Annotated in this window: 49 protein-coding genes (2 of these 49 cut by a window edge); 16 read left to right on the top strand and 33 right to left on the bottom strand. The window is 54.9% G+C overall.

Going from position 1 to position 57671, the window contains the following annotated elements:
- Positions 1-676 carry the 3' portion of an aminomethyl transferase family protein gene (locus K6123_RS07330; protein WP_221795910.1) on the top strand. 464 nt of this gene lie to the left of the window's left edge, so only the last 676 of its 1140 coding nucleotides appear in the window; the start codon falls outside the window, past its left edge; it ends in the stop codon at positions 674-676.
- A gap of 72 nt (positions 677-748) precedes the next feature.
- Here the strand turns inward: K6123_RS07330 and hslU are convergent, their stop codons facing one another.
- On the bottom strand, positions 749-2089 hold the full coding sequence (hslU, locus tag K6123_RS07325) for an ATP-dependent protease ATPase subunit HslU (protein WP_221795907.1): 1341 nt from the start codon (positions 2087-2089) through the stop codon (positions 749-751).
- Complete coding sequence (gene hslV, locus K6123_RS07320) at positions 2086-2640, bottom strand: ATP-dependent protease subunit HslV (protein WP_221795904.1); 555 nt, start codon at positions 2638-2640, stop codon at positions 2086-2088. The genes hslU and hslV overlap by 4 nt, the downstream gene beginning before the upstream one ends.
- A 146-nt stretch (positions 2641-2786) precedes the next feature.
- On the opposite strand from hslV, the gene K6123_RS07315 reads away from it, so the two are divergent.
- A complete protein-coding gene (locus K6123_RS07315; RefSeq protein ID WP_221795901.1) occupies positions 2787-3266 on the top strand; it encodes an FKBP-type peptidyl-prolyl cis-trans isomerase in 480 nt (159 codons plus the stop codon).
- A gap of 31 nt (positions 3267-3297) precedes the next feature.
- Here K6123_RS07315 and K6123_RS07310 read toward each other — a convergent pair whose 3' ends face one another.
- A complete protein-coding gene (locus K6123_RS07310) occupies positions 3298-3642 on the bottom strand; it encodes an LPP20 family lipoprotein (protein WP_221795898.1) in 345 nt (114 codons plus the stop codon).
- Between the two features lie 162 nt (positions 3643-3804).
- Between K6123_RS07310 and K6123_RS07305 the strand changes: the two genes are divergently transcribed.
- The 3 genes from K6123_RS07305 (at position 3805) to K6123_RS07295 (ending at position 6783) form a co-directional block, all read left to right on the top strand.
- A complete protein-coding gene (locus tag K6123_RS07305) occupies positions 3805-4386 on the top strand; it encodes an LPP20 family lipoprotein (protein ID WP_221795895.1) in 582 nt (193 codons plus the stop codon).
- Between the two features lie 80 nt (positions 4387-4466).
- A complete protein-coding gene (locus K6123_RS07300) occupies positions 4467-6035 on the top strand; it encodes a hypothetical protein (protein WP_221795892.1) in 1569 nt (522 codons plus the stop codon).
- A gap of 106 nt (positions 6036-6141) precedes the next feature.
- Positions 6142-6783, top strand: coding sequence for an MBL fold metallo-hydrolase (locus tag K6123_RS07295; RefSeq protein ID WP_221797013.1), 642 nt, complete (start codon positions 6142-6144; stop codon positions 6781-6783).
- Between the two features lie 33 nt (positions 6784-6816).
- On the opposite strand, the gene K6123_RS07290 is transcribed toward K6123_RS07295, so the two are convergent.
- The gene (locus K6123_RS07290; RefSeq protein ID WP_221795889.1) at positions 6817-7212 is read right to left on the bottom strand and encodes a GFA family protein; all 396 of its coding nucleotides are present in this window, start codon (positions 7210-7212) and stop codon (positions 6817-6819) included.
- A gap of 177 nt (positions 7213-7389) precedes the next feature.
- Positions 7390-7602 carry a 50S ribosomal protein L31 gene (gene rpmE, locus K6123_RS07285; protein ID WP_221795886.1) on the bottom strand — a complete coding sequence of 71 codons (213 nt, stop codon included), beginning with the start codon at positions 7600-7602 and terminating at the stop codon, positions 7390-7392.
- Between the two features lie 203 nt (positions 7603-7805).
- Here rpmE and K6123_RS07280 point away from each other — a divergent pair, with 203 nt between their 5' ends.
- From K6123_RS07280 to K6123_RS07270, 3 genes are all read left to right on the top strand, one after another.
- The gene (locus K6123_RS07280) at positions 7806-10019 is read left to right on the top strand and encodes a primosomal protein N' (RefSeq protein WP_221795883.1); all 2214 of its coding nucleotides are present in this window, start codon (positions 7806-7808) and stop codon (positions 10017-10019) included.
- Between the two features lie 81 nt (positions 10020-10100).
- Entirely contained in the window at positions 10101-10892 is a 792-nt protein-coding gene (locus K6123_RS07275) for a CZB domain-containing protein (protein ID WP_221795880.1), read from the top strand.
- Between the two features lie 92 nt (positions 10893-10984).
- Positions 10985-11455, top strand: coding sequence for a phosphatidylglycerophosphatase A family protein (locus K6123_RS07270; RefSeq protein WP_221795877.1), 471 nt, complete (start codon positions 10985-10987; stop codon positions 11453-11455).
- 178 nt (positions 11456-11633) lie between these two features.
- Here K6123_RS07270 and K6123_RS07265 read toward each other — a convergent pair whose 3' ends face one another.
- Complete coding sequence (locus K6123_RS07265; protein ID WP_221795874.1) at positions 11634-12311, bottom strand: zinc metallopeptidase; 678 nt, start codon at positions 12309-12311, stop codon at positions 11634-11636.
- 251 nt (positions 12312-12562) lie between these two features.
- Here K6123_RS07265 and ribA point away from each other — a divergent pair, with 251 nt between their 5' ends.
- Positions 12563-13198, top strand: coding sequence for a GTP cyclohydrolase II (gene ribA, locus K6123_RS07260; protein ID WP_221795871.1), 636 nt, complete (start codon positions 12563-12565; stop codon positions 13196-13198).
- On the opposite strand, the gene nosR is transcribed toward ribA, so the two are convergent.
- The 5 genes from nosR to K6123_RS07235 form a co-directional block, all read right to left on the bottom strand.
- Positions 13190-14563 (bottom strand): response regulator c-di-GMP phosphodiesterase, NosR family, encoded by a 1374-nt coding sequence (gene nosR / locus K6123_RS07255; protein ID WP_221795867.1) that lies wholly within the window; start codon positions 14561-14563, stop codon positions 13190-13192. The two genes, ribA and nosR, sit on opposite strands and share 9 nt — an antisense overlap.
- Positions 14556-15626 (bottom strand): sensor histidine kinase, encoded by a 1071-nt coding sequence (locus tag K6123_RS07250; protein ID WP_221795862.1) that lies wholly within the window; start codon positions 15624-15626, stop codon positions 14556-14558. Before K6123_RS07250 ends, nosR begins: the two co-directional genes overlap by 8 nt.
- 85 nt (positions 15627-15711) lie before the next feature.
- A complete protein-coding gene (dxs, locus tag K6123_RS07245) occupies positions 15712-17610 on the bottom strand; it encodes a 1-deoxy-D-xylulose-5-phosphate synthase (RefSeq protein ID WP_221795859.1) in 1899 nt (632 codons plus the stop codon).
- Between the two features lie 213 nt (positions 17611-17823).
- Complete coding sequence (locus tag K6123_RS07240) at positions 17824-18723, bottom strand: polyprenyl synthetase family protein (protein ID WP_221795856.1); 900 nt, start codon at positions 18721-18723, stop codon at positions 17824-17826.
- The gene (locus K6123_RS07235; protein ID WP_221795853.1) at positions 18720-18968 is read right to left on the bottom strand and encodes an exodeoxyribonuclease VII small subunit; all 249 of its coding nucleotides are present in this window, start codon (positions 18966-18968) and stop codon (positions 18720-18722) included. Before K6123_RS07235 ends, K6123_RS07240 begins: the two co-directional genes overlap by 4 nt.
- A gap of 146 nt (positions 18969-19114) precedes the next feature.
- On the opposite strand from K6123_RS07235, the gene pomA reads away from it, so the two are divergent.
- Genes pomA through K6123_RS07215 form a run of 4 tightly spaced genes read left to right on the top strand, consistent with a single transcriptional unit; the run spans position 19115 to position 22226 of the window.
- Complete coding sequence (gene pomA, locus K6123_RS07230; protein WP_221795850.1) at positions 19115-19873, top strand: flagellar motor protein PomA; 759 nt, start codon at positions 19115-19117, stop codon at positions 19871-19873.
- A gap of 5 nt (positions 19874-19878) precedes the next feature.
- Positions 19879-20865, top strand: a complete 987-nt coding sequence (locus K6123_RS07225) for a flagellar motor protein MotB (RefSeq protein WP_221795847.1) — start codon at positions 19879-19881, stop codon at positions 20863-20865.
- The gene (locus K6123_RS07220; protein ID WP_221795844.1) at positions 20852-21445 is read left to right on the top strand and encodes a PilZ domain-containing protein; all 594 of its coding nucleotides are present in this window, start codon (positions 20852-20854) and stop codon (positions 21443-21445) included. Before K6123_RS07225 ends, K6123_RS07220 begins: the two co-directional genes overlap by 14 nt.
- Positions 21446-21503: 58 nt before the next feature.
- Positions 21504-22226 (top strand): 16S rRNA (uracil(1498)-N(3))-methyltransferase, encoded by a 723-nt coding sequence (locus K6123_RS07215; RefSeq protein ID WP_221795841.1) that lies wholly within the window; start codon positions 21504-21506, stop codon positions 22224-22226.
- Positions 22227-22290: 64 nt separating this feature from the next.
- Here K6123_RS07215 and K6123_RS07210 read toward each other — a convergent pair whose 3' ends face one another.
- Positions 22291-22944, bottom strand: coding sequence for a Frag1/DRAM/Sfk1 family protein (locus K6123_RS07210; RefSeq protein ID WP_221795838.1), 654 nt, complete (start codon positions 22942-22944; stop codon positions 22291-22293).
- Positions 22945-23049: 105 nt separating this feature from the next.
- Positions 23050-24324: an O-acetylhomoserine aminocarboxypropyltransferase/cysteine synthase family protein gene (locus K6123_RS07205; RefSeq protein ID WP_221795834.1), complete on the bottom strand. Its 1275-nt coding sequence runs from the start codon at positions 24322-24324 to the stop codon at positions 23050-23052.
- Between the two features lie 92 nt (positions 24325-24416).
- Here K6123_RS07205 and radA point away from each other — a divergent pair, with 92 nt between their 5' ends.
- Entirely contained in the window at positions 24417-25787 is a 1371-nt protein-coding gene (radA, locus tag K6123_RS07200; protein WP_221795831.1) for a DNA repair protein RadA, read from the top strand.
- Positions 25788-25827: 40 nt separating this feature from the next.
- Here radA and K6123_RS07195 read toward each other — a convergent pair whose 3' ends face one another.
- The 18 genes from K6123_RS07195 to K6123_RS07110 all read right to left on the bottom strand — a co-directional run bounded on the left by K6123_RS07195 (position 25828) and on the right by K6123_RS07110 (position 49893).
- Entirely contained in the window at positions 25828-26220 is a 393-nt protein-coding gene (locus K6123_RS07195) for a Na+/H+ antiporter subunit G (protein WP_221795828.1), read from the bottom strand.
- An 11-nt stretch (positions 26221-26231) separates the two neighbouring features.
- The gene (locus tag K6123_RS07190) at positions 26232-26501 is read right to left on the bottom strand and encodes a K+/H+ antiporter subunit F (protein ID WP_221795825.1); all 270 of its coding nucleotides are present in this window, start codon (positions 26499-26501) and stop codon (positions 26232-26234) included.
- A complete protein-coding gene (locus K6123_RS07185) occupies positions 26495-26983 on the bottom strand; it encodes a Na+/H+ antiporter subunit E (RefSeq protein WP_221795823.1) in 489 nt (162 codons plus the stop codon). Before K6123_RS07185 ends, K6123_RS07190 begins: the two co-directional genes overlap by 7 nt.
- Complete coding sequence (locus K6123_RS07180; protein ID WP_221795821.1) at positions 26980-28485, bottom strand: monovalent cation/H+ antiporter subunit D; 1506 nt, start codon at positions 28483-28485, stop codon at positions 26980-26982. The genes K6123_RS07185 and K6123_RS07180 overlap by 4 nt, the downstream gene beginning before the upstream one ends.
- Positions 28482-28856: a Na+/H+ antiporter subunit C gene (locus K6123_RS07175; RefSeq protein ID WP_221795818.1), complete on the bottom strand. Its 375-nt coding sequence runs from the start codon at positions 28854-28856 to the stop codon at positions 28482-28484. Before K6123_RS07175 ends, K6123_RS07180 begins: the two co-directional genes overlap by 4 nt.
- The gene (locus K6123_RS07170) at positions 28856-31651 is read right to left on the bottom strand and encodes a monovalent cation/H+ antiporter subunit A (RefSeq protein WP_221795815.1); all 2796 of its coding nucleotides are present in this window, start codon (positions 31649-31651) and stop codon (positions 28856-28858) included. Before K6123_RS07170 ends, K6123_RS07175 begins: the two co-directional genes overlap by 1 nt.
- Before the next feature lie 196 nt (positions 31652-31847).
- The gene (gene hemE, locus K6123_RS07165) at positions 31848-32912 is read right to left on the bottom strand and encodes a uroporphyrinogen decarboxylase (RefSeq protein WP_221795812.1); all 1065 of its coding nucleotides are present in this window, start codon (positions 32910-32912) and stop codon (positions 31848-31850) included.
- Positions 32913-33007: 95 nt separating this feature from the next.
- Positions 33008-35650: an Ig-like domain-containing protein gene (locus tag K6123_RS07160; protein WP_221795810.1), complete on the bottom strand. Its 2643-nt coding sequence runs from the start codon at positions 35648-35650 to the stop codon at positions 33008-33010.
- Positions 35651-35787: 137 nt separating this feature from the next.
- Positions 35788-37206, bottom strand: coding sequence for an FAD-dependent oxidoreductase (locus K6123_RS07155; protein WP_221795807.1), 1419 nt, complete (start codon positions 37204-37206; stop codon positions 35788-35790).
- Between the two features lie 39 nt (positions 37207-37245).
- Entirely contained in the window at positions 37246-41694 is a 4449-nt protein-coding gene (gene gltB / locus K6123_RS07150; protein ID WP_221795804.1) for a glutamate synthase large subunit, read from the bottom strand.
- A 180-nt stretch (positions 41695-41874) separates the two neighbouring features.
- Entirely contained in the window at positions 41875-43200 is a 1326-nt protein-coding gene (locus tag K6123_RS07145; RefSeq protein WP_221795802.1) for an SPOR domain-containing protein, read from the bottom strand.
- 176 nt (positions 43201-43376) lie between these two features.
- Entirely contained in the window at positions 43377-44465 is a 1089-nt protein-coding gene (gene aroB, locus K6123_RS07140; RefSeq protein WP_221795799.1) for a 3-dehydroquinate synthase, read from the bottom strand.
- On the bottom strand, positions 44462-44983 hold the full coding sequence (aroK, locus tag K6123_RS07135; RefSeq protein ID WP_221795796.1) for a shikimate kinase AroK: 522 nt from the start codon (positions 44981-44983) through the stop codon (positions 44462-44464). The genes aroB and aroK overlap by 4 nt, the downstream gene beginning before the upstream one ends.
- Before the next feature lie 3 nt (positions 44984-44986).
- Positions 44987-47089: a type IV pilus secretin PilQ gene (locus K6123_RS07130; protein ID WP_221795793.1), complete on the bottom strand. Its 2103-nt coding sequence runs from the start codon at positions 47087-47089 to the stop codon at positions 44987-44989.
- 1 nt (position 47090) lies between these two features.
- A complete protein-coding gene (locus tag K6123_RS07125; RefSeq protein WP_221795789.1) occupies positions 47091-47639 on the bottom strand; it encodes a pilus assembly protein PilP in 549 nt (182 codons plus the stop codon).
- Complete coding sequence (locus K6123_RS07120) at positions 47632-48273, bottom strand: type IV pilus inner membrane component PilO (RefSeq protein ID WP_221795786.1); 642 nt, start codon at positions 48271-48273, stop codon at positions 47632-47634. Before K6123_RS07120 ends, K6123_RS07125 begins: the two co-directional genes overlap by 8 nt.
- 1 nt (position 48274) lies before the next feature.
- Complete coding sequence (locus K6123_RS07115) at positions 48275-48829, bottom strand: PilN domain-containing protein (RefSeq protein ID WP_221795783.1); 555 nt, start codon at positions 48827-48829, stop codon at positions 48275-48277.
- The gene (locus tag K6123_RS07110; RefSeq protein ID WP_343223969.1) at positions 48829-49893 is read right to left on the bottom strand and encodes a pilus assembly protein PilM; all 1065 of its coding nucleotides are present in this window, start codon (positions 49891-49893) and stop codon (positions 48829-48831) included. Before K6123_RS07110 ends, K6123_RS07115 begins: the two co-directional genes overlap by 1 nt.
- A 336-nt stretch (positions 49894-50229) precedes the next feature.
- Between K6123_RS07110 and K6123_RS07105 the strand changes: the two genes are divergently transcribed.
- Positions 50230-52557, top strand: a complete 2328-nt coding sequence (locus K6123_RS07105) for a penicillin-binding protein 1A (protein ID WP_246624677.1) — start codon at positions 50230-50232, stop codon at positions 52555-52557.
- Between the two features lie 88 nt (positions 52558-52645).
- Here the strand turns inward: K6123_RS07105 and K6123_RS07100 are convergent, their stop codons facing one another.
- Positions 52646-54052: an FAD-binding oxidoreductase gene (locus K6123_RS07100; RefSeq protein ID WP_221795777.1), complete on the bottom strand. Its 1407-nt coding sequence runs from the start codon at positions 54050-54052 to the stop codon at positions 52646-52648.
- A gap of 210 nt (positions 54053-54262) precedes the next feature.
- Here K6123_RS07100 and serA point away from each other — a divergent pair, with 210 nt between their 5' ends.
- A complete protein-coding gene (gene serA / locus K6123_RS07095; protein WP_221795774.1) occupies positions 54263-55492 on the top strand; it encodes a phosphoglycerate dehydrogenase in 1230 nt (409 codons plus the stop codon).
- A 119-nt stretch (positions 55493-55611) separates the two neighbouring features.
- On the opposite strand, the gene K6123_RS07090 is transcribed toward serA, so the two are convergent.
- Positions 55612-57671, bottom strand: the 3' portion of a protein-coding gene (locus K6123_RS07090) for a TonB-dependent receptor plug domain-containing protein (protein WP_221795771.1). It continues 169 nt past the right edge of the window; the window shows 2060 of its 2229 coding nt (coding positions 170-2229); its start codon lies off the right edge, out of view; the stop codon is at positions 55612-55614.

Here is a 57671-nt window from a genome sequence, read left to right as displayed (position 1 = left end):
TGTTGATTTCCTCGCTGAGCACATTCCCGGTATCCGCGACCTGCCCTACTTCCACCACACCCACGCTCGCCTGTTCGGTTGCCCTATCACCATCTCCCGTACCGGTTACACCGGTGAACGCGGCTACGAGATCTTCTGTAAAGCAGCCGATGCCGAGACGATCTGGGACGGTATTCTGGAACAGGGCAACGATTTCGGCATTATCCCCTGCTCCTTCACCGCACTGGACTGGCTGCGCACCGAGAGCTACCTGCTGTTCTACCCGTTCGATAACTCCGAGATGTACCCGTTCGAGAACGAACCGGCCGGTGACACTCTGTGGGAGCTGGGTCTGGACTTCACCGTATCCAAGGACAAGACCGACTTCTGCGGCGCTTACGAGCACTTCCGCCTGCAAGGCAAGGAGCGCTTCAAGATCTTCGGCGTGCTGCTGGATGGTAAAGACGCCGCAAAAGAGGGTGACGAGCTCTGGGCTGACGGCAAGAAAGTGGGTGTCATCACCTGCGCCATGTATTCCCGTCTGACCGACCGCTCGATGGCAATCGCCCGTATTGAAGTACCGTACGCTGAACAGGGTACGCCGCTGCAGGTCAAGGGTAGCCTTGAGGTATCGGCTATTTCCCATACCCTGCCGTTCGACGATCCAGAGAAGCAAAAGCGCATCGCCAAGGGCTGATTCAGCCCCGGCGCAAACAAAAACGCCGCTGCGGTTCTGCAACCGTAGCGGCGTTTTTTGCTGCCGGAATCCTTACAGAATAAACTGGCTCAGATCCTGGTTACGGGAGACTTCACCCAGCTGCTCATCAACATAGGCGGCGTCGATAATTACTGCCTCTTGCAGGTCGGTGGCATCAAACGACACCTTCTCCAGCAGCCGTTCCATAATGGTGTGCAGACGACGGGCACCAATGTTTTCGGTGCTTTCGTTAACGTCATAGGCGATTTCTGCCAGTCGCTTGATAGCATCCGGGCGGAATTCCAGCTCGACACCTTCGGTTTTCAGCAACGCCCGGTACTGCTCGGTCAGCGAGGCATTGGGTTCGGTCAGAATGCGTTCGAAGTCATTTGGTGTCAGCGCCTGCAGTTCCACCCGGATTGGCAGACGACCCTGCAGTTCCGGAATCAGGTCAGACGGCTTGGCCAGATGGAAAGCACCGGAAGCCACAAACAGGATGTGGTCGGTCTTGACCATGCCGTGTTTGGTGCTGACGGTACAGCCTTCAATCAATGGCAGCAGGTCACGCTGTACACCTTCGCGGCTGACATCACCGCCGGTGCCGCTTTCACCACGCTTGGCAACCTTGTCGATTTCGTCGATGAAGACGATACCGTTCTGCTCTACCAGCTCCAGCGCACGGATTTTCAGCTCTTCCATGTTCAACAGCTTGGCGGCTTCTTCGTCACGCAGGATTTTCATCGCGTCAACGATCTTCATCTTGCGCCTGGCTTTCTTCTCCTGGCCCATGCTGGAGAACATGTTCTGCAGCTGGCTGGTCATTTCTTCCATACCAGGAGGAGCCATGATTTCAACGCCAACCGGCGCTTGCGCCACGTCGATGTCAATTTCCTTGTCGTCGAGATCGCCCTGACGCAGTTTCTTGCGGAATACCTGACGGGTGGAAGAATCTTCGCGTTTCGGCTCGGTGGTGGTGTCCCAGTCAGTGGCCGTGCGGGCTGGCGGCAGCAGTACGTCGAGAATACGTTCTTCCGCCAGTTCTTCGGCGCGATTGGACTGCTTGGCCATTTCCTGCTCGCGCAGCAACTTGATACCGGTTTCCATCAGGTCACGAATGATGGATTCAACGTCCTTGCCGACATAGCCCACTTCGGTGAACTTGGTCGCTTCAACCTTGATGAAGGGTGCGTTGGCAAGCTTGGCCAGACGCCGGGCGATTTCGGTTTTACCAACCCCGGTCGGGCCAATCATGAGGATGTTTTTGGGCGTTACTTCGTCGCGCAGCTCTTTTGGCAGCTGCATCCGGCGCCAGCGGTTACGCAGGGCAATCGCCACTGAACGTTTGGCGTCGTGCTGGCCAACAATATGGCGGTCCAGCTCGTGAACAATTTCGCGCGGGGTCATCTGGCTCATGCGGATACTCCGGTCTGACCGGCATCGGCACCGTCCAGACATTCAATAGTCATTTGGTCATTGGTGAATACACAGATTTCACCGGCAATGGCGAGGCTCTTTTCGGCGATGTCACGGGCATTCATGTCGGTATTGCGCAGCAACGCACGGGCCGCTGCCAGCGCATAATGGCCACCGGAACCGACCCCGATCAGGTCTTCCTCAGGCTGCACCACATCACCGTTACCTGTGATGATCAGCGAGGCGGTGTGGTCTGCCACCGCCAGAATCGCTTCGAGCTTGCGCAGCGCACGGTCTGAACGCCACTCTTTCGCCAGCTCAACCGCCGCCCGGGTCAGTTGACCATGGTGCTGCTGCAGCTGTGCTTCAAATTTTTCAAACAGCGTGAATGCATCCGCTGTGCTGCCTGCAAAACCGGCCAGCACCTTGTTGTTGTACAGCCGACGGACCTTGCGGGCGTTGCCTTTCATCACTGTGTTACCGAGTGAAACCTGGCCATCTCCGGCAATCACCACCTGGTCGCCACGGCGTACGGATACAATCGTTGTCATGAACTTTTCCTGTTGGCTTTAAGCTTGGTTGTGAGAAATGGGGGCAACAAAGCTGAAATCAAGGGAATCCCCAAACAAGCTGCAAGGAATTGCCTGATTGGCTTTCGCCACCGATACTGTGACCGCAAATTTCAGTGAGACTCACCATGATCAAGGCAAATTCTGTTGTAGAACTGCACTATTCGCTGGCCGACAGCGATGGTAACCAGATTGAAAGTACCCGTGGCGGCAACCCCATCATGTACCTGCATGGTCACGACCAGATGCTGGCAGCTTTTGAAAAAGCCATCGAAGGTCAGGAAGCGGGTACCGTGCTGGAAGTCAGCCTCAGCCCGGAACAGGCTTATGGCCAACCCAAGCCAGACGCCACCATGCGGATTCCGTCGAAGCACCTGCAAGGCTCGAAAACCTGGAAGGCCGGTATGCTGGCCGATGTGATGACCGAAAATGGCCCGCGCAAGGTACGGGTAGTGAAGCCGGGCCGTTTTATGGTGGAAGTGGATACCAACCACCCGCTGGCCGGTAAAAGCCTGGTGTTTACCGTGCAGATCATCAGTGTGCGCGATGCCACCTCAGAAGAGCTGGCCCATGGCCATGCCCACGCTGGCGGCTCCTGCGGTCACTAAGGTTTGACCAGCTCCGCTGGCTAATAACTGGCTAGCGGACGCGCTCCATATAGACAAAAAACTCATCCGTCAGCGGGTCGTACCAGCTGTCTATCAGGCGGCTTTTCACCGTCTGGTTAACAATCTGCTGGCGGGTTTGCTGATCCATCGCGCTGCTGCTGGTGCCATTACGGACCGCTTCCTGCGTCAACGTCTGCTGACTGATAACCACCCCCTGTTCCGCCGCCAGGCGCGCTCGTGCCCGCTGTATTGCACATTCTTCCTGCGCCGCCCGCCCTTTGGCATGGGTGCGACAGGAAGCCACCACACCGTCAGCGGGATGATCAATCCAGTCCGGCCGGGCATTCTGTACCGGCGAGGCGACACAAGCCGTCAAGAAAATGAAACCCGTGTACAACAAACTCTTTCTCATAATGTCAGACTCACAACACTCAGCCGCTGGTATTCGGGTGTATTCTATTCTGATAACAGATTGGTTAGGCTGACGAATAATCGTGCTTGCCTGCAAGCACAGCTCATGAAGGTCAAGGAGACGATAATGAAAATGCGTAATTTGCTGGTGACAATGGCCGCCGCCACCACGCTGGCCGCCTGTAGTGGTAACACCCAGCAACAGGCTGCGGTTGAATGTGCTTTCCCGGGTACGACCCAGGCCGCGCCATCCTGGGTTTGTGGTGAAGCGCCGGAAGGCGTTGAGCTGTCTGCAGTGGGTTTTGCTGACAAGTCCGGCGCCGGTATGAACTTCATGAAACAGATGGCGGCTGCCCAGGCCCGTACTGAACTGGCTTCCACCATGAAGGTACAGGTTTCCAACATGATCAAGCAGTACGCCGAAACCACTGGTGCCGGTGACGATGAAAGCGTCGACATGGTCAATACTTCGGTGACCAAGCAGATCACTTCCGAAACCCTGATCGGCTCCCGCATCCTGCGTCAGATCTCAACCCCGACTGGCGGCCTGGTGGTACTGGTTGGTCTGGACCCGGCTGGCGTCAGCGATATCGCTGAACAGGCCGTAAAAACGTCCATGGCCAATGATCGTGCGCTGTGGCAGAAATTCCAGGCGGAAAAAGGCTTTGATGAGCTGGCGACTGAAATCGCCAATATGAAAGCCCAGTAATAACGCCTCTGGCCCCGGTTACAGCTTATTGATCAGACATAGCCTCCGGGGCTTGTTGCAACGCTTCTGCGAGATCGCCGATGAAGACCCGCTTGCATGCCTTGTTGCTAGCCACCATGGCGTTGTCAGCCCCGCTCAGCAACGCCGCCAGTGCCGAATACCAGCAATGGCTGCAACGTACCCAACAGCAGTATCAGCAATACCTGGAAGCCAACGACAAGGCTTTTCTGGCGTTTTTGCGCAGTCGCTGGGAATCCGTGCCGGTGGCACCACCGGAACAACGCGACGATACGCCCAAACCGGTTGACCTGCCGGTTGCTCCAGCTGAACAGCCGGTCGATAAACCGCAGCCTGACGACACGCCTCTGGTAGTGCTTAAACCAGCGCCGTCTGCCACGCCCGAGAAGCCGCCTGTACTTGACGAAAAACCAGTTCCTGAAGCCACACCGGCTGTTCCAGCGCCGATAACCAGCCAACCCGTCAGTCCGCAACCCGTCACTCCGCAGCCAATTGCGCCCACACCTCTGGTTGCCCAGCCGACAGCGCCCGGCCGTGATGAATCTGATGTCCGGCTGGATTATTTTGGTGACTCGCTGACCATTCGTTACGCCAACGCTTTCCGTCATCCCCGGCTGTTACGCAAACCCGGCAGTGATGCGATTGCCAGTAGCTGGCAAACACTGGCCTCCAGCCCACATCAGCAACTGGTAAAACAGCTCAAGCAAACCGTCAACCGGTTGCAGCTCAATGACTGGGGCAGCGCGCTGCTGTTCGACCAGTTCGTTCGCAGCATTGGCATCGACGGCGACAGCCGGGTGATCAGCAGCTGGTTCCTGCTGGTCAAGGCCGGTTATGACGCCCGGGTTGCCTACGATGAAGACCACGTTTACCTGCTGGTTGCCACCGATGAACCGCTGTACGGCGTCACCTATTTCACCCTAGGCAAAAAACGCTATTACTCGGTCAACCTGAATGGCGACAACATTCAGGCCAGCCGGGTGTTTACCTATGAAGGCCAGCACGACCTTGGCCATCGGCCAATCGGGTTTGGCCAACCCAACCGTTTCCGTGCCGGTGGCAAAATCGAGCAACGTCAGCTGGAATTTGATTATCAACAGCAGCATTACCAGCTGACGCTCGATCTGCCGAGCGGTTATACAGGTTATTACGCCCAATACCCGCAGCTGGAACTGGCCAGTTATTTCCGTGCCGGTTTGCCAGAATCGGTTGGCAACGAACTGCTGAGCCAATTGCGGCCGCTGATCGCCAACCAGACCGAACTGGAAGCCACCAACCGGCTGCTGCGTTTTGTCCAAACGGCGTTTGCCTACGAAACCGATGAACAGCAATTCCGGCAGGAGAATTACCTGTTCCCGCTGGAAACCCTGCACTACCCCTATTCCGACTGTGAAGACCGCGCCATCCTGTTTTCCTGGCTGGTCAATCAGCTGCTGGGCTTACCCACCGTGATTGTCTCCTGGCCGGGCCATGTCGCCACTGCAGTTGGCTTCAGTTCGCGGGTTGATGGGGTCGGCTGGAATCTTGATGGCCAACACTTTGTGCTGGCTGATCCCACCTTTATCAACGCCAACGCCGGTATGGTGATGCCAGCCTATAGCAAGCAACAGCCCAAACTGATTCGCTTCTGAATCCTCCCTCGAGTCGCCCAGCCTGACGGACAAAGCAGGTTGGGCGCTTGTCACGGCTTTGCTAACATCCCGCCATTCGACATTTTTCAGGACTCTGGCCATGCCATTGCAATATCAGCTGGTGCCCGTCACTGCCTTTATGCAGAACTGCACCATTTTCATGTGTGAAGAAACCCGCAAGGCGGCCATTGTTGACCCCGGCGGTGATGTGGCAAAAATCGAAGCAGCACTGCAGCAAATGGGCGCCAGCGCGGAAAAAATCCTGCTGACTCACGGTCATCTTGATCACGTCGGTGCCAGCGCCGAGCTGGCCAGTAAGCTCAACATTCCGATTATCGGCCCACACAAGGGCGACGAGTTCTGGCTGCAAGCCTTGCCACAGCAGGCACAGATGTTTGGTTTTGCCCCGGCCACCAGCTTCAGCCCGGACCAATGGCTCGAAGATGGCGATACAGTCACGGTTGGTAATGTCGAACTGCAGGTGATTCACACGCCAGGGCATACTCCCGGTCACGTGGTGTTCCTGCAACCGCAGCAGCAACTGGCCCAGGTCGGTGATGTGATATTTAACGGTTCAATTGGCCGCACGGATTTCCCGCAGGGCAATCACGCCGATTTGATCAGCTCGATTCGCGACAAGCTGTTCCCGTTGGGGGATGAGATCCGGTTTATTCCCGGCCACGGCCCGGAATCCACCTTTGGTGCAGAGCGCCGCAGCAATCCGTTTGTGGCGGATCGCCGCGGTTAATTCAGCCGATCATATTCGATCGGCTCAGATTACTCAGGGACGTTCGTCATACTGCGGCAGGTCGTCGGTGATGTCGTCCCAGCAAGCCTTGCTGCCAACAAAGATATGGCACTGCTTGTCGATCTCGACTTCGCTGTCCAGCGAACCAATCCGTAACCGCAGCAGCTCTGGTGCCGACTGGCGCTGACTGTAGATCGGTGTACCGCACTGGCCACAGAAATAACGCCGGGCATCTGCCGAAGAGGCGTGATAGCGCATCACATCAACACCACTCAGCAGATGAAAATCCGCTGTATTGACCGCCGCGTTAATCGCGTAGGCCGAGCCGTTGGACTTGCGACACTTCTGGCAGTGACACATCATCGCTGCCCCCAATTCGCCGTTGATCTGATAGTGCACGGCACCACAAAGACAACTTCCTTCCAGCATGAGAGTTCTCCACTCTGCCAACAACCAGGCCAGAGATAATGCCAGAGGCGGGTGACGGCTGGCTAACGGAGATAGCCACTGCGGACCAGCAGCATTTTATGCTGGCCCGAATTGCAGCCAATAAAAAACCCGCACAAGGCGGGTTTTTTATCAGCGTTGGTCTGATTCAGGCGGCCATTACTTGGCGCCGAAACCACCAAAACGCTTCTTGAAGCGGTCGATACGACCACCAGTGTCTACCACTTTCTGCTTACCAGTGTAGAAAGGGTGACATGCGGAACATACGTCCAGGTACATTTCGCCTGGCTTGGAAGAACGAGTCTTGATTACGTTACCGCAAGAACAGGTTGCTGTCAGTTCAGCGTATTCTGGATGGATACCATCTTTCATGGGACACCTCGAAATCTTCACGCCGCAACCCGTTATATAGACAGGCACCGCGCTACTGTTATACCTGAAACCAGGCTGGCTAAAATTAAGTTTGCCTCGCGCTTTATATGGCTGACCTGGTTGCCGAAACAACGATTCAACCCCTTGCGGAGACAATAAGGACGCGCATAATACCAGAGCCTTTTTCAGCAGCAAGCTTTTTTATGTCCTTTTACGTCGTCCGGGTCGCAGTGCCTGTGCCCTTGCGGCGCAGTTTTGACTATTTACCCTGTGAGGGTTCACAGCGTGCTGACTGGCAGGCCGGACAACGGGTACGGGTGCAGTTTGGCCAGCAGCTGCTGACCGCCATAGTGCTGTCCACCGAAGAGCAGACAGACGTCCCCGCCAACAAGCTCAAGCCGCTGCTGGAACGGCTCGACGAATACCCCTTACTCAGTGCCGAGCAGCTGCAACTGGGGCAATGGCTGAGCCGCTATTACCACCACAGCATCGGTGAAGTGCTCGAGCTGATGTTGCCCGCCATGTTGCGGCGCGGCAGCTCACTCGACGAAGCCCTCGAAGATGGCTGGCAACGCCGCCCGGATCAGCCCTCAATGCCGACCTTGCGCGGCAGTCAGCAACAAGCCTTGTGGCAACGGTTTGAGCAGCAAGCCAACTGGTCTCACAGCGCATTAACCCAGCAGGGATTCAGCCTTGCCCAGCTGCGCCGTCTGGCCGAGCTGGAATTGATTGAGGCGACCCGCAGCCTGCCCGTCCCCGCCACCACAGACGATTCAAAACCACCGCTGCCATTGAACCCGGAACAGCAAAAAGCCCTTGATGCACTACTGCCGGAACTGGGCCGTTTTCGCATTGCACTGCTGGAAGGCGTCACCGGTTCTGGTAAAACCGAAGTCTATTTACAGCTGATCGCTGAAGCCCTGCAACGCGGCCAGCAGGTGATGGTGCTGGTACCGGAAATCGGTTTGACGCCACAGACAGTACAGCGTTTTCGTGAGCGTTTTGGGGTGCCGGTCGTAGCGGTGCATTCCGGCCTTAACGACCGTGAGCGTTTGCAAGCCTGGTGTTTGTGCCATGAGGGCCGCGCGCGCATCCTGATTGGCACCCGCTCGGCGGTGTTTACGCCAATGCCGCAACTGGGCCTGATCGTGCTTGACGAGGAACACGACAACTCCTTCAAACAACAGGACGGCGTACGCTATTCCGCTCGCGACTTTGCGCTGGTGCGAGCCCAGAAAGCCGCTATACCAATTCTGTTGGGCTCCGCGACACCGGCGCTGGAAACCCTCAACAATGCGCTCAGTGGTCGCTATCTGCACCTGAAACTGACCCAGCGGGCCGGTAACGCCAAACCACCCGGCATGAAGCTGCACAGCACCCTGCATCAGCCTTTGACCTTCGGGCTGGCGCAACCGGTCATCGCCAAGATCCAGCAACACGTCGAAGCCGGTCGACAGGTACTGGTGTTTATTAATCGCCGTGGTTACGCGCCGCTGTTTGCCTGTCCGGATTGTGGCTGGCTGGCCGAATGCCGCCGCTGCGACGCCCGCCTGACGCTACACCAGTCGCCCTTACGACTGCACTGCCACCATTGTGATTACCAGCAAGGCGTGCCGGGTTTTTGCCCGCAATGTCACAGCGACAAGGTTACCGCACTCGGTCAGGGTACCGAACGACTGGCAGACGATCTGGCCAGAATGTTTCCCGATGTGCCCGTTACCCGCATCGACCGCGACACCGCCCGCACCCGCAACGCTTTTGAAGAATTACTGGCAGAAGTCCACCAGCCCGGCAAACGGATTCTGGTTGGCACCCAGATGCTGGCCAAGGGCCATCATTTCCCATCGGTGACCATGGTGGTGATTCTCGACGCCGACGCCGGGTTGTTCAGTGCCGATTTCCGTGGCATGGAGCAGACCGCCCAGCTGATCCTGCAGGTTGCCGGGCGCGCCGGACGCGCCGAGCATCCCGGCGAAGTCTGGATTCAGACCCTTTACGCCGACCATCCGCAGCTCAACCTGCTGATCAATGACGGTTATCACGCGCTGGCCGAAACCCTGTTAAAGGAACGCCTGTATCAGCAGCTGCCGCCCTACAGTCATATGGCCATGTTACGGGCTGAATCCCCCAACAAGGCGCTGGCCGAACAGCTGTTGCAGCAAGCACGCCAGTATCTGCAACAGATCAGCCCGCCACCGCAGGCCAGCGGCGGCCTGGCGCCGCTGGTACTGGTAGGGCCATTTCCGGCGATCATGGAACGCCGCGCCGGACGCTTCCGCCAACAGCTGCAAATGTTCTGTGCAGAACGCGCGGGGCTGCACAGCAAGCTCGACCCGCTGGTCGATTTCCTTCACAGCCTCAAGGGTTTCCATCAGGTGCGCTGGCATCTGGACATTGACCCGGTCGATACCCTTTAAAAGCGATTCAAGCTTCGGCAAGCAAGCTGCAAAGCGCTGTCTATACTGGAAACAAACCCGTTTTCCAGTCAGGTGCTGTGGATGGAATATCTCAGCTTCGCTCACGACGACAATCAGTACGCCGTGCCACTCAGCAGCGTGCGTTACATCGCCGCCGATAAAAGTCTGCCGGTAACCCCGGTCGTTCAGAATGGCCGCAAGACCATCAACACGGTGCAGTTTGAAAACCGTGTCTGTCGGCTATTCGATATGCAGGAGTTGCTGGGTCAGGCATCCAAGCGCGATGAAATTTGCCAGCTGTTACAACTGCTGCATGACCGCGAGCGGGATCACCTCAACTGGCTGCGAGCGCTGGAAAACTCGTTGCGTCACGATACCGCCTTCACGCTGACCCGTGATCCCTGTGCCTGCCAGTTTGGCCTCTGGTACGCCAACTTCAAACCGGCTGATCCAACCCTGGCACAGCTGATGGCCAAGTTCGACCAACCCCACCGCCGCATTCATGCACTGGCTGATGAATTACTCGCACTGAGCCAACAAGATCAGACCGACAAGGCCCTGGCCGAGCTGGATTACCATCAACGCACCACGCTGAAACGACTGCAGGAGCTGTTCAGCGATGCCCGCGAGCTGATTTCCGGTGGCGTTCGACCGACGGTGATCATGCTGCAACAGGCTAGCGACACCGTGGCGGGCCTGAAGGTCGATACCATTGGCGAAGTGTTTGACAGCAGTCCGGCCCAACGCGATCAAAGCTCCGACAGCTATATGCCGATATTCGCCAGCGGCTGGCTGAAAAACGTTCAGCTCAACGACGGCCCCTGCTCTGCGATTCTGGTGATCGACCCGACCCGCCTTGGTGCCGCAGGCTAAGCAACAGACCCAACGGCGGGTTAGCGCAGCGGTTGTATTGCCCGGCAGCTGGATTATCATCGGCGCTGCGTTTTGATTCCGGAGTATTCCCCTTGGCGGCAGCACAACTCACATCCTGGCAACACTGGCTGGCCTTTGGCCTTGGTTCTGGACTGGCCCGCAAGGCACCGGGAACCTGGGGCACACTGGCCGCAATTCCGGTGTGGTGGCTGGCGCTGCAACATCTGCCATTGCTGCCGTATCTGCTGATGCTGCTGCTGACATCACTGGTGGGGATTTATCTGTGTGGTAAAACCGCCGACGACCTTGGCGTGCACGACCATCCGGGCATTGTCTGGGACGAATGGGTGGGCATCTGGATTACCTGCCTGCTGTTGCCCGATGGCTGGTACTGGATAGTGGCGGCGTTCGCCGCGTTCCGTTTCTTCGACATTCTCAAACCCTGGCCGATTCGATGGCTTGATCAACACGTCGAAGGCGGTCTGGGCATTATGATCGACGATATTCTGGCCGGCATTATGGCGCTGATTGTGGTTCAGCTGGCGGCCTTCTGGCTGGTTTGAAGCAGCCATTGCATCGCCGGGCCCGAGATAATGATGGGCATGGCCCTTCCTACGCTCGGTGTTAGACAATCATGATCGTAGGGTCCAGGCATGCCTGAACAGGCGTTGTAGACAGGCCGCGCCCAACACCACCGGGATTATGATGGGCATGGCCCATCTACGGTTTCGGGGTTTAAAGCTAGCGTCGTAAATATCGGAGCCAACGCCAGACATTCAGCAAGCTGGCCAGTGAGCCAGCCACATAGGTAAACGCTGCGGCGCGCAGAATGCTGTGCGCCTTGAGCATATCCGCCTGATCCAGATACTCGCCTTCCCTCAGCATTGGCAAGGCCTTGCCAAAACTGGCGTCGACTTCCACTGGCAGCGTGATCAGGTGTACCAGGGTATTGATCAGCATCGCCACGATCGCCACCAGTAATGCCCAACGACTCGCCGCTGGCGTCACAAATGCCAGCAAGGGCGCAAGCAATAACGCCACTGGCGCCAGCCGCTGCAACCCGAACGCCAGTAGCGCCAGCCCCTGGCGCATGCGAAACATCGACTCGCCACGGGCATGTTGCAATGCATGACCCACTTCGTGGGCAGCGACGACCACAGCCGTCAGGGTTTTGCCTTCAAACTTGTCGGTGGTCAGCCGCACCGCTTTGGCATGAGGGTCGTAGTGATCGCCCTGATCGGTGGTTTCCACTTTAACGTCATCCAGTTGCAGATTGTTGAGCAGATGGCGAGCCATTTCACCACCCGTGCCGGGGAAGTCCTGCCGATGGCCACTGTGACGCCGCAACACGTACTGCACCCACATTCCCGGGGCTGTCAGTAACAGCAATAACAACAAAACCGCGATAACGATCAGCATCAGACGTTCCTGTGCAACACTGTGTTGGCAACTTATGAGAAGCTTTCTGGCTCATAATTCTGATCAGGCCTTGTTAGCGCAGTAACAGGCCCATTAGCCGCATTTTGCGGCAATCTGGCAGGAATGCCAGCTGCTGTCACAGGTTTTGGCATACAAACTGCGTCAGAACCTCATCAGAACGGCAGCCAATCTTTGGTGAACCAGTGTACTGCTGGTAGACTACGCCGCCTGTTTTATTGGAGGTGAAACCCTTGGCCATTCAATACATCGCATCTTCGAAACTGCCAACTCCGTTTGGTATTTTCATCATGCACGGGTTTGAAGATACGGTGACGGGAAAAGAACACGTTGCGCTGACCATGGGCGATATTGCCAATGGTGAGCCAGTGCTGGCTCGCGCGCATTCCGAGTGTCTGACCGGCGACGCGCTGTTCAGCATGCGCTGTGATTGTGGTTACCAGCTTGAAACGGCGCTGCGTTCAGTCGCCAATGCCGGTCATGGTGTGGTGCTGTATTTGCGTCAGGAAGGCCGCGGTATTGGTCTGTTGAACAAGATTCGCGCCTATAACCTGCAGGATCAGGGTGCCGACACGGTTGAAGCCAACGAAAAGCTTGGCTTCGCTGCGGATATGCGCGACTACAGCATGTGTGAACCCATGCTGTCGCACCTAGGGATTCATGCGATTCGTCTGATGACCAACAACCCGCGCAAGGTCAAAGCCCTCAGTGAGGCTGGTGTCACCGTGGTTGAGCGGGTCGCCATCGAAGTTGGCCGTAATCCGCACAACGAAGGTTATCTGAGCACCAAGGCCGCCAAGCTTGGCCATATGCTGACTGGCGGCGAACTGACTCATCAGGACGATAACGCCAACGCCGACTCACTCTGAGTCGGCTGCCGGATCAGTCTCGTCCTCCGCCTCGCGGAGGTTTTCCGGCCTGACGTGCAGCATGATCTCGTAGCCCTCATACTGGCGTGCCAGCGCCTGCATCTTGCTGACATGACGTTCCGTCAGCAAGGTTCCCTCAGACAGCAGCATGACGCCAGCAGGGCTGATCAGCCCCGTCGCCAGCACCATACCCGGGCGTGCCTCGGTAATCGGAATGCGCTCAAGATTCGACACCACCCCTTCATCAAAGTCATCCAGTACTTCGCCAAAGATGTCCACCAGCTCACGGTCATAGCGTGAGCCGACGTGTTTGAGCAGGTAGGTTCGGGCGTCTTCGTCACTGAGTTTTTCGCCGATAAAGTTGTGCTCCCGCTGTAAATCGGCGTAGTCCGTGACAATCCGCAGGATGCGGGCCGCCAGCGGAATCGCACCGCCTTCGAGGTGATCCGGGAAGCCCTTGCCGTTAAACAGCTCCATATGGGAACGAATGATGTCAGCAGAATTGTGCAGCGGCTCGAGCATCATCAGGGTGGTTTGACCATTCATGGGAAAGTGTGAATATTCGCGTTTTTCGACCTGATTCATCACGGTCAGCGACTTCACCAGCACCGCATCCGGCAAGGTGACCTTGCCAATATTCTTCAGCAAGGCAGCGTAATACAGATCCTGTACCTGCTGTCCCACCAGCCCGGCGAACTCTCCAAACAGCTTGCTCAGTCGCGCCAGCCGCTCACTGCTGCCCCGTTCCTCACCAAGGCGCTGTTCGATCATGCCGACCAGCAAATGCACCATGCTGTTGAACTCCTGCACCAGTGACCGATTGCTGGAATCCAGCCTGGCCTCGACGGCACCCGCCTCGCTCGATTTTTCCAGATACTTTTGCTCCAGTTCCTGGTTCAGCAAGCGCAGATTTTCATTTTGTTCGGCAATACGGGCCTGCAAACTGGCATTGGCAATTTTTAGTACCGAGGTCTGCAACGCGTCGGCGACCACTCCACGCAGCATCTGGTTATCCCAGGGCTTGTTCACGTAACGGAAAATATTGCCTTCATTAACCGCCTGGATGGTCGATTCGAGATCGGCGTAACCTGTAATCAGGATCCTGACCATGTCTGGCCAGCGTTCAAAGCAGATCTTCAGCAACTCGGCACCCGACATCTGTGGCATCCGCATATCGGAAATAATCAGATCAAACGGCTGATCTTCCAGCAGCTGCAAGGCTTCAGCAGCACTGTTGGCCACCATCACATCATGATTACGATGCAGCAGCCGTTTGAGTGCCTGCAACACGGCAGGCTCATCATCAACCAGCAGAATATGGCCGGTTTTGGCATCGGCCCCCACGTCCTCAAACCCATCAAACATCCGGCTTACCTCCTTCGGCCAAGGGCAGGAATATGCTGAAACAGCTGCCGTTACCGGGATTCGTGTGTACCTCAATACGACCCTGGTGGTCAGCGACCAGCTTCTGGCTCAGATACAGCCCCATACCAGTGCCGTCACCATCCGTTTTGGTGGTAAAGAAAGGATCAAAAATGTGTTCACGTACCGAAGCTGAAATACCCGGGCCGTTGTCTTCAACCGCCAGTTCCAGCTCGCCCGGATGCAGCCGTTCAAGTAACCGAATTTGGCCTCCGCCTGAACTGGCAGCGACCGCCTGAATGGCATTCACCAGCAGGTTCAGCACCACCTGGCCAATTTGAGCGGCGTTGCAGAAAATCTGTGGCGCCGGGTCCGGCAATAATTCAGCTTCCAGGGTCAGGCCGTCACCCAGCCGTATACGGGCAATATTCAGGATCGCCCGCAGTTCATGCCGCAGATCACACAGCTGTTTGTGGCTGCCGGTTCCCAGCGTCAGCATTTTCATATCCGTGACGATGTGGCTGATACGGTCGACGCCTTCAAGAGCGTCATTCAGACGCTCAGGCAGAAATTCGAGCACATCGGCAAGCTGCTCCGCCCGCCATACCTGCAACAATTGCTGGCTGACCGGGTGCTCGCGCCCAAGCAGATCGGCGGCCTGATCGACGGCACTGACGAACTGCCGTAAATGGCCAAAGTCATCGTTCAGTTCCGCCAGATTACTGGAGATATAGGCAATAGGATTTTTGATTTCGTGGGCGATACCGGCCGCCAGTAACCCCAGCGCCACCAGCTGCTCGGTTTGTTGCAACTGTTGCAGCCGCTGCGCGGTGATAGTCGCGTCCGTTGCATCGGCCGGGCTCGTATCAGAGGCTATGGCAGTCCCCATTTCCGGTTTCGGAGCAGACTTCCGCTGATGCTGGCTAACACCCCAAATGACACAAGCTGATACCAGCATGCCAAGCAGCAGCCAGCCGAACGCCGCCAGTCCTGCAAGCCAGCCTGCCAAAAACAGCAATACAGCCAGAAATATGGCCGGGAATATGAGCCAGCGACTGACGATCACCGCCACCCTCCGATCAGCTACCTACTCTCTTAAGTAAAGCAGCTTTGGCGGAGTCAGGCGGTGAAATCCGTGTCTGAAAACAGAATCAGCTCGCCTTGTTAAGGCCAGCCAGACGATTGGCGACGGCTTCCAGCAATTGACCGCAGTCGAGTTGGATATCCTGCCACTGACGGGCAGGAGTCGCGTGTTCAATATAACGATCCGGGATACCACGCAGCAGCACAGGGACCGCAATGCCTTGTTCAGCCAGTGATTCCAGAACCGCCGAACCGGCACCACCCATGGTGGCGTTTTCTTCCAGCGTGACCAGCAGGTCGTGACTGGCAGCCAGTTCAGCGACCAGAGTGTGATCCAGCGGTTTGACGAAGCGCATATCCGCCACCGTCGCATCGAGCTGCTCAGCAACCACCAGCGCATTGGCCAGTGGCGCACCAAACGCCAGCAGCGCAACACGCTGACCTGCCGCAGCCGTGCCCTGCCGGACAATGCGGCCCTTGCCGATTGGCAATGCCGTCATGGTGCTGTCCGGCTCAATACCGGTGCCGCTGCCACGCGGGTAACGTACCGCTGCCGGACCTTCGTGCTGGTAGCCGGTATAGAGCATCTGCCGACACTCATTTTCATCCGACGGTGTCATCACCAGCAGGTTCGGAATACAGCGCAGGTAGCTGAGATCGTAGGCGCCGTGGTGGGTCGGGCCGTCTTCGCCGACCAGACCAGCGCGGTCGATGGCAAACAGCACGTCGAGATTCTGCAAGGCCACATCATGGATCAGCTGGTCGTAGGCGCGCTGCAGGAAGGTCGAATAAATCGCCACCACCGGCTTGCTGCCTTCACAGGCCATACCTGCTGCCAACGTCACGGCGTGCTGTTCAGCAATCGCCACGTCGAAATAGCGATCCGGAAATTCGTGCGAGAAACGCACCAGATCCGAGCCTTCACGCATCGCCGGGGTAATACCGACCAGGCGCTTGTCAGCGGCGGCCATGTCACACAGCCACTCACCAAAAATGTTTGAGTAGGTTGGTTTTTTCACCACTGCCGGGGCCGCAGAGACGGCCAGCGGTTTCAGTGCGTGGTAACCAATCGGGTCTTTTTCAGCCGGTTCGAAGCCCTTGCCCTTGCGGGTAACAATGTGCAGGAAGCGCGGCCCCTTGAGCTTGGCGAGGTTCTTCAGTGTCAGCAGCAGTTCGTCAATATCATGGCCGTTGACCGGCCCGTAATAGTTGAAGCCCAGCTCTTCGAACAGAGTGCCTGGCGACACCATGCCTTTCATATGCTCTTCGGTACGCCGAGCCAGTTCCCAGGCCGCTGGCAGTTTTTCCAGTACCTTTTTGCTGCCCGCCCGCATCGCTGAGTAGGTTTTGCTCGACCAGATGCGGGTGAAATATTTATTCAGCGCGCCGACGTTGTTGGAGATCGACATATCGTTGTCGTTGAGGATCACCAGCACGTCGGCATTTTCATGACCACCGTGATTGAGCGCTTCAAACGCCATGCCTGCCGTGATAGCCCCGTCTCCAATCACCGCAACAACATTCTGTTCCTTGCCCTGCTGACGCAGACCCAGAGCCATGCCAACAGCAGCGCTGATGGACGTACTGGAATGGCCAACACCAAAGGTATCGTAGGGGCTTTCGGAACGGGTTGGAAATGCCGCAGGGCCTTCTTCGGTTCGAATGGTCGGCAGCTGCTCGCGACGGCCGGTCAGAATCTTGTGTGGATAAGCCTGATGGCCAACGTCCCACACCAGCAAATCGTCTGGCGTATCAAATACGTAATGCAGCGCCACGGTCAGCTCGACCACCCCCAGACCGGCACCAAAATGACCACCCGACTGACCGACGCTGTAAAGCAGGTACTCGCGCAGTTGCTGACACAGGGGTTTCAGCTGTTCGGGAGGCAGGGCACGCAGATCAGCGGGACTGTTAATGGCATCCAGTATTGGGGTATCCGGACGCAAACTCGGTATTTCGGTGAACATCAGTGTCGAGTTTCCGGTCGTTGAGCACCTGACAGGTGACGGATGCTGCTACGTATTGGCGAAAAAGGTAGCCATTCTAACGATTGCAGGCCTGCTTGAGTAGGCTAATCACTATTCCCGGCCGTTATGACGGCAATGCACCGGCAAAAGTGCAGCGCTGTTAATAAACAACCGTTAATAAACAGCCGTTAATCAACCAGCGCAGCGGTCAGATTAATGATCGCGCTCAATCACGTAATCAGCGATCTGTTGCAGCAAGCCGATTTCACCACCCTGCGCCTGTAACGGCTGCAGTGCGGCATGAGCCTGCGCCACCAGCTCGGCGGCCTTGGCACGCGCCTGATCCATGCCCAGCAGGGCTGGATAGGTGGGTTTGTTCAACGCCAGATCGGCACCCGCCTGCTTGCCAAGCGTGGCAGTATCGCCTTCGACATCAAGGATGTCGTCCTGCACCTGGAAGGCCAGCCCAATAGCGTCAGCATAAGCGGTCAGCGCCTGCTGTTGCTGTTCTGATAACGGCCAGCAGGCAGCCATAGCGCCCATTTGTACGGAAGCCCGAATCAGCGCACCGGTTTTGCCACGATGCATGTATTCCAGCTCTGCCAGCGTCATCGCCTTGCCGACGTGGCCAAGGTCGATGCTCTGACCACCCACCATACCGGCCGCTCCGGCGGCCTGTGCCAATACCCGGCTGATCGCCAGAGCCTGTTGCGGCTGCAGGCTGTCATCCGCCAGCAAAACTTCAAAAGCACCGGTCAGCAAGCCGTCACCGGCGAGAATGGCAGTGGCTTCATCAAAGGCGATGTGGGTGGTTGGCTTGCCACGACGCAGGTCGTCGTCGTCCATGGCAGGCAGATCATCGTGGATCAGGCTGTAGCTGTGGATCATTTCCATCGCTACCGCCGCCGTTTCAGCGGCGACAGCGGAACCACCAACCGCTTCCGCTGCCGCCAGCGCCAGTACCGGCCGCAGGCGTTTGCCGCCGTTCAGCAGGCCATAGACCATGGCATCAGCCAGTCGCGGATCACGGCTTTGTAACTGCTGCACAGCGGCTGGCAACAGTTCATCCATGCGGGCGCGCACCTGTTGCAGGCGAACACTCAAGTCGGTCATTCGAAGTCGCCCTGGCCTGGAGCCACAAAGGGCTGTTCTACACTCTGGCCATTGCTTTCAGTCAGCAAACGGACTTTCTGTTCAGCGTCGGTCAGCGCCTGCTGACAGGCGCGGGTTAACCGCACGCCCTGTTCGAAAGCGCCCAGCGACTGCTCCAGTGTCAGTGCGCCGCTTTCCATTTTTTCGACCAGACTTTCCAGCTCCGCCAGCGACTGCTCAAAATTGAAGGATTGCTTTTCAGACATATCTACACCCTATTCGAAGCCGCAACAGTAGCGGTTGGCTTGATCAACAACAAGTCTGGAGGGGTGAATTTTGCCCCCTGACAGGAATAAACCGGATGTTTGACTAAACTCTTTTTTGGGTTCTGTGAATTCAGCAAGGAGCCATTGTGGATCTGGCAACACTGGTAGGTTTAATCGGCGCATTTGCCATTGTCGTAATGGCAATGGTGATGGGTGGCGACATTGGTATGTTCATCAACGTACCCTCCATCCTGATTGTGTTTGGCGGCAGTTTATTTGCCGTGATGATGAAGTTTGAGCTCGGCCATATGCTTGGGCTCGGCAAGGTCATGGGCAAGGGTTTTTCCTTCAAGCTCAGCAAACCGGAAACCATCATCGAAGAAGTCGTTGAACTGGCGGGGCTGGCGCGCAAGGGCGGCTTGCTGTCACTCGAAGGCAAGGAGGTCAGCGATGATTTCCTTGGCAAGGGCATCCAGTTGCTGGTCGACGGCCATGATCCTGACGTCGTCCGCACCATTCTGTCGAAGGAGGCCAAACTGGCCTCCGAGCGCCATGACGTCGGCGCCGCTATTTTTTCATCGTTCGGCGATACCGGCCCGGCGATGGGCATGATCGGCACCCTGATTGGTCTGGTGGCCATGCTGGCGAATATGGACGATCCGAAAACCATTGGTCCGGCCATGGCCGTGGCGCTGCTGACCACGCTGTACGGCGCCATGCTGGCAACCATGTTTGCGCTGCCAGTGGCGGACAAGCTGCGCCTGCGTAAAGGCGAGGAAGATCGTCTAAGGGCAATGATTATTGATGCCCTGCTGGCCATTCAGGCAGGCCAGAACCCTCGCGTGATTGAATCCATGCTGCAGGCCTATATTGCTGAAGGCAAACGTACGACTTCAGGAGATTAAGACGTATGTCTGCTGAAGAAGAACAGGAATGTCCACCCTGTCCGGCGGGGTTACCCGGTTGGCTGGCAACCTTCGCCGACCTGATGTCGCTGTTGATGTGCTTCTTTGTGCTGCTGCTGTCGTTTTCCGAAATGGACGCACTGAAGTTCAAGCGACTGGCCGGTGAATTACGGGAAGCATTCGGGGTTCAGACACTGGTGAATGCCAGCGACCCTCCGAAAGGCACCAGTGTGATCGCCCGCCAGTTCAGCCCTTCGATCCCGGAGCCTACGCCCATCAACGAAGTCCGTCAGAAAACCAGCGATATCACCAAAAGTTCGCTGGAAGTGATGTGCCAGGACGAAATCACCCAGCAGCAGGAAGCCCAGGGTGATGAAGGCCGTCAGAGCCGCCAGATTACCATTGAGTCCAACAACGACCTCACGACGGATGAGGCAACAGAAAACAATGCCTTGCAGGTCGCCAATACGCTGGAAGAAGAGATCGCCCAGGGCCAGATTGAAGTCGAAACCGTTGGCCAGAAAATTATTATCCGTATCCAGCAACGCGGTGCCTTTGCCTCGGGTTCCGATTACATTGAAGATCGTTTCCTGCCGGTGATCGACAAAATCCGGGCAGCACTGGTGACGATTCCGGGGCTGATTTCAGTGGAAGGCCATACCGACGACATTCCTGTCAGCGGCGGCCGCTTCCGTTCCAACTGGGCACTGTCGGCCGCCCGCGCGGTAGCCTTTGCCCAGGAGCTGTTCATCGCCCCGGAACTGGACGAGAATCGCTTCCAGGTGGTTGGGCATGGCGCCTCACATCCGCTGGTGCCGAACGACAATGATGCCGCCCGCGCCCGTAACCGCCGGGTCGAAATCATTATTATCAAAACGGCAGATAACTCGGATGATGACAAACCGGAAATCCAGCCAGACATGAATAAAATCAACGACGCCGTTAACGCAACGCCGGAAGACTTTGAGCTGAGACCAAATGAAATTTTCTGATCATCATCACAACGACTGGGACGGCACTGAACGGCGCGAGTATTTTCGTCTGGATGACCGCGCCCTGCTCGGCATTGAAGTGATTGAGCAGCTGCAGCAAATCAATGCCGAAATGGGGTCGCTGCAACAACTGGAACAGCAGATCTCGACCCTGCTGTATCGGGTTGAATCCAAAGACAGCGAGCTGGCGCAGCTGTTAAAACTGATGAACCAGAAACTCAACCGGGTTGCCGGACTGGAACTCGATCCCAACGTGGCGATTCCCGATCACCCGGTCGACATCAATCTCAGCGCCTGTGGTATCCGCTTCGTCACCAGCATGAATCTGCAGCAGGCCGAATACCTGCGGCTGCATCTGACGCTGCTGCCGGACCACGCCAACCTCGTGCTCGACGCCCATCTTGTTGAGCTGGAAGTACTCTCTAACACAGGCCTGAGTCAGGTCCGCGCCGCCTTCGCCAACCTCACCGAAGCCGACCGCGAAGTGTTGATCCAGCACATGATGCAGCTGCAACGACGGCAAATGAAAGCCGCAGCCGAACAACGCCAGCAAGTACCAACCGACATCAGCAACGACTGACTAGACCCCAAAGGCCTTGTTATCATGCGCGGCTTGTCGCTGGCGTTTGGAAATCAACATGGCCCCTCGCATTTACACCCCCGAAACTCTCGTCACCCATCAGCAGCTGGAACTGGAAGAACAGGCCAGTATTCATTTGTTGCGGGTGCTGCGGATGGCGGCAGGTGATCCGATCCGACTGTTTAATGGCGACGGCAACGAGTACCTGGCGTCGATCACAGAAGCTGGTAAAAAACGCGCCATGGTGACGGTCGAAAGCATCAATAGCACGGATAACGAACTGGCCCTGCCAATTCATCTGGGCCAGGTGATTTCCAAGGGCGACAAGATGGATTTCACCATCCAGAAAGCCACTGAACTGGGTGTCAGCCAGATTACTCCGCTGATCAGCGAACGCTGCGATGTCCGCCTGAAAGGCGAACGCATGGACAAGAAACTGGAACACTGGCGCAAGGTGGCAATTTCCGCCTGTGAACAATGCGGCCGCAACCGTATTCCGGAGATTCTGCCGGTCATGACCCTCAACGACTGGTATTCACAACTGCAGGCCGAACTGAAACTGATTCTGCATCCGCACAACCAGCAGCCGCTGGCGCAGCAGTCGCAGCCGACGTCCGTTGCCTTGCTGGTTGGCCCTGAAGGTGGTTTTACCGAAGTGGAAGTGGCGCAGGCGCAACAGGCTGGTTTCAATGGCCTGATTCTGGGGCCACGGATTCTGCGTACCGAAACCGCAGCGCTGGCGGCGGTATCGGTTCTCCAGTATGTCTGGGGTGATTTCTAACAGGCAGGGAGAGCAGGCGTCCCGCCTGCATAATGGTATTGGCGTGATGCCAGAGCTGCCCGGCTCAGCCAGCCTGCACTCGCAGATTTTTCCAGTCCCACCAGCTGGTGAGGAAATAACAGCCGATAAACAGCGTTGCCCACCACTCGATCAGTCGTTTGCCGTGGTTCATCTCAACTCCGATAGTGACCCCGGCAAACACCACAAACTGCAGCCACAACAGCACCATCAGAGCAGTCTTGAACCAGAACGACGGCACCACCAGGCCGTTGCGACGGCCCTTGAAAATCAACACATAGTTAATCGTCAGCGCGACCAGCATGCCCTGAAAAAACAGATTGGCACCACGCACATGCACCGGCCAGTTGGTGGCGGATTTTTCCGGCAACAACACTGCGGTGCCAACCGCCAGCCCGACTGCCGCCAGAATGCCAAAAAAGCTCATAAAGCCCCGGCTGATCTTGCCTGCCACCGGCTGCAGCCAGACCGACATCAGCAGCCACCAGATCACAAAATAAACGCAGGCGGCAATCATGCCACCACGGAAAATAAAACCGGCGTCGCCTTTCATGCCGGTGTGGGTGATGTCGGTGCAGCCGTCCAGAAACGGATTACAGATTTCCGCCGTGCCCTGGATTGCCGCCACCCAATAGGTGATGGCAATAGTGCCCATCGACAACAAAAAACTCAGCAAGGCAATATGGCGTCCAAACGACATGGCAACTCCGGAATGTAAGGCGTAAATAAAGGGCCAGAGGGAATCTGAAAGGCCGCTATTATGCCCGACCCTTCAGTCTTCTGCAGTGCAACAGCAACCGGCGACTTACGCCAGTGCTGCTTCCAGAGCCTGCTGGATATCAGCAATGATGTCGTCCGCGTGTTCGATGCCCACCGAAATCCGCACCAGATCCGCCGACACACCAGCGCTGGCGAGCTCCTTGTCATTCAGCTGACGGTGGGTGGTAGTGGCTGGATGACAGGCCAGGCTCTTGGCGTCACCAATGTTCACCAGTCGCTTGATCATCAGCAGTGCATCAATAAAACGCGCGCCCGCTTCCTTGCCACCCTTGATACCAAAACTGAGGATCGCCGATGGCCGACCAGCGGTCATGCGCTGAGCCACTTCGTAATACGGACTCTCTTTCAGGCCAGCGTAGTTGACCCAGCTGACCCCCTCATGCGCCAGCAGATATTCCGCCACTTGCTGGGCGTTTTCACAGTGGCGGTCCATGCGCAGCGGCAGGGTTTCCAGCCCCTGCATCAGCAGAAAGGCATTCATGGGCGACAGCGCTGCACCCATGCTACGCAGCGGAACCACACGGGCGCGACCAATAAAGGCCGCCGGACCGAAGGCTTCTGCATACACTACGCCGTGATAGGACGGGTCTGGCTGGTTAAAGTGCGGGAAACGCGGGTTATCTTTCCATGGGAACTTGCCTGAATCGATAATCGCACCACCCAGAGTGGTGCCGTGGCCGCCGATGTATTTGGTCAGCGAGTGCACCACGATGTCACAGCCGAACTCGAACGGCCGACAGAGGTAGGGTGTCGCAACCGTATTGTCCACAATCACCGGCACGCCATGACGGTGAGCCATATCAGAGATGGCCTGCAGGTCCACCACGTTACCGGCCGGGTTGCCAATGGATTCACAGAAGACGGCGCGAGTGTTGTCGTCGATCAGAGCCTCCAGCGCAGCAACGTCGTTGCCGGATGCCATCCGCACTTCAATGCCCTGTTGTGGAAAGGTATGGGCGAACAGGTTGTAGCTGCCGCCGTACAACTGGCTGACGCTGACGATGTTGTCGCCAGCGCGGGCGACAGTCTGGATCGCCGCAGTAATCGCCGCCATCCCGGTCGCCATACAAAGCGCACCAATACCGCCTTCCAGCGCCGCCAGCCGCTGTTCCAGCACGTCGTTGGTCGGGTTCATGATGCGTGAATAAATATTGCCCGGTTCTTTCAGATCAAACAGATCGGCACCATGCTGGGTGTCGCGGAAGCTGTAAGAGGTGGTCTGGTAAATCGGCACTGCCACCGCGCGGGTCGTTGGATCATCCGCAAATCCCGCATGAATCACCTGGGTCTCGAATTTCATCTGGTATCATCCTTTCCTGTTATTGTTTTGCCGCGACCAGCCGTCGCCCGGCGTCGAAGGATGATCCAGCAGCCCCAACGGTGTAAAGACTTATGGCCAAAAAGAAGACTGCCTACGTATGTAACGACTGTGGTACCGACCACTCCAAATGGCAGGGTCAATGCTCCGGTTGTGGGGCCTGGAATACGCTGCAGGAATTTGTTGTCAGCGCCGCCAAAACCCCGGCCCGCAGCGCCAGTCTTGGTGGTTATGCTGGCAGTGCCGGACAGAACGGCATCCAGCGTCTGGCCGAAGTGGATCTGGCCGAACAGCCGCGTTTCAGCTCTGGTATGCAGGAATTTGATCGGGTGTTAGGGGGCGGTCTGGTACCCGGCTCGGCGATTCTGATTGGCGGTCATCCGGGGGCTGGCAAATCGACTCTGCTGTTGCAAACCATGTGCAACCTGGCCAGCCAGATGTCGGCGCTGTATGTGACCGGCGAAGAAAGCCTGCAACAGGTAGCCATGCGTGCCCATCGGCTGGGGCTGCCGACCAACCAGCTCAGCATGTTGAGCGAAACCAGTGTCGAACAGCTGATTCATACGCTGCAGCAACACAAGCCCGCCATCGTTGTCATCGACTCGATTCAGGTGATGCATGTCGAAGGAGTGGAGTCGGCGCCCGGCAGCGTCTCGCAGGTGCGTGAAAGTGCCGCCATGCTGACCCGCTTCGCCAAGCAAACCAACACGGTATTGTTGCTGGTCGGTCACGTCACCAAGGACGGCACTCTCGCAGGCCCGAAAGTACTCGAACACATGATCGACTGTTCGATCATGCTGGAAGGCTCGGGTGACAGCCGTTACCGCACCTTGCGTGGAATCAAGAACCGCTTTGGCGCCATCAATGAGCTGGGGGTGTTTGCCATGCTCGACAGTGGTTTGCGGGAAGTGAAGAACCCCAGTTCGATCTTCCTCAGTCGTGGCGAAGAAGCCTCACCCGGCAGCGTGGTAATGGTGATCTGGGAGGGCACCCGGCCGCTGTTGGTCGAGATTCAGGCGCTGGTCGACGACAGCCATCAGGGTTATCCCAAACGAGTGGCCGTTGGCCTCGACCAGAACCGTCTGAACCTGCTGCTGGCGGCCATGCACCGCCACGGCGGTATTCATCTGGGCGATCAGGACGTTTATATCAACGTGGTTGGTGGTGTGAAGGTCAACGAAACCAGCGCCGACCTGGCGCTGTTAGTGGCGGCACTGTCGAGCTTCCGGGATACGCCGATTCCACAAGACACCATTGTGTTTGGTGAGGTGGGTCTGTCTGGCGAAATCCGCCCGGTACCATCCGGTCAGGAACGTATTCGTGAAGCCGCCAAACACGGCTTCCGGCGGGCTATTGTGCCGAAAGCCAATGCTCCCCGGCAGCCGATTGAAGGCATGCAGGTTATTGCGGTCGACAAGCTGCAGCAGGCGCTGGAAGCTATTTGAGCCGGTTCAGCAAACCTGGTTTCAACAGCCTCAGCAGCCGTCATTCAGACGGCTGCTGAGTCGCAGAGCCTGGCACAGCCGTTGGCGACTGCCGCTCCCGGGCCTGTTCGGCCAACGCCATATTCACAGTCCCGTCACGCATCGGCACGCGCCGATGCAGGGCTGCCTTGGCAATCATGTAAGCTGATACCGGTGCCGTGATAAACAGGAACAGGCTGATAACCAGCTCCTGAATCGCAAAGCCTTCACCCCGCACCGCATGCAAGCACATGGAAGCGATCAGGATACAGCCAATACCCAGCGTGGTGGCCTTGGTCGGCGCATGTAAACGGGTGTAGACGTCCGGCAGCTTGACCATGCCAACCGCCCCGATCAGTACAAACACGCCGCCCATCACCAACAAGAACGACGCGATCCATTCAACCAGAGACATAAGCGTCACTCCTATTCAATGATGTCGCCGCGCAGCAGGTATTTCGACAAGGCTGCAGTGCCAACAAAACCCAGCATGGCAATCAACAGCGCCGCTTCGAAAAACAGGCTGGTATCAAAATAAATGCCCAGCAAGATGATCAGGGCGATGCAATTGATGTACATGGTATCGAGCGCCAGGATGCGATCGGTAACGGTTGGGCCGATAATCAAACGCCAGGCATTCAGCACCAGCGCCAGCCCGACCAGTACAGCCACGCCCAGCAAGACCTGATCTAGCATGCAAAAATCTCCTTCAGCGGCTGCTCGTAACGCTGCTTGATCAAGTGGATCACAGCCTCTTCGGTATCAATGTGCAGCACGTGCACGTAGAGCCATTTCATATCTTCAGAAAAGTCCACGCTGACCGTACCGGGCGTCAGTGAAATGGTGCTGGCCAGCACCGCCAGCGGGAACTCGCCTTCGAGATCCAGCGGCAAGGCCACCATGCCCGGCCGCAAGCTGGCGTTGGGCGACAACACCCGCACCGCCACTTCAAAGTTGGACTTGATGATATCCAGCAGCACCATCAGGGCATAACGAAGCGCCAATAATGGACGTTTGACCGTCGGGTGTTCGTCCATCAGCGGGGCGGCGATCAGACAGATGCCAACGCTGATGATAAAACCCAGAATCAGATGGCCAACGCTGAAGTCGTTCAGGAACAGCCACACCAGCAGCAGAATCAGCGTGTGTATAGGCATCGGGAACAGGCGTTTGATCATGATGCACCTCCGGTCGGCAACACTCGGGTATCAATGCCCTGATACAGACCTTGTGCCGCCGCGGCGGTGTAGTCGGTCAGCCAGCCGGCACCAACCACCATCAACACCAGTGCCAGTAACAGCACGCCGACACCGACCAGCTGCAACGGATGCGCCTGGGCGGTACCCGGCTTGCCGTCGCGCACACGCCAGAACAGCGTACTGCCCGCCCGCGACAACACCAGCAGCGCGGCCAGGCTGGCAAGCAACAATGGCGGCCAGATCCAGCCGGCTTCGCCCTGCTGCAATGCCGCTTTCATCATCAGCGCCTTGCCAATAAAACCGGACAACGGCGGCATACCGATCAAGGCCAGCGCCGCGACAAAAAACAGACTACCCAGCAACAATGGCTGGCTGACAGCTCGAGCGGCGACAAAACGATCTTCCGCCTTGCCGCGCTGCGCCACAATCATCCCCGCCAGCAGGAACACCAGCGCGGTCGCCAGCGTACTGTGCAGTAGATAATACAAACCGGCGCTGGTGGTTTGCTCGGATGGCATCGCCACCATCAGCAACAAACTGCCAACCGAAATAATTACCAGATTGGCCGCCAGTGAACGCAGGGTCTGACTCGCCAGCACTGCAATAATGCCCATCAGCAAAGTCAGCCAGGCCAGCGGCCACAACCAGGGCAAGGCCACATTGGCCAGCCCGCCGGCCTGTTCACCAAAGATAGCGCCATGCACTCGCCAGAGACTGTAGATGCCCACCTTGGTCATGATCGCAAACAAGGCCGCGACCGCCGCAGGTGAAGCCGCATAGGTTTTTGGCAGCCAGAAATGCAGCGGCAACATCGCCGACTTGAGGCCAAAGACAATTACCAACAACAAGGCTCCGGCTTTTGCCAGCGTCAGGTCACCGCCCTCAATCGAACTCGCGACCCGCGCCATATCGGCCATGTTGAGAGTGCCGAAAGTACCGTAAAGGATACCCAGACCAATCAGGAACAGTGCCGAGCCCGCCAGGTTGAGGATCACATAATGCAGGTTGGCAGCCGTCTTCTGCTTGCCGCCGCCATGGATCACCAGACCGTAGGAGGCAATCAGCAGCACTTCGAAGAAGACAAACAGGTTAAAGATGTCGCCGGTCAGGAAAGCGCCCTGAATCCCCATCGCCTGAAACATCAGCAGCGGCTGGAAGAAGCGGCCTTCGGCGTCGTCACCGCCACTGGCGTACAGCTGTACGGCCAGTACCAGCACCGAGGTCAGCAACAGCAAAATGGCTGACAGGCGGTCGACCACCAGCAAAATTCCGAACGGCGGCTGCCATTCACCGACCGCGTACAGCAGTGTGCCATCACGATCGACCGTGATGACCAGCAATGCAGCCACCGCCAGCATGATCAGCGACGCCAGCGTTCCCAATGCCCGCTGACGATTGTTCACTTCATTAAACGGCGGAATCAACATCAAGGCACCGGTCACCAGCGGCACCAGTACCGGCAAGATTGGCAAGTGGGTCATGACTCGCGACGCTCCTTGCGGCTCTTGTACTCAGCCGAGATATCCAGTGCCGACTCACGGCCATCGACCTGGTCGTTACCCAGGTCGGTGCGGGCCCGAATCGCCAGAATGATGACAAACGCCGTCATCGCAAAGCCAATCACAATTGCAGTCAGTACCAGCGCCTGCGGCAGTGGATCGGTGTAATTTTCCGAACTGCCCAAAATGGCTGCACCGTTAATGACCAGGCGGCCACTGGCAAACAGGAACAGGTTGGTGGCGTAGGACAACAGCGTCAGCCCCAGAATCACCGGGAAGGTCTGGCCCCGCAGCATCAGAAACACACCGGCAGCGGTGAGGAAGCCAACCGCAATGGCAAAGCTGAATTCCATTATTGATCTCCCGCACGCAGACGTTCAGAAGTGGTCATCTTGCCGAGGTTGGCCAGAATCAGCAGGGTTGCACCGATCACAGTCAAATACACTCCGAGGTCAAATACCATGGCGCTGGCCAGCTCAAACTTGCCAACGCCCGGCAGATAGAAATAGTCGTACCAGGTCTTGAGGAAATTATGGCCAAAGAACCAGCTACCGACGCCAGACAGAATAGCGATACAGAGGCCACTGGCGATCAGTGCCTGATAGTTGATTGGCATACGTTCCTTCATCCATTCAACGCCATGGGCAACGTATTGCTGGATCAGCGCAATTGCAGTGATCAATCCGGCGATAAAACCACCACCCGGCATATTGTGACCGCGCAGGAAAATGTACATGGATACCAGCAGCGCCAGCGGCAACAGGCTCTGTGACACCAGCGCCAACAGTACCGAGCGGCGCTCTTTTGACCACGGAATCCCGTTGCTGTCAGCCGATGGCATAGCCAGGGCGATGCGCGCCAGCAACTTGTAAATGCCCAATGCGGCGATACCCAGAACGGTAATTTCGCCCAGCGTATCGAAGCCACGGAAGTCGACCAGAATCACGTTCACCACGTTGGTACCGCCACCACCGGTCTTGGAATTGGCGAGGAAGAAATCGGAAATCGACGTCAGCGGCCGCGTCAGCATGGCATAACAGATGGTACCCACCACACTGCCAAACAGGGTGGCAACGCCGAGGTCGCGCACAATCACCCGCAGCGAGCTGTCGAGCGCCGGGCTGTGCTGCGGCAGGAAGAACAGTGCCAGCAGGAACAGCAGAATGGTCACCACTTCCACCGACAACTGGGTCAGCGCCAGATCCGGTGCCGAGAAGTAGGCAAAGGCAATGGATACGATCAGCCCCACCACCGACAGCGCCAGCAGTGCCCGCAAACGCCGATGGCTCCACCAAACCGTCAGTATGGTTGAAACGATCAGCAAGCCGGTACAGAAGGTCACCACCCAGTTGGTGGGAATCTGCGGCCGCAGGCCTTCCACCGCCAGCATCGAAAACAGCGGTGATGCCATCATTGCCAGCGCCAGCAGTAACATCAGGAACATCGCCCGCTGCAACGAGCCATTTTCAATCCACTCATGTACCGCCGTCATGCGCTGTACCAGCTGCTGCACAGCGCCTTCAAAAATCAGTTTGGCATCCAGCTCACGGAACTGGCCCTGAAACTGGAACAGATGACGGCGGTTAATATAGATCAGTGCGCCACAGGTGACGGCCGCAGCACTCATCGCCAGCGGCACATTAAAGCCGTGCCAGATCGACAGGCTGAACTCCGGCACCGGCCGTTGCAACACAGCGCCAGACGCCGCATTCAGCAAGTCACCCACCATAAATTGCGGGAAAATTCCTACCAGCAGACACAGGACCACCAGCACTTCAACCGGCACCCGCATATAACGTGGCGGTTCGTGCGGGGTTTTCGGCAGGTCTATTGGCTCGCCGTTAAAGAAGACGTCATGCATAAAGCGCAGTGAGTAAGCGACCGCCAACGCCCCACCGATGGTTGCCAGCAGCGGAATCCACCAGGACAAGGCGCCAAGGGTGTCCTGTCGCAGGGTTTCGGCGAACATCATTTCCTTCGACAGGAAGCCGTTCAGCAAGGGCACCCCGGCCATCGAAGCCGCCGCCACCATCGCCAGCGTGGCGGTGATCGGCATGTAGTTCCACAAGCCATTCAGCTTGCGCATATCCCTGGTGCCGGATTCGTGGTCGATGATACCCGCCGCCATAAACAGCGACGCCTTGAATACCGCATGGTTAATGATGTGGAACACCGCGGCCACGGCCGCCAGATCACTACCCAACCCCAACAACAGGGTAATCAGACCCAGATGGCTGATGGTCGAGTACGCCAGCAGCCCCTTCAGGTCATGCTTGAACAGCGCCGTGTAAGCGCCCACCAACAGAGTCGCCATACCGGTCAGGGAAACCGCAATAAACCAGAAATCGGTATCTGCCAACACCGGATAGAAACGCGCCATCAGGAACACCCCGGCTTTCACCATAGTGGCCGAGTGCAAGTAGGAACTAACCGGAGTCGGTGCCGCCATCGCGTGGGGCAACCAGAAATGGAACGGGAACTGGGCAGACTTGGTGAAGGTTCCCAACAGGAACAGCACCAGAATAATCGGATAATAATCGCTGAAGCGCAGGGTATCGCCCATCGCCAGCACTTCCCGCAGTTCGTAAGTACCGGCAACATGACCAATCAACAGCAGCGCCGCCAACAAGGCCAGACCACCGGCACCAGTCACCGCCAGCGCCATACGTGCGCCCTTGCGGGCATCACTGCGATAGGACCAGTAGCTGATCAACAGGAACGAGCTGATGCTGGTCAGCTCCCAGAACAGCCACAGCTGAATCAGGTTATTCGACAACACCACACCAAGCATGGCGGTCATAAAGAAAATCAGCGAAGCGTAGAACTGCGGCATCGAATCCCGCTCGGACAGATAATAACGAGCGTAGAGAATCACCAGCAGGCCAATGCCCAGAATCAATAGCGCAAACAGATAAGCCAGACCATCGAGGTGCAACGAAAGATTCAGCCCCAGCGATGGGATCCACTCCTGCCACCAGGTATCGACTTCACCGGCAAAAATCTTCGGCGTCTGGCGCAGCAGAATCACCAAAGCCGCAAAAGGAGCAATAGCAGTAGCCCAGGCGCAGGCAGTTCGCCCCATCCTGGCGGTGATCAGCGGCGCCATTATGCCCAGCATGGGCAACAGCAGAATCCACAATACGTTCATATAGAGGTAAGGCCCTATCTATTTGAGTCCATTATCCTGGTCGGGTCGTACCAAGGCATCAGAAGCGAACTTCAAGCGTTGTAAAGACCGCAGAACCTTATCATGATTCCGCGAATTAGAGGATAAACCACCTGTCCGTGATAGCTTTCAGCAATGAGGATAACAAATGGCCCCTCTGAGTGCGGGGCCAGAGAACTTAGCCGTGATAGGCCGGGCTCAGCTCAACCACAGCTTCAACAAACGCCTTGGCATGATCCGGATTCACAAACTGGTGAATGCCATGCCCCAGGTTGAAAACATGACCGGAACCCTGGCCATAGCTGTCGAGGATGCGTTTGACTTCGTTACGAATGGTCGCTGGCGAAGCGTACAGTACCGAAGGATCCATATTGCCTTGCAGGGCAACGCGGTCACCGACACGGCTACGGGCATTGCCGATATCTGTTGTCCAGTCCAGACCCAAGGCATCAGCACCGGTATCAGCCATCGACTCCAGCCACTGACCACCACCCTTGGTGAATAAAATCACCGGGATCTGCTGACCTTCGTGCTCGCGAATCAGACCATCAACAATTTGCTTCATGTACTTGAGTGAAAATTCACGATAGCAAACATCACTCAGGCTACCACCCCAGGTGTCAAAGATCTGTACCGCTTGGGCACCGGCACGAATCTGGGCATTCAGGTAATCAATAACGGATTTTGCCAGCGTATCCAGCAGCTGATGCATCACTTCCGGCGTGTCATACATCATCGCCTTGACGTGACGGAAGTCCTTGGAAGAGCCGCCTTCGACCATGTAGGTCGCCAGCGTCCACGGACTCCCCGAGAAACCAATCAAAGGCACACGACCGTTCAGTTCAGAACGGATAGTGCTCACGGCTTTCAGTACATAATCCAGATCCGCTTCAGTATTCACCACAGACAGACTTTGCACATCGGCTTCAGTGCGGATGATCTTGTTAAAGCGTGGACCTTCACCGGCCTCAAAATACAGCCCCAGCCCCATGGCATCCGGAATGGTCAGAATATCCGAGAACAGAATTGCCGCATCCAGTGGATAACGATCAAGCGGCTGAATGGTGACTTCACAAGCCAGTTCAGGATTCATACACAGCGACATAAAGTCACCGGCTTTGGCACGAGACTCGCGATACTCTGGCAAGTAACGGCCAGCCTGACGCATCATCCAGATGGGAGTACGGTCTACCGGCCGACGCAGCAGAGCCTTGAGGAAACGGTCGTTTTTGAGATGAGACATGCAATCATCCGTCACTGGGAAATTATCAGTGACGGATGATAACAAAAATCGCAGCTTTCAGATTGATCTGAAAGCTGCGTCCTTACCAGTAAATATTAGGGGGTTAAACGAACAGTAAGGCTCGCTTCATCGCCAGAAGCAGTGATTTCAATATTCTCTGGTTCGTCCTCAGCTGTGTATGAAACATTATACAAGCGGCCAAAAGTCGGTAAGCCCGTATAGCTACTGTCTTCTTCCAGCAAATATCCCAGCGAGTTACCGACATCACCTGAACTGCCGAACACATCATAGCCACTTCCAGACAACGCAAGAGATGTTCCGCTTGCCGGGAAATTCCCATTGCCATCCTGTAGCAATACATAGAAAGTTCCTGACACCCCAAGAGTAATGTCATCCACCTCTGTGAAGTTGACACCATCAGCAGAGGTATACAAACGCATTACGACATTGGAGTCGCTCTGAATGATCCGGATAGACTGACGAACATGAGCCAGGTTGGCGCAATGCCCAAGAGCCACAGCACTATCCGAACAAGTCACACCTTGGTAAACAGTTGATTCGGTATCGTCATAGACTTCATCTGAATCGAAGTCAGCGAAAAACTCAACTGGAGCACTGTTGTAAGTATCCACAGCACCATTCCAGTTATCATCACGAAAAGCCTCTGCCAAACCTACAAATGGCTCAGGATCCCCAGAAGTCAGTACATCAAACAAGCCATTTCCATTGGTATCTGTATAGCCGCCTTCACCAATGGAGTAGGCCGTAATCGTTGTCATGCCCAAAATAGTATTCAGGGTTTCATCATCTGTCGTTGATGGATCATCAACAGGATAGAGTTCGTTGACTCGATGCAAGCTTGTAGCATGGTTACCCGGGCGAGTACCGCTGCTGTACCAGGTCACAGAACAAGTCCCACCAGATGTTTCACAGGAGCTTTCAATCGTTCCACTTTCTGCAGTGAAGTTCACTGTTGTTCCATCTGCAACCGGGTTTTGATATTGGTCAGCGGCATAGACAGTCACAGAAACTTCGGTCCCATTAAAGTCATACGCCCGCGGGTTAAACACGTCGACAGCGATATCAAAACTATCCTGATCAGCAATACCGGTAGTGATCGTAATTGGCTGGGAGTTAGTACTGATTTCAACACCAGACCCCGACAACGTAGTGGCACGGACAGAAGTAACAGCGTGACTTGAGCCGGAATTTACAATCACCGTCACCTGGCCACTGGAGTCTGTAACATCGGTGTCAGTCGTAAGCCCGCTACCAAGAGTAATACCTCCGGTCGTGTTGTTCAGACTGAAATCTACCTCTTGTCCTTCAACCGGCTCTCCCTGCTGATCGACAACCGTAAAAGTTACTACGGATTGTTTCGGCAATACCGGGTCACCAATATCTTTCAGAGACAAATAAGCCTCAGACACACTGTCAAAACTGATCCCACCGACTTCAGCCGACTGAATAAAAATAATACCGGTAATAGCTTCGCTGTTGATGCGAGTTGTTAGTTCGCCATCAACGACCGTATACAGATAAGCACTGAAGGAATCTGACAGGCAACCTGCTGCAGTGTAGGTAAAACGCACCTCGCCATTGGTTGTCGTTTTCTCTTCTTCATCCAGCGTTGCAGTTCCATCTTCGACGCAGCTTGACTCCAGGGTTACGCCGTAAGTTGTTCCGGAAATTTGCGCATCACTGTCATTGGCATCAACAATATTGGCTTTAATCAGCATGGTGCCGCCAGCAGACAGCTTCAGGCTATCATCCACGCTAGCAGAGGTCGGAGAATCTCCATATTCGCTCTCACGCACGCCATTAACCAGCAGTTCGCTGTAAAAAGCGTCGTCAACGATTACGCCAAGTTGGGGATCCTCCCCCAAAGTAACTTCAATTGTTTCAGTAAGAACCGCGTAGCAACCACTGGTATCAGCAAGGCTACAGGATGATGTATCAGATCCAGAAACCAACACAGTGACGGTATTATCACCAGCACAGCTGCTATAATCTGCCAAATATTGATTATCAAACGTACCGGAGGAATTGGTCGCACGCGCAATGGTGAAGCTGCCGTCATCGCAGTCACTAAACCAACGAGCGACATAGCCGGTATCGGTTATCAAGGCATTGGAGTCCAGCGGGTTAACCAGGTTAACCGATAGCTCAGTGCCTTCATCATCAGTCACTTCCAGATCACCATCCAGTTCACCTTCAATGAAAGACGCGCCAGATCCAGTTCCAAGAGCGGGGTAATCGGTTTCAATCGTTGCCGTCGCAGTATCAATGAGCGAACCGGTGTCACCGTTATACATGCTTACGGTGATTGTATCTCCATCTGCACAGCCCTTGTTACGGTAAACAGAGCTGACAGAGTTGGTCGTACTGTAGGTACTGGTAATGGAAAACTCGGCGGAGGAACATGCCGCAGCGAAGGTATATCGATAGCTGTCGGTCAGTGCTTCATTGGTGCTGTTGGTATCAACACCATCGACTGACACAGTAATATTGCCACCAACCAGAGCATAATCTGCAGACAGCGTAATCGCACCTTCTTCAAAATCAGCGCCTGTCCCGCTTCCCAAAGCGGCGCTGACACTTGCTCCGGAGGAACCTGTTGAGGTGTCAGAATCTGTCGAACCACCGCCTGTATTTGCGTCAGCGACTGAGCCACCGCCGCCACACGCGGCCAGGGCCGTAGCCAGAGCCCCCAGGATGAACAAACCTCGTACCGACATACAGACAAGCTCCCTTATAACCGTTCCTGACAATTTTACGAGCTAGGGAGCATACCATTTACGTACGACAAACGACCACCTACAAAAAACGCGGCCGAAGCCGCGTTGTCTACTGTTCATCACATTTTTGAGATGAATCACACATTCAGGTAGTCGAGGATACCTTCAGCAGCGTTACGACCTTCGTAAATTGCCGTTACCACCAGGTCAGAACCACGCACCATGTCACCACCCGCAAATACTTTTGGGTTAGTGGTTTGATGAGCGAATTCCTGTTCAGCCGGAGCAATAACGCCTTCCCAGCTGTTCAGTTCGATACCGAATTTGGCGAACCATGGCGCCGGGCTTGGACGGAAGCCAAAGGCTACCAACACAGCGTCCGCTGGCAGGATTTCTTCAGAGCCTTCCACCACCTGTGGACGACGACGGCCTTTTTCATCCGGCTCGCCCATCTCGGTGGTAACCACCTTGACGCCTTCAACCTTGTCTTCACCGATAATGGCGACGGGCTGACGGTTGAACAGGAACTTCACACCTTCTTCGCGAGCGTTGGTTACTTCACGCTTGGAACCCGGCATGTTGGCTTCATCACGACGGTAGGCACAGGTTACCTTTTTGGCACCCTGACGCACTGAGGTACGGTTACAGTCCATCGCGGTATCACCACCACCCAGCACAACAACCTGCTTGCCCTGCATGGAGATGAAATCAGCGGCGTCTTTTTCGAAGCCCAGGTTACGGTTGACGTTGGAGATCAGGAAATCCAGCGCGTCGTATACGCCTGGCAGATCTTCACCCGGGAAACCACCTTTCATGTAATTGTAAGTACCCATGCCCAGGAACACGGCATCGAACTCGTCGATGATGTCCTGGAAATCGATGTCCTTACCAACTTCAGTGTTGAGGCGGAATTCGACGCCCATACCTTCAAACACTTCACGACGGTTCGACATCACGCTCTTTTCGAGTTTGAACTCCGGAATACCGAAGGTCAGCAGACCACCGATTTCCGGGTACTTGTCGAACACCACTGGCGTCACGCCGTTACGAGCCAGAATATCGGCACAGCCCAGACCAGCAGGGCCTGCACCGATAATGGCCACGCGTTTGCCAGTTGGCTCAACCCGTGACAGGTCAGGCTTCCAGCCCATCGCAAAGGCGGTATCGGTAATGTATTTCTCAACATTACCAATGGTCACCGCACCAAAACCGTCGTTAAGGGTACAGGAACCTTCACACAGACGATCCTGTGGACAAACGCGGCCACAGACTTCTGGCAGAGAGTTGGTCTGGTGACTCAGCTCTACGGCTTCCAGGATATTGCCTTCACTGGCCAGCTTGAGCCAGTTTGGAATGTAGTTGTGTACCGGACACTTCCATTCGCAATACGGGTTACCACATGCCAGACAGCGGTGTGCCTGTTCATTTACCTGAGCCTGATTAAACGGTTCATAGATCTCTACGAACTGCTTCTTGCGCAGGGAAACTGCTTTTTTCTTGGGGTCCTGGCGACCCACTTCAACAAACTGAAAATTATTGTTCAGACGTGTTGTCATCGTGAACCTCTCTCCACTCGTCCTGTTATTCTGCCGTGCTTACTCAGGACGAGCACGGGTGTTTTTCAGCAGCTGCTGCAGATCAGCGGCCTTTGGTTTTACCAGCCAGAACTTGCCAATGTAGCGTTCGAAATCATCAATGATTTCCTGGCCCCAGGCGCTGCCGGTCTCGGCAACAAATTCGCGAATCACACTGCGCAAGTGGTTGCGGTGTGCTTCGGTCTCTTCGTTGGAAATACGGTTAATATCAACCAGCTCGTGGTTGTACTTGTCGACAAAGCTGTTATCCAGATCCAGTACGTAAGCGAAACCGCCAGTCATACCTGCACCGAAGTTATAGCCGGTCGCTCCCAGCACACACACCACACCACCAGTCATATATTCACAACAGTGGTCGCCTGCGCCTTCTACAACGGCGTGGGCACCAGAGTTACGAACAGCAAAACGCTCACCGGCACGGCCAGCTGCCAGCAGCTTGCCACCAGTAGCGCCGTACAGGCAGGTGTTACCAACGATGGAGGTTTCGTTGGACTTGAAGCTGGAGCCCTTCGGCGGGAAGATCACCAGCTTGCCGCCGGTCATGCCCTTACCCACGTAGTCGTTGGCATCGCCTTCCAGCACCATTTCCAGACCACCGGCGTTCCAGACACCAAATGACTGGCCGGCAACACCTTTCAGGTTCAGGCGGATAGGCTTGGCAGCCATGCCCTGGTTACCATAACGCTTGGCAATTTCACCAGACAGACGAGCACCGATAGAGCGGTCGCAGTTGGTGATTTCGAAATCGAAATGACCACCCAGTTTGGCGTCAATCGCGCCCAGGGTTTCTGCAATCATGCGCTCTGCCAACAAGCCTTCGTCGAACGGCGCGTTGCGGCTGGTTTGTACTGTATGTGGCTTGTCAGCCGGAATCTGGTCGTTGGCCAGCATTGGCGTCAGATCCAGATGGCGCTGCTTGCTGCTGACGCCTTCCAGAATTTCCAGCAGGTCGGTACGACCTACCAGTTCGTTCATGCTACGTACACCCAGCTGGGCCATCAGGCCGCGAACTTCTTCAGCCAGGAAGCGGAAGTAGTTCTTAACCATCTCGGCAGTACCGATGTAATGCTTGTCACGCAGGTTATCGTCCTGGGTCGCAACGCCGGTGGCACAGTTGTTCAGGTGACAGATACGCAGGTACTTACAGCCCACAGCCACCATCGGCAGGGTACCGAAACCGAACGATTCAGCACCCAGAATGGCCGCTTTCACCACGTCCAGACCGGTCTTCAGACCACCGTCAGTCTGCACCCGAACCTTGCCGCGCAGGTCGTTGGCACGCAGCGCCTGATGGGCTTCGGACAGACCCAGTTCCCACGGAGAACCCGCGTACTTGATCGACGTCAGCGGCGATGCAGCAGTACCACCGTCATAACCGGAAATGGTAATCAGGTCAGCATAGGCCTTGGCAACGCCGGCAGCGATGGTACCAACGCCTGGCTCGGAAACCAGCTTCACGGATACCAGCGCAGCCGGGTTGACCTGCTTGAGGTCGAAAATCAGCTGGGCCAAATCTTCAATCGAATAAATATCGTGGTGCGGTGGTGGTGAAATCAGGGTTACACCCGGTACCGAATAACGCAGGGTCGCGATCAGATCGTTAACCTTACCACCTGGCAGCTGACCACCTTCACCTGGCTTGGCACCCTGGGCCACCTTGATCTGCAGTACTTCAGCACTGGACAGATAATGTGGAGTAACACCAAAACGGCCGGAGGCAATCTGCTTGATCTTGGAGTTACGAACGGTGCCGTAACGCAGTGGATCTTCACCACCCTCACCGGAGTTGGAGCGGCCACCCAGTTCGTTCATGGCTTCCGCCAGTGCTTCGTGTGCTTCTGGTGACAAGGCACCCAGCGACATCGCAGCAGTATCAAAACGCGGGAACAGAGCTTCTGCAGCTTCTACTTCGCGGATATCAACCGGTGTAACGTCCTTGCGCAGTGACAGCAGGTCACGCAGGGTTGCTGGCGAGCGCGTATTTACCAGCTTGGCAAAACGGTCGTAGGCTTCCTGGCTGTTGGTCTGTACTGCTTCCTGAATGGCTTTCACCACATCCGGGTTGTAGGCATGATATTCGCCACCATGGACGTATTTCAGCAAACCACCCTGATCCAGTTTCTTGCGCTTCTTCCAGGCCTTGTCAGCAACCAGCTTGAGGTCAGCTTCAAAGTCTTCGAAAGTGGCACCACCGATACGGCTGGTCACACCACAGAAGCACAGGTCAACCACTTCGCGGCTCAGACCAATGCCTTCGAACAGCTGGGAACCACGATAGGACGTGACGGTGGAGATACCCATTTTGGACATCACCTTCATCAGACCCTTGCGAATCGCCTTGCGGTAGTTGTGGTGTGACTTCAGAGGGTCACCCAGCAACTCGCCAGAACGATGCAGGTCAGTCAGGATGTCGTAGGACAGCCATGGATAAACAGCCGTCGCACCAAAGCCCAGCAGTACCGCAAAGTGATGTGGGTCGCGGGCATCACCGGTTTCAACAATGATGTTGCCGTTGGTACGCAGGCCATTGTTCACCAGGTGATGGTGAACAGCGCCGGTAGCCATCACGGCAGGAATCAGCAGTTGCTCCTGCTTCACTTCCTGGTCGCTCAGAATCAGCAACACCACACCAGACTGAATCGCCGCTTCCGCAGCCTTGGTCAGGTTAATGATGGCTTGCTTCAGACCAATCGCCGGATCATAGGCCAGCGACAGGCGCTGGTTACGGAAAGCATCGGACTTGTTGCGGGTCAGGCCAACAAACTTCAGCGGTGACAGCACAGGTGAAGTCAGGATGATACGCTCAGCGTGATCCGGAGTTTGTTCAAAAACGTTCTTCTCGGCACCGACACAGGTTTCCAGCGACATCACGATCGCTTCACGCAGCGGGTCGATAGGCGGGTTGGTTACCTGGGCAAATTGCTGACGGAAATAATCGGCAACATGGCGCACACGACCAGACAGCACAGCCATAGGGGTATCGTCACCCATGGAACCTGTGGCTTCCTGACCTTCTTCACCCATTGGACGCAGAACCTGGTCACGCTCTTCATTGGTTACCAGGTGCAGCTTCTGATGAGTCATCAGCTCATCACCCTGCATATCGTCGAGACCGGCATGCTGCAGCGACAGCGAGCTTTCAAGACGGATGGCGTTTTCACGCAGCCACTTCTTGTAAGGCTGTTCAACTTTCAGGGCGTTGTCGATATCGTCGGTTTTCAGCAGCTTGCCTTCCTGGGTATCGATCGCCAGGATCTGACCAGGTCCAACACGACCTTTGGCAACCACGTCTTCCGGCGCGTAGTTGTGCACGCCCACTTCGGAAGCGACAGTAATAAAGTCGTTGTTGGTGATCACCCAACGAGATGGACGCAGGCCGTTACGGTCCAGACCACAAACGGCATAACGACCGTCAGTGATTACCAGACCTGCCGGACCATCCCAGGGCTCCATGTGCATGGAGTTGTATTCATAGAACGCACGCAGATCAGCGTCCATGGTTTCAACGTTCTGCCAGGCTGGCGGAATCATCATACGGATGGCGCGGAACAGACTCATGCCACCAGTGGTCAACAGTTCCAGCATGTTATCCATTGAGGAAGAGTCGGAACCAGTAGTGTTCACAACCGGGGCAATGTCAGCCAGGTTCGGCAGCAATGGACTATTGAACTTGCTGGTACGGGCGTTAGCCCAGCTACGGTTACCCTGAATGGTGTTGATCTCACCATTGTGAGCCAGCATGCGGAAAGGCTGAGCCAGCTGCCAGCGCGGCATTGTGTTGGTCGAGAAGCGTTGGTGGAACACACAAATAGCGGTTTCCATGCGCTCGTCGCCGAGATCAAGGTAGAAGTTTGGCAAGTCGACCGGCATGGTCAGACCCTTGTACGACAGTACCCGGGTAGACAGGCTGGCAATATAGAAGTCCGGGTACTGAATCAGCGCTTTTTCAACGTAACGACGGGCATAGAACAGCTTGACGTCAAATTCAGCATCGCTCAGCGCATCCGTTGTCGTAACGAAAACCTGCTCAAAACGAGGCAGACAGTCCAGCGCCATCGGGCCAAGACAATCATTATTGGTTGGTACCAGGCGCCAGCCCAATACAGACAACCCCTGACCGGACAGGGCTTTCTCAACCGCGGCTTTCTGCTCGGCAGCGATTGCATCGTCCAGATCCAGGAACAACATACCAACGGCATATTGCTCCGGCAGTTCGATACCGACATCGGTTGCTACTGCGCGCAGGAAAGAATCCGGCTTCTGCAGCAACAGGCCACAGCCATCGCCGGTTTTACCATCGGCAGCAATACCACCCCGGTGCGTCATGCAGGTCAGGGATTGGATCGCTGTCTTCAACAGCTCATGGCTGGGCTGGCCCTTCAAGTGGGCCAGAAGACCAAAGCCACAGTTGTCTTTGTAGTCGCCTGGAGTATACAGACCAGTTCTCATAGAACAGCTCTCACCAAAAATCTATTAAAATTATGCCCTGTCGAGAGACCGACAGGCTGCTCAAAATACGAGCAATTCAGAGACAAAAGGACGCACATTCTACACATGTGTGCGCTCTCTCACAATTGGACGCTGGTCAATAGGCCAGCAGCACGAGCAAACCCTGCGCCAGCAGGGCGCTCATTTCGGGTCAATTTGCGTTCGAATAGCAGACAATTCACGCACCCAGGGGGTACCATTTTTCATTCCGGAAGGTAGTCGATTCGCCCAGCCGGTGGCCTCATCACGCGAAGCAAAAGCACCTCCGACAACCACGTACCAAGGCGCGCCATTACGAATACTGCGATACACGAGCAAACGACCTCCGGCACTTTTCTGCCATCGATTGAGATAGACATCGGCACCTTGCTGCTCCGATGTCCCGATTAACTGTACCGCCCAGCCATCCTGTCCTAACCAGCCTGAATATTTCGGTTTGGCCGGGCTGCTCACGAGCGATTTCTGCACCACCGCCTTCGCCTTTTCAGGCGCTTTGGGCGCCACAACCGGTTTGGCTGCTTCAACCACTGCTGGAGCAGCCCCTTCAGCACGCGTTACTGCACCGCTACGTACATCCGTTGCTGAGCTTGATTCGACTGACAAAACCGGAGCCTGAGTTGTGGCCGCCACCGGCGACGGCGAATTCAAAGAGTTACCAGCAACAAGATCCTGCTTTCCACGACCAGTAACCGCGGGCAAGTTATCCACTGGATCCTTCACCGTCGCCAGATCCGGCAGTTGCAGCTGTGTTACCAACATTGGTGGCTCGGGCTCATCATCACCGCTGTACAGAGCACCAACCACTGCAACTGTCATCAACAGGGACGCCACCAGAATCAGAGCCAGACCAACCCCCCCCTTCAAACGCTGACGAATTAACCCCAGAACCAGGCCTGCCTGTTTGGTTAGGGAGGCCAGCAACGAGCTCGCCTTTTTGCGTTGATGTTTTTTTCCAGTACTGGAAGAGGCAACCCCGGCAGTTGAGATTTCAACCGGTATATCCAGATTCAGTTCCGCCAGAGCAGCGGCTTCAGAAGAAGTATCATTTTGCGCCGAAAAAACAAACTCGTCGACCACTGGATCCTGCGTTAACGGCTCATCCAGTTGAATACGGTAAACTGGCGCCAATGTTGGACTTTCCTTCAGACCTCGCCCAAAGCCATCAGCGCCAAACAAGCAGAAAGCAATGCTATTACTGGCCATCAAGGCAAGCTGACCAATCGCCTGCAACATACCTTCAGGCAATAATTCTGCCTGCTTTATTACCACCAACAAAGGATCAGCATCAGCCGCACGATCACGCGCAGCTTCAAGCAAAACCTCGCGAGCCGCGACCTCATCGGCAGGTAAGCTGGCAAGCTTCAGCTGAGCTGCCAGCATACCAGTCAGAATGGCCGGGTTGGCCAGTTTTTCTGCAGGCAAATGCACCACATCAGCGATTGTCCGATAATGCTCAGCAACCGCCATTGCCAGCGTATTGGCCGATTCCCGTGAGCGGTACTCCACCAACATCATCAGAGGCGAATAACAGGCCAGGTGACAGATCAGCTCCAGATAACGAGCCGGACTGCGATAAGCAGCGTCCATATCACCAACCTCGGCTTCACTGGCGGGCTTCATGCCAACCTCCCGTCGTCTTTTGTCTAGTAGGCTTCCAGAGCACCAGCCGCCAGGGTTTCAAGCAGCAATTCACGATCAATATCAGAGGTCACTACAGCGCTGCCCAGGCATTCAAGCAACACCAGCCGAATACGGCCATCCAGCACTTTCTTATCGATGCTCATACGAGAAATAAAATCCTCAGCGGACATATCTGCAGGAGGAACCACGGGCAAGCCAGCCTGTATTAACAGCTGTTTCAGCTCAACCAGCTCAGACTCACTCAACTTGCCGGTTCGAGCGCAATAATCAGCCGCCATCAACATACCGGTTCCGACCGCTTCCCCATGTAACCAGCTGCCATAACCCTGATGAGATTCGATCGCGTGCCCAAAGGTATGGCCAAAGTTCAGAATGGCACGCAACCCACCTTCCCGTTCATCCTTGGCAACCACATCCGCCTTGCACTCACAGGAAACCTGGATAGCCTGGGCTAACAAAGCACGATCGCCAGACATCAGAGCTTCGATATTTTGCTGAATCCAGCGATAAAAGCCCTTGTCTGCAATCAAGCCATATTTGATTACTTCCGCCATCCCGGCAGACAATTCACGCGTTGGCAAGGTCGCTAGTGTATCGGTATTAATCAGCACAGCCTGCGGCTGATAAAAAGCACCGATCATATTTTTGCCAAGCGGGTGATTCACCCCCGTCTTGCCACCGACGGACGAATCCACCTGAGACAGCAAAGTGGTAGGAATCTGCACAAAATTCACACCACGCTGGTAACACGCCGCTGCAAAGCCACACATATCACCAATCACACCACCACCCAGAGCAATTAAGGTGGTAGTACGGTTATGACCCTTGCCCAGCAATGCATCAAAAATCAGATTGACGGTTTCCAGTGTCTTGAAAGATTCCCCATCAGGAAGAATCACTTCATCGACCTGAACACCGTCCAGCATCGCCTTGACCGAATCCAGATACAAAGGCGCCAAAGTGGTATTGGTCACAATCATTGCCTGCCGGCCATGAATATGCCGACGCAATAAATCAGCCTGACTGAACAATTGATCGCCAATGTAGATTGGATAACTGCGATCTGCCAGATCCACGGTGACTGTAATCATGCCAATGCCTTGATTCGTTTACGGATTTCGTTAACAACCCAGCGCGGATTGCGCTGATCGGTGTGCAATGTGATGTGCGCAACCTCCCGGTACAAGGGATCGCGCTTTTTGAACAGCTCCTGTAACACCAGAGCCGGATTGTCTGTCTGTAACAAGGGGCGATTCTTGTCTTTGGCCGTGCGGGCAATTTGCTGCTCGACGGAGGTGCAGAGGTATACCACCACTCCACGTTCATGCAAGTGCTGGCGATTGATATCACGCATGACAGCACCACCACCAGTGGCCAGCACCAGGCCCTGACGCTGGGTCAGAATGTCAATCGCCTGCTCTTCCCTGTCACGAAAACCGGCCTCGCCTTCCATATCAAAGATCCATGGAATATTCGCACCACAGCGCTCTTCAATAAACTTGTCGGAGTCAACGAACTCGAGACGCAACTCACTGGAAAGCAAACGGCCAATGGTGGTTTTACCCGCCCCCATTGGCCCAACAAGGAAAATCGATTGTTCAGACGACATATTTTAATTTGTGTTGAAGGAATCCTTCAGCAACTTCGGTGTGATAAACACAAGCAGTTCACTTTTGTCATCAGACACGCTGCTGTACCGGAACAGAGCCCCAATCAACGGCAAGTCACCAAAGAAAGGTGTCTTGCTGATAGATTTGACCTGCTCGGAACGGAAGATACCACCAAGCACGACCGTTTCGCCATTATCAACCAACACTTGAGTCTGTACTGCATTGGTATTAATAGTCGGAACCCCGGTGGACGTAGTTTCGCCAACAGAGTCCTGATTGATTACCAGATCCATAATAATACGATCGTCCGGTGTGATTTGAGGAGTCACTTCCAGGCGCAATACCGCTGACTTGAATGAAGTTGTTGTAGCACCACTAGACGACGCCTCTTGATATGGAATCTGGGTACCAGACTCAATAAAGGCAGTTTGACCGTCAGCAGTAATCACACGCGGCTGAGATACAACCTCAGCCTTACCATCGGTTTCGATTGCTGACAATTCAAGATCCAACAGATAGTCCGCTGTCTGGTAACCAATTGCAAAGGTTGTGGCATTGCTTGCGGTAGCTGCAAAATCAACGATATTGGAAGAATCAAGAGTCAGAGCAGAAGTGTCATCTCCGTTGGCCCTGTCAACCAGAATCTGATTGGTTTCAGAAATCGTATCCTGGCTTCCCCCTGCAGTTACCCAGTTGGATCCATTGTTTTTATAAAGACCACCGCCCCATTTAACACCCATTTCTTCACCGACGGTGGTTGATGCCACTACAATACGCGCTTCGATCAGCACCTGACGCACCGGCACATCCAGCATTACAAGAGCTTCGCGTACCTTCTCAAGGTTAGCAGCGGTATCTTTCATCAAAATGGTATTAGTGCGCTCATCCACAACAGCGGAACCACGATCAGATAACAAGCCCTGTTCTGAGGTCAGGATCTTTGCCAGATCAGACGCCTTGGCATATTTAAACTGCATAAATTCCTGAACCAGTGGCGCCAACTCTTCCACCTGACGTACAGCTTCCAGCTCAATTTTCTCACGAGCAGCAATTTCTTCGGCCGGAGCAATCAGAAGAACAGAACCCATCTGTCGCTTGCCCAAAGCCTTGGTTTTCAGCACCAGATCCAGTGCCTGATCCCAAGGCACATTCTGCAGACGCAAGGTAATGCTGCCCTGAACTGTGTCCGAAGCTACCAGGTTCAGACCGGTAAAGTCAGCAATCAGCTGCAGCACTGCACGCACTTCAATATTCTGGAAGTTCAGCGACAGCTTTTCACCGGTATACGGGAATTTTTTCTGGCGCTCTTCAGTGACGTCCTTGGCTTCAGTTGAAACGTTGATAGACAACAATCGATCCGTCTGATAAGCCAGGTACTCAAACTCATCGTTGGCAGGCTCAACTACGATACGGGTACCACCTTCATAGTCCTTGGCATCAACATACTGTACCGGCGTAGCGAAATCCGTCACGTCAAGACGGCGGCTCAATTCACGTGGCAGCCGCACCCCCTCCAGATCAGCAATAATTTTTGAACCTTCACGGCGAATATTGGCTGAGGCTTTCGGATCATTGAGCATGATCTGAATCTGGCCATCCCCCAATTCACCACGACGAAAATCCACATTAACGACTTTCAACTCATTAACAGATTTTTTTGAAGACGGAGATTCGCCCAACATTAATCCACGAGCAGGCTCAGCGGTAGCAATCGCCCCCTCATCCGCACCAATAGTAATCAATAACTGATTGCCCTGTTTACGGGTTGTGTAAGGCACCATGCGAGCCAGATTAACCACCAGACGAGAGCGGTCCTGGGTCGTTAACACAACAGCAGAGCGGGCATTACCAGCGCCAATCTGATGACGCTTGGCCTTCAGGCCGCTAACAACATCCGGCATATCAATAGCAATTCGGGCAGGCTTCTCAATGGTATAGCCACTGATATCCGGCACTTCGCCATCAAACTCCAGCATGATCTCAGTAACATCCCCCGGAAGCGACGAAAACCGAATGTCTTTCAACATGGCGGCCGATGCCGTAGTAGACATCCAAAGCAAGCTACAGGTCAGGAATACGCGACCCAGAACGCTAAAAAGATTCATCTCAGTTATCTCCGCCTATTCCTTCCAGAGCTATTGTTTTCGGACGTTCCACCCAACCACCAAGACCGTTGGGAACAATTTCAATTAAACTCAACCGGTTTTCATTTACCGCGACGATCCGGCCATGGTTCTGCCCCATGTAATAGCCTTCATGCACACGCACAACACTACCATCACCATCTTTAATCAGGGCCCACAAGATCCCATCCATTCCAGTGATAGTCCCAACCATATTCAAACTGGCTAACGGGTATTGCTCCAGATGCTCCCGAGGACGATCAAAATCAGGCCGCACGTTACTGGTTGCAGCCATCCCCTCCAGAGCGCTGTCAATAACGACAGGCAATTCAAACGGCGACCTCAACCCAGCAGCGCTATAGCTGAAATACTCATAAGGCTTGAATACCGGAATAGGTTCAACTCTGCCACGCGGCTTGGAAAGCGTTTGCTTGATATACTGCTTGAGATCCTGGGTATTTGCTGAATCAGAGCAACCACCGAGCAACGGCATTGCCAAAACGAACACCCATGCAAAATAGGATTTACTCATCGCCACCACCATACTGATAGGTTTTGGCCAGAATCTTCATGCTTAATGACTCATCAGTGCTGGACTTCCCTTTAGTTATAGAGAAATCATGCAAGGTCACAATACGAGGCAGAGCCGCCACACCAGAGACAAAGGCCCCCATTTCGTGATAGCCACCAGCAACCTCAACGGTAATGGGCAACTCATTATAAAATTCAGTTTTCTTGACGGGCTGCGGTGATATTGCATTAAGCTTCAGACCAGCACCCAGAGCTGTCGCACTGATATCGTCAATCAGCCCGGGAACCTCAGTGTCCTTTGGTAGTTGCTTGAGCAAGGAGCCAAAGCTATCTTGCATCTCTGCAAGCTGCTCCCGATACGCATCAAGATTCGCAACCTTAAATGCCTTCCGCTCTATATCCTGTTTTAACTTGCTTTCCTGGGCTACTGCATTATCGAGGGATAGACTGGTATCTTTTACCAATAGAAAATAACCCCCAACAATCACTGCCACAAAGACCAGCAAACAAAAGAAAACCTTCCCCCCAAGCGGCCAGCCGCCCATATTGTTCCAGTCGATTTCATTAAGGTCATTTACATCGAACTGTTTGGCCTTCTCAAGCCAGGCATTAAAATCCAAACCCTGCTTTGCCATGTCAAGGCTCCTCACTGCTACTGTTCGGTTCAACCTTACGCATCGATATCTCAAACTCGTTGCTACCGTTGGGCAAAGCCTTCACCCCAAGCAACGCAGGTTCGGTAAACCAGCTGGACTCGTCAAAATTTCTCATTAAGGCAGCCACACGGTTATTCGATTTAGCAACCCCCTTAATCGAAACTCGATCTCCACTAATGGATAACGAGGTGTAATACAAATCATCGGGAACCGCTCTGGCCAATTCATCAAATAACCGTACAATGACGGGACGATTACCCTGCAGGTTCTGAATCAACTCCATCCGCTCAATTAACTGACTACGAGTTTCTGTAAGCTTATTAATCTCTGCGATTTGCTTATCCAGTGTGGATATTTCACTTTTCAGAAAATTATTACGTCCCTGCTGATTCGAGAGTTGACCATCATAAAAACTACTCACCGACCAGATACAGACAAATGCCACTGCAGCAACGGCAACGATTACAGACAAAAATTGCTGCTGCCTTTCTTTTTTCAGCCGCTCCCGCCACGGCAGCAAATTGATATTTGCCATTAACAAACACCCCGCATAGCCAAACCACAGGCAACCAGCAGAGCTGGAGCATCACCAGCCAATAACTTGGCATTAACTCTGGAAGACAGAGACATATCCTTGAATGGATTTGCAACCAAAGCTGGCACGCCCATCTCTTCCGTGACCCGCTCCGCTAAACCAGGCAGAGAGGCTGTTCCACCAGCTAACACGATACTACTCACCTCATTATGCTGGCTGGATGAAAAGAAAAACTGCAGGGAACGACTGATTTGCTGAACAACCGCGTTACGGAACGGATCCAGTAATTCCTGTTCATAGTCATCAGGGAGTCCTTCGCCATTACGAGCAAGATGCGCTTCCTGCGGGGTCAGTCCATATCGTCGCATAATGTCGTCGGTCAGTTGATTGCCGCCAAACAATTGTTCGCGGGTATAAATAGAGGACCCTTCGTGCAACACACTCAAGGTTGTCATGGTCGCACCAACATCCACAATCGCCACCGTGTCATTGGCATCACCTTCAAGCTGCCCACTGATCAGACCAAACGCTCGTTCGGTGCAATAGGCCTCGATATCGACAATGGAAGCTTCAAGATCGGCATATTCCACAGCATCCTTACGACGCTCAACAGTATCAGAACGACAGGCAGCCAACAGGACTTCAACCACACTATCGTTATTTGCCAGTACGCCCTGAATTTCCCAGTCGAGCGAGACCTCTTCCAGGGGATAAGGTATATATTGATCTGCCTCAGCCCGAATCTGCAGATCCATCTCCGCATCATTCAGACCAGCATTCATATTGATAACTTTAGTAATCACAGAAGATCCTGCAACTGCCAAAGCGGCCTTTTTGGCCTTCGAGCGAGATTTTGCCAGTGCGCGTTTAATTGCTTCACCGACTTCCTCATCATTATGGATATTCTGCTCGACAATAGCGTCAGCGGGCAGAGCTTCCGAAGCATATGCTTCAACACGGTAGCCTGCATCCGTGTGACTCAACTCAAGGACTTTTACCGACGAGGAACTGATATCCACTCCAAGAAGAGACTTGCCCTTCTTGCCAAACAAGCTAGCCAGCACAACAAAATCCCCTTGAAAATCGAGAGCTTACGCCATGAAGCTCAGAATAATCCTATATTTGGCCGATCATTATAAGCACAATCCTATAAAAAGGACAAAAATCCCTTATAATGCCGCGACCGCGAATCGGACATCGCCGCCAACCGTAAAACGAGTCTTATGATCACGCTGAAATCTCTCTTCAAACTCCTGATCTGGTTAATATTTTCAACCTTATCAGGCGTCGCCCTGGCCTGCCTTGCTGTGTATCTGTATCTGGCACCAGACCTTCCGGATCCGAGACAACTTCGCGACGTTGACCTTCAAACACCTTTACGAATCTATACCCAGGATGGCTTGCTGATCACCGAGTACGGTGAAAAACGCCGCTCCCCCCTGCAATACCCGGATGTACCACCACGTTTTATCGATGCCTTACTGGCCTCCGAAGACGACGCGTTTTACGAGCACTACGGCGTTGATGTTAAAGGACTTTTACGCGCAACACTGGAACTAATTCGCACTGGCAAAAAGAAATCTGGTGGTAGCACCATCACCATGCAGGTTGCCAAGAACTATTACCTCAGTAGTGAAAAGTCTTTTTCGCGAAAATTCACTGAAATATTGCTCGCACTCAAGATAGAAAAAACCCTGAGCAAGGAAGAAATCCTCGAACTTTATATAAACAAGATATATTTGGGTAAACGGGCGTATGGTATCGAAGCTGCGGCCCAGGTTTATTACGGCAAATCAATAAACGAACTGACTCTGGCACAAACAGCCATGATTGCCGGTCTGCCGCAAGCACCTTCAGCGGCCAACCCGATCAACAACCCTGAGCGGGCTATTTCACGTCGAAACTATGTACTGCAACGGTTGCTGACCCTAGGCAAAATCAACCAGCAAGAATTCGAAGACGCAACCGCCGCTCCGGTCACCGCCGAGTATCATGGCGCAACCAGCGAAGTCACCGCTCCCTACATTGCAGAACTGGTACGCCAGCACATGGTCGACCTGTATGGCAATAACGCCTACACAGAGGGTATGGTGGTTTACACCAGCATCAACTCCGTGCGCCAGCAAGCTGCCAACGACGCTTTGCAGCGAGGTTTGCTGAATTATGACCGAGCACATGGTTATCGCTGGCAGGCCAACGTTTACCCAGCAATCAAGTCCGGTGCAACAGGCACCTCACAGAACCGCAATCCGCAAGCCCTGCCAGACTGGCTATCCGACAAAACAGAAAATGACACCGACTGGCCAGCCACCCTGACAAACTGGCGCAACAAGCTGCGTACAATCGAAGCTCCTGGCAACCTGATCGCGGCAGCAGTTGTACAACTCGACAAAGACGGCGCTTGGCTGATTACCGACAAAGATGATCAGCGTCTCCTCTTTGATGGCATGGAATGGGCGTCCCCTTATATTAATGTCAACGCCACAGGTGCCAAACCAGCCAAGCCAGCGGACGTGCTCGCGGTTGGCCAGCAAGTCTGGATTGAAATCCGCGACCAACAGGTATTATTGGGTGAACCACCAGAAGCTAATGGTGCATTGATTTCACTCAACCCCAACAATGGTGCCATTCAGGCAATGGTCGGTGGTTTCGAACAATCCGCCAATCAGTTCAACCGGGTAACCCAGGCGATGCGCCAGCCGGGCTCTTCATTCAAGCCCTTCATTTATAGTGCCGCGCTAGAAAACGGCTTTACGCCTGCGAGCATCATTAATGACGCTCCGGTGGTCTTCAAGGATGCAGGACTGGAAAATACCTGGCGACCCGAAAACTACAGCGGCAAGTTCTATGGCCCCACTCGCCTGCGCGAAGCCCTGTACAAGTCCCAGAACCTGGTTTCCATCCGCATCCTCAAACAAATGGGTCCCTCGACGGCGGTCAATTACATTAAACAGTTCGGCTTCCCGGAAAAGCAGCTGAATGCCGATCTGTCATTGGCTCTGGGGGCCAGTGCTGTCACCCCAATGGAACTGGCGACCGGCTATGCCGCGCTGGCTAACGGTGGTTTTGCAATTCAGCCCTACTATATAGATCGTATTGAAGACTCTACCGGCAATATCCTGTTCCAGAGCAATCCGGCAATTGCCTGTCGAGACTGCAACTCCACTCAAGGCCTCACACCAGCCAGCACTAACGACAACGAAGCCCCGGCAGCGCCTGCCTACGCTCCCCGCATTATGGATGCGCGCACCAACTTCCTGATGGTTAACATGTTGAAAGATGTGATCCAGCGAGGCACCGGCCGTCGCGCCAAAGCGCTGAACCGTAGCGATCTGGCCGGCAAAACCGGCACCACCAACGATCAGGTAGATGCCTGGTTCTCAGGTTTCAATCCGAATCTGGTCACCACCGTGTGGGTTGGTTTTGACCAGCCATCGACGCTGGGACGCTGGGCCCAGGGCGGCACGACAGCACTGCCCATCTGGGTTGACTACATGCGTGTTGCCCTGACAACCGAACCCGAAGTGCAACTGCAACAACCGGACGGCATTGTTTCCGTGCGGATTGACCCCAAAACCGGCCTACTGGCAGCTCCTGGTCAGCAAGATGCCATTTTTGAGTACTTCCGTTCGGAAAACACCCCAACCGAAACTGTGCTGCCACAATACAGCCCGGACGGCGAAGACTCTGACAGCGGCCTAAGCGCAACACCTGAGCTGCTGTTCTAAACAGTAGCTCTGACCCAAGCTCCTGCGCATAAAAAAGCCGACTCAATTGAGTCGGCTTTTTTTGCTGTCACCCGATTGATACGGACAATTAGTCCATATCAATGACCTTGCCAGGGTTCATCACATTGTTCGGATCGAACGCCTGCTTCATGGCTTTCATGTAGCCAATTTCAGCCGCTGAACGGGTGTAATGCAAGTAAGGCTTTTTGGTCAGACCAACACCGTGTTCCGCTGACACCGAGCCATCGTACTTCTCGGTAATCTCGAACACCCACTTTGATACCTTGCCACAACGCTCGAAGAACTCTTCTTTTGGCAGATCATCCGGCTTGAGGATGTTCAGGTGCAGGTTGCCATCGCCAATATGGCCGAACCAGATGATTTCAAAGTCCGGGTACTCACGCACAACAACATCATCAATTTCCTGCAGGAATTCCGGCACCCTGGAAACCACCACCGACAGGTCATTCTTGTATGGCGTCCAGTGGGAAATGGTTTCGGAGATATCTTCACGCAAACGCCACAGGTTGGCCGCCTGGGTTTCGTTCTGGCTGATCGCACCGTCGTATACCCAGCCTTCTTCCATACAGGCTTCGAACAGTTGCATGGCAACGTCCATTTTTTCGTCGGTATCGGCTTCAAATTCCAGCAAGGCGTAGAATTCGGTTTCCGTTTCAAACGGCGCCTGCACATCACCGCGAGCCAGCACTTTCTTCAACGCCTTGTCAGAGAAGAACTCAAACGCGGTCAGATCGATACCGGACTGGAACTTGTGCAGCACACTCATGATGGCGCCCATTTCCGGTACTCCCAGCACCAGCACGGTGAGGTTCTTGGCCGGACGGGTCAGACGCATGGTTGCTTCAGTAATAAAACCCAGCGTGCCTTCACCACCAATAAACAGGTGACGCATATCGTAACCCGTGTTGTTCTTCAGCAAATCCTTGTTCAGACGCAGAATGTCGCCCTTACCGGTAACGACGGTCAAACCAGCAACCCAGTCACGGGTCATGCCATAACGAATAACCTTGATGCCACCGGCGTTGGTGGAAATATTGCCGCCAATCTGGCTGGAGCCAGAAGAGGCAAAATCCACCGGGTAGAACAAACCCTGCTGTTCGGCATACTGCTGTAGCTGTTCGGTAATCACCCCGGCACCACAACGCACCGTGCGATCCACTGCGTTGAAGTCAGTGATGCTGTTCATATAGTCGAACGCCACCACAACCTCACCATTGGCAGCAACGGCACCCGCGCTCAGACCAGTACGACCACCGGAAGGTACCAGCGCCAGACCAGCCTCGTTCGCCAGCAGCACAATCTGTTGCACCTGCTCTGTGGTTTTCGGGAAAACAATGGCACTTGGCTTTGGATCAAGAATTTTGGTCCAGTCCTTGCCGAAAGTTTCCAGCGAGTCCGCATCAGTGCGTACTTTATCCTCGCCAACGATGGCCGCCAGGCGTTCAACAAGAGCTGCTTGGGTTAGTTGCGTCATGGGTCATTCCAGAAATATGAAAGATCGTCACGCCAACCTGAAGAATCGTAAGGTTGAAGACGGGAACGGAGGATCACATTGAAAGGCGGGCATGGTACCATATGCGCCCTGTTTTTGGAGAGCTTTCTCCCCTACGAACAGGCCAACCGCTTACAACACAACTCGAGATCAGCCCCTGACTGATCCCGGCACCTCAAAGAAGGTACCCCAATGGCACAAACGTCCCTCGACAAAAGCAAGATCAAATTCCTCTTGTTGGAAGGCGTGCACCAGTCTGCTCTGGACACTCTCCAGGCTGCCGGCTACACCAACATCGAATACGTGAAAACTTCCCTGCCAGAAGAAGAGTTGAAAGAACGCATCAAAGACGTTCACTTCATCGGCATTCGTTCCCGCACCCAGCTGACTGAAGACATCTTTGCAGCAGCAGAAAAACTGATTGCGGTTGGCTGTTTCTGTATTGGCACCAACCAGGTCGACCTGAAGGCAGCGACCAAGCGCGGTATTGCCGTCTTCAACGCGCCATATTCCAACACCCGCTCCGTAGCAGAACTGGCAATTGCTGAAATCATCATGCTGATGCGCGGTGTACCAGAGAAAAGCACGGTTTGTCACCGTGGCGGCTGGCAGAAAACAGCCACGAACTCCTACGAAGTTCGTGGCAAGAAACTGGGTATCGTGGGTTACGGCAACATCGGCACCCAGCTGTCGGTGATGGCTGAAAGCCTGGGTATGAAGGTATACTTCTACGACATCGTTACCAAGCTGCCAATCGGTAACGCCACCCAGGTTGGCTCAATGGAGGAACTGCTGGGGCTGGCCGACGTAGTGACCCTGCACGTCCCGGAAACCGAAGCCACCAAGTGGATGATGGGTCCGGAACAATTCGCCCAGATGAAGCAAGGCTCCATCTTCCTGAACCTGGCACGTGGTACCGTAGTTGATATCGACGCCTTGGCCGAAGCTCTCTCCAGCAAGAAACTTCTGGGTGCTGCAATTGACGTATTCCCTGTTGAGCCGCGCGGCAACAACGACGAATTCGTCAGCCCACTGCGCGGTTTCGACAATGTAATCCTGACGCCACACGTTGGCGGCTCCACTATGGAAGCCCAGGAAAACATCGGTAAGGAAGTGGGTGAGAAACTGTCCAGCTATAGCGACAACGGTACCACCACAGCGTCTGTGAACTTCCCGGAAGTAGCCTTGCCTTCCAACCACAATGTTCACCGCATCCTGCACATCCACTACAACGTGCCGGGCGTTATGAACGCCATCAACCAGATCTTTGCCGAAAACCAGATCAACATTTCTGGCCAGTACCTGCAAACGGTTGAAGATATCGGTTACGTTGTGATCGATGTTGCCAAGTCTGCCAGCGAACTGGCGCTTGAGAAGATCAAAGAGGTTGATGGTACGATTCGCGCCCGCGTATTGTATTGATCAACTTCTGATCGTCAGACAGACACGGACACCCGTGTCTGTCTTGCTATTGAGCGGGTTACTCATCATCTGACTCTGGCTACATAGCCGCTATTTCTTCCGCCGGAACAGCCGCCGGACTACCACTTGTAGCCCAACGACGCCCAGTTCAGCCAGCGCGGATTACGCTCGTAATAAGTATCCCCAGCATCGGCATCGTAAGTTGTCGACAACGACCAGTTCCAGCCAACGAGGTTGGAGCCAATACGGCCAACCACTTTGCGCTGACGATACCCCGTACTACCCCGGTTATTCCTGCTCAGCACCTCGATCCCTTGATCCAGATGCAAGCCCAGCATGGTTTCCAGCTGGTTAAACTGACTGGTCCAGGCCAGCCTCAAACTTTTCTCGGCGCCAAGCTCAAGCTCATCACGACCGGATAAACTATTACGATCCTGCAGCAAGCCCACTAACCAGAGCTTCTGATTACTGTTCAGTTGCCAGTCCAGCTGCCATTCAAGACCGGTTAGATGCAACGCACCATCATCCCCAAGACTGTTATTTAGCAGGTTGACCTGACCTTCGACCAGACGATCCATCCGCTCGTGGAACAATTTGATATCGTACATCAGATGCGGGGAGTTGAGCATGATGAAATACCCCAACTCCCAGGCGTGAATCACCTCACCGCGTGGTACCGACTCCCAATCCGACGTAGAACCCGTGAGGAATAATTCACCCGAATCCAGCCCCAGATAATTGTCCGTCAAGCCTCGCACAGTCACCGTCGCATCCAGATAACGCTCTGCCAGATCCGGCGTCCGGTGGGTTTTTGCATACTGGAACCGCAGGCTACTGCCCGCATCCAGCAAGTGAGTCAGGGCAACACGCGGCGAATAATGGGCAGGTTCATCCGTCTGCTTTTCTGCCGTCAGCGACAGAAATAGCAACCAGTCCGGCGACATCCGGTATTCCAGGCTGCCAAAGGCCAGAATCGAATCACTGGCCAGACGTCTGCCAAAGTAGGTACTCGAGTTGACTTCATCGCGGCGGAACGACAACCCCTGCACAGAACGCACAGCGGCGTTCCACCAATAGGTATGTTCAATTTCCAGCGACAGTCGTTGTTCATAAAGGTCATAGTCGCCGGTACCGCAAGTCACTTCATCAAGGCCGTTGGCAGCCACGGCACTGGCGGCCACCGCCTGCGTCAGCGCATATTCTTCGTCAGTGATTTCGGTATCCACACCGGAATCCTGCATATAAACCTGCAGCTCGGCAGCCGAAATCAGCCCTGCGGCAATAGCTGCATAAAGCTGCTGAATCTGCTGCTTTTCCGAATCTGAGGTTGAACTGCTCAAAAGAGGCAAAACACCATAACCAAGTGCCCTGCCGAGCGCCCGGTCCTGCTTGTAGAGAGCCGTCAAATTGGTGTCGTAGGCAATGGTTGGCGTACAGGCAGAAAAGGACTTCTCCTGGTTTTCAGCATGCCAGTTAGCTCGCACTTGCCAGTCATGACTCTGACCCGACAGGCTTTTCCACTGCAAGGACAGTGCATCACTAATGGAACGCTGACGCGGCTGCTCTGAATGGAAATTGTCATCACCAATCACCATCCGTCGTAAACGTTGGCGGCCAGCCTGCCACTGTAACTCAGAGTCATCGCCGATCCGGCTTGAACCTGCCCAGCTGAAACCTTCGACCCAGTTCTGATCGGGGGTATCACTGATATTAGCGTAATCGGTCGAACCTTCACGATTGGCAAACGCCGACAAACGCTGATCCGTTTCAGCAACCGCAAAGCTGCTGCTGGCGTAACCACGCTTGCGACCATCACTGCCAATGGAGGTTGAAATTGCCAGACGACGACTGTCAGACGGGTGACGGGTAACAATATTGATAATGCCCTGGAAGGCATTCATACCATAAGACGAGGCGCTGGGGCCGCGGGTGATCTCGATGCGTTCGATATCTTCCAGAGCAATATTAAGCTGGTCCCAGTCAACACTGGCAAAGGTCGCCAGGTAAGCTGAGCGGCCATCCACCAGCACTTCGAGACGACGGGAAAGCGACAAACTGCCTGAGTGATACACCACACTGGACTGGTTGGAATCCAGCTCCTGGGCGACAAACATGCCCGGCACATACTGGAACACATCCACCAGTCGCTGAATGCCCCACTGGCGAATCTGCTCAGCGG

The organism is Oceanobacter mangrovi (assembly GCF_019740315.1).
Lineage (GTDB): Bacteria > Pseudomonadota > Gammaproteobacteria > Pseudomonadales > Oceanobacteraceae > Oceanobacter > Oceanobacter mangrovi.
This window is presented reverse-complemented; position numbering and strand designations above follow the sequence as displayed.

Bases quoted from the DNA above. Each gene is read 5' to 3' on its own strand.
- hslU (WP_221795907.1), bottom strand. From the start codon at position 2,089: ATGAGCCAGATGACCCCGCGCGAAATTGTTCACGAGCTGGACCGCCAT.
- hslV (WP_221795904.1), bottom strand. From the start codon at position 2,640: ATGACAACGATTGTATCCGTACGCCGTGGCGACCAGGTGGTGATTGCC.
- K6123_RS07315 (WP_221795901.1), top strand. From the start codon at position 2,787: ATGATCAAGGCAAATTCTGTTGTAGAACTGCACTATTCGCTGGCCGAC.
- K6123_RS07305 (WP_221795895.1), top strand. From the start codon at position 3,805: ATGAAAATGCGTAATTTGCTGGTGACAATGGCCGCCGCCACCACGCTG.
- K6123_RS07300 (WP_221795892.1), top strand. From the start codon at position 4,467: ATGAAGACCCGCTTGCATGCCTTGTTGCTAGCCACCATGGCGTTGTCA.
- K6123_RS07290 (WP_221795889.1), bottom strand. From the start codon at position 7,212: ATGCTGGAAGGAAGTTGTCTTTGTGGTGCCGTGCACTATCAGATCAAC.
- rpmE (WP_221795886.1), bottom strand. From the start codon at position 7,602: ATGAAAGATGGTATCCATCCAGAATACGCTGAACTGACAGCAACCTGT.
- K6123_RS07280 (WP_221795883.1), top strand. From the start codon at position 7,806: ATGTCCTTTTACGTCGTCCGGGTCGCAGTGCCTGTGCCCTTGCGGCGC.
- K6123_RS07275 (WP_221795880.1), top strand. From the start codon at position 10,101: ATGGAATATCTCAGCTTCGCTCACGACGACAATCAGTACGCCGTGCCA.
- K6123_RS07265 (WP_221795874.1), bottom strand. From the start codon at position 12,311: ATGCTGATCGTTATCGCGGTTTTGTTGTTATTGCTGTTACTGACAGCC.
- nosR (WP_221795867.1), bottom strand. From the start codon at position 14,563: ATGTTTGATGGGTTTGAGGACGTGGGGGCCGATGCCAAAACCGGCCAT.
- dxs (WP_221795859.1), bottom strand. From the start codon at position 17,610: ATGTTCACCGAAATACCGAGTTTGCGTCCGGATACCCCAATACTGGAT.
- K6123_RS07240 (WP_221795856.1), bottom strand. From the start codon at position 18,723: ATGACCGACTTGAGTGTTCGCCTGCAACAGGTGCGCGCCCGCATGGAT.
- K6123_RS07235 (WP_221795853.1), bottom strand. From the start codon at position 18,968: ATGTCTGAAAAGCAATCCTTCAATTTTGAGCAGTCGCTGGCGGAGCTG.
- K6123_RS07225 (WP_221795847.1), top strand. From the start codon at position 19,879: ATGTCTGCTGAAGAAGAACAGGAATGTCCACCCTGTCCGGCGGGGTTA.
- K6123_RS07220 (WP_221795844.1), top strand. From the start codon at position 20,852: ATGAAATTTTCTGATCATCATCACAACGACTGGGACGGCACTGAACGG.
- K6123_RS07215 (WP_221795841.1), top strand. From the start codon at position 21,504: ATGGCCCCTCGCATTTACACCCCCGAAACTCTCGTCACCCATCAGCAG.
- K6123_RS07210 (WP_221795838.1), bottom strand. From the start codon at position 22,944: ATGTCGTTTGGACGCCATATTGCCTTGCTGAGTTTTTTGTTGTCGATG.
- K6123_RS07205 (WP_221795834.1), bottom strand. From the start codon at position 24,324: ATGAAATTCGAGACCCAGGTGATTCATGCGGGATTTGCGGATGATCCA.
- radA (WP_221795831.1), top strand. From the start codon at position 24,417: ATGGCCAAAAAGAAGACTGCCTACGTATGTAACGACTGTGGTACCGAC.
- K6123_RS07195 (WP_221795828.1), bottom strand. From the start codon at position 26,220: ATGTCTCTGGTTGAATGGATCGCGTCGTTCTTGTTGGTGATGGGCGGC.
- K6123_RS07190 (WP_221795825.1), bottom strand. From the start codon at position 26,501: ATGCTAGATCAGGTCTTGCTGGGCGTGGCTGTACTGGTCGGGCTGGCG.
- K6123_RS07185 (WP_221795823.1), bottom strand. From the start codon at position 26,983: ATGATCAAACGCCTGTTCCCGATGCCTATACACACGCTGATTCTGCTG.
- K6123_RS07180 (WP_221795821.1), bottom strand. From the start codon at position 28,485: ATGACCCACTTGCCAATCTTGCCGGTACTGGTGCCGCTGGTGACCGGT.
- K6123_RS07175 (WP_221795818.1), bottom strand. From the start codon at position 28,856: ATGGAATTCAGCTTTGCCATTGCGGTTGGCTTCCTCACCGCTGCCGGT.
- K6123_RS07170 (WP_221795815.1), bottom strand. From the start codon at position 31,651: ATGAACGTATTGTGGATTCTGCTGTTGCCCATGCTGGGCATAATGGCG.
- hemE (WP_221795812.1), bottom strand. From the start codon at position 32,912: ATGTCTCATCTCAAAAACGACCGTTTCCTCAAGGCTCTGCTGCGTCGG.
- K6123_RS07160 (WP_221795810.1), bottom strand. From the start codon at position 35,650: ATGTCGGTACGAGGTTTGTTCATCCTGGGGGCTCTGGCTACGGCCCTG.
- K6123_RS07155 (WP_221795807.1), bottom strand. From the start codon at position 37,206: ATGACAACACGTCTGAACAATAATTTTCAGTTTGTTGAAGTGGGTCGC.
- gltB (WP_221795804.1), bottom strand. From the start codon at position 41,694: ATGAGAACTGGTCTGTATACTCCAGGCGACTACAAAGACAACTGTGGC.
- K6123_RS07145 (WP_221795802.1), bottom strand. From the start codon at position 43,200: ATGGCGGTTGCTGAGCATTATCGGACAATCGCTGATGTGGTGCATTTG.
- aroB (WP_221795799.1), bottom strand. From the start codon at position 44,465: ATGATTACAGTCACCGTGGATCTGGCAGATCGCAGTTATCCAATCTAC.
- aroK (WP_221795796.1), bottom strand. From the start codon at position 44,983: ATGTCGTCTGAACAATCGATTTTCCTTGTTGGGCCAATGGGGGCGGGT.
- K6123_RS07130 (WP_221795793.1), bottom strand. From the start codon at position 47,089: ATGAATCTTTTTAGCGTTCTGGGTCGCGTATTCCTGACCTGTAGCTTG.
- K6123_RS07125 (WP_221795789.1), bottom strand. From the start codon at position 47,639: ATGAGTAAATCCTATTTTGCATGGGTGTTCGTTTTGGCAATGCCGTTG.
- K6123_RS07120 (WP_221795786.1), bottom strand. From the start codon at position 48,273: ATGGCAAAGCAGGGTTTGGATTTTAATGCCTGGCTTGAGAAGGCCAAA.
- K6123_RS07115 (WP_221795783.1), bottom strand. From the start codon at position 48,829: ATGGCAAATATCAATTTGCTGCCGTGGCGGGAGCGGCTGAAAAAAGAA.
- K6123_RS07100 (WP_221795777.1), bottom strand. From the start codon at position 54,052: ATGACGCAACTAACCCAAGCAGCTCTTGTTGAACGCCTGGCGGCCATC.
- serA (WP_221795774.1), top strand. From the start codon at position 54,263: ATGGCACAAACGTCCCTCGACAAAAGCAAGATCAAATTCCTCTTGTTG.